General features: G+C 43.2%; 38 protein-coding genes (1 of these 38 cut by a window edge). 24 read left to right on the top strand and 14 right to left on the bottom strand.

The window, feature by feature from the left end; all coding sequences use genetic code 11:
- Positions 1-75: 75 nt before the first annotated feature.
- Together MHI51_RS18170 and MHI51_RS18165 are read left to right on the top strand one after the other, a co-directional pair.
- On the top strand, positions 76-363 hold the full coding sequence (locus MHI51_RS18170; RefSeq protein WP_036688213.1) for a hypothetical protein: 288 nt from the start codon (positions 76-78) through the stop codon (positions 361-363).
- A gap of 219 nt (positions 364-582) precedes the next feature.
- Positions 583-1,827: an anaerobic sulfatase maturase gene (locus MHI51_RS18165; RefSeq protein ID WP_405173157.1), complete on the top strand. Its 1,245-nt coding sequence runs from the start codon at positions 583-585 to the stop codon at positions 1,825-1,827.
- Between the two features lie 63 nt (positions 1,828-1,890).
- On the opposite strand, the gene MHI51_RS18160 is transcribed toward MHI51_RS18165, so the two are convergent.
- On the bottom strand, positions 1,891-3,090 hold the full coding sequence (locus tag MHI51_RS18160) for an ROK family protein (RefSeq protein WP_405173156.1): 1,200 nt from the start codon (positions 3,088-3,090) through the stop codon (positions 1,891-1,893).
- A gap of 184 nt (positions 3,091-3,274) precedes the next feature.
- Between MHI51_RS18160 and MHI51_RS18155 the strand changes: the two genes are divergently transcribed.
- The 5 genes from MHI51_RS18155 to MHI51_RS18135 all read left to right on the top strand — a co-directional run bounded on the left by MHI51_RS18155 (position 3,275) and on the right by MHI51_RS18135 (position 7,863).
- Positions 3,275-3,937: a chromate transporter gene (locus MHI51_RS18155; RefSeq protein WP_254857000.1), complete on the top strand. Its 663-nt coding sequence runs from the start codon at positions 3,275-3,277 to the stop codon at positions 3,935-3,937.
- Positions 3,938-3,948: 11 nt separating this feature from the next.
- Positions 3,949-4,482, top strand: coding sequence for a chromate transporter (locus tag MHI51_RS18150; RefSeq protein ID WP_076129733.1), 534 nt, complete (start codon positions 3,949-3,951; stop codon positions 4,480-4,482).
- 35 nt (positions 4,483-4,517) lie between these two features.
- Positions 4,518-5,495, top strand: a complete 978-nt coding sequence (locus tag MHI51_RS18145; protein ID WP_076277763.1) for a formylglycine-generating enzyme family protein — start codon at positions 4,518-4,520, stop codon at positions 5,493-5,495.
- 39 nt (positions 5,496-5,534) lie between these two features.
- Positions 5,535-6,368 carry a helix-turn-helix domain-containing protein gene (locus tag MHI51_RS18140; RefSeq protein ID WP_405173155.1) on the top strand — a complete coding sequence of 278 codons (834 nt, stop codon included), beginning with the start codon at positions 5,535-5,537 and terminating at the stop codon, positions 6,366-6,368.
- A gap of 106 nt (positions 6,369-6,474) precedes the next feature.
- On the top strand, positions 6,475-7,863 hold the full coding sequence (locus tag MHI51_RS18135; RefSeq protein ID WP_405173154.1) for a sulfatase: 1,389 nt from the start codon (positions 6,475-6,477) through the stop codon (positions 7,861-7,863).
- An 81-nt stretch (positions 7,864-7,944) separates the two neighbouring features.
- Here the strand turns inward: MHI51_RS18135 and MHI51_RS18130 are convergent, their stop codons facing one another.
- Together MHI51_RS18130 and MHI51_RS18125 are read right to left on the bottom strand one after the other, a co-directional pair.
- Entirely contained in the window at positions 7,945-9,723 is a 1,779-nt protein-coding gene (locus MHI51_RS18130) for a sensor histidine kinase (RefSeq protein WP_036688197.1), read from the bottom strand.
- Positions 9,710-11,149 (bottom strand): response regulator, encoded by a 1,440-nt coding sequence (locus tag MHI51_RS18125; protein ID WP_405173153.1) that lies wholly within the window; start codon positions 11,147-11,149, stop codon positions 9,710-9,712. The genes MHI51_RS18130 and MHI51_RS18125 overlap by 14 nt, the downstream gene beginning before the upstream one ends.
- A gap of 249 nt (positions 11,150-11,398) precedes the next feature.
- Between MHI51_RS18125 and MHI51_RS18120 the strand changes: the two genes are divergently transcribed.
- The 5 genes from MHI51_RS18120 to MHI51_RS18100 all read left to right on the top strand — a co-directional run bounded on the left by MHI51_RS18120 (position 11,399) and on the right by MHI51_RS18100 (position 18,512).
- A complete protein-coding gene (locus MHI51_RS18120; protein WP_076277759.1) occupies positions 11,399-12,367 on the top strand; it encodes a sugar ABC transporter permease in 969 nt (322 codons plus the stop codon).
- Between the two features lie 24 nt (positions 12,368-12,391).
- Positions 12,392-13,291: a carbohydrate ABC transporter permease gene (locus tag MHI51_RS18115; protein ID WP_076129726.1), complete on the top strand. Its 900-nt coding sequence runs from the start codon at positions 12,392-12,394 to the stop codon at positions 13,289-13,291.
- Positions 13,292-13,348: 57 nt separating this feature from the next.
- The gene (locus MHI51_RS18110; RefSeq protein ID WP_076218680.1) at positions 13,349-14,980 is read left to right on the top strand and encodes an extracellular solute-binding protein; all 1,632 of its coding nucleotides are present in this window, start codon (positions 13,349-13,351) and stop codon (positions 14,978-14,980) included.
- A 121-nt stretch (positions 14,981-15,101) separates the two neighbouring features.
- Positions 15,102-16,997 (top strand): family 20 glycosylhydrolase, encoded by a 1,896-nt coding sequence (locus MHI51_RS18105; protein ID WP_342409879.1) that lies wholly within the window; start codon positions 15,102-15,104, stop codon positions 16,995-16,997.
- Between the two features lie 15 nt (positions 16,998-17,012).
- On the top strand, positions 17,013-18,512 hold the full coding sequence (locus MHI51_RS18100; RefSeq protein ID WP_405173152.1) for an arylsulfatase: 1,500 nt from the start codon (positions 17,013-17,015) through the stop codon (positions 18,510-18,512).
- 81 nt (positions 18,513-18,593) lie between these two features.
- On the opposite strand, the gene MHI51_RS18095 is transcribed toward MHI51_RS18100, so the two are convergent.
- Complete coding sequence (locus MHI51_RS18095; protein ID WP_076129722.1) at positions 18,594-20,048, bottom strand: sulfatase; 1,455 nt, start codon at positions 20,046-20,048, stop codon at positions 18,594-18,596.
- A 154-nt stretch (positions 20,049-20,202) separates the two neighbouring features.
- On the opposite strand from MHI51_RS18095, the gene MHI51_RS18090 reads away from it, so the two are divergent.
- Both MHI51_RS18090 and MHI51_RS18085 read left to right on the top strand, forming a co-directional pair.
- Complete coding sequence (locus MHI51_RS18090; protein ID WP_076194919.1) at positions 20,203-21,948, top strand: beta-galactosidase family protein; 1,746 nt, start codon at positions 20,203-20,205, stop codon at positions 21,946-21,948.
- Between the two features lie 131 nt (positions 21,949-22,079).
- Positions 22,080-22,469 carry a hypothetical protein gene (locus tag MHI51_RS18085; RefSeq protein ID WP_076133856.1) on the top strand — a complete coding sequence of 130 codons (390 nt, stop codon included), beginning with the start codon at positions 22,080-22,082 and terminating at the stop codon, positions 22,467-22,469.
- An 84-nt stretch (positions 22,470-22,553) separates the two neighbouring features.
- On the opposite strand, the gene MHI51_RS18080 is transcribed toward MHI51_RS18085, so the two are convergent.
- Complete coding sequence (locus tag MHI51_RS18080; RefSeq protein WP_405173151.1) at positions 22,554-23,579, bottom strand: serine hydrolase domain-containing protein; 1,026 nt, start codon at positions 23,577-23,579, stop codon at positions 22,554-22,556.
- Between the two features lie 13 nt (positions 23,580-23,592).
- Complete coding sequence (locus MHI51_RS18075) at positions 23,593-24,423, bottom strand: MerR family transcriptional regulator (RefSeq protein ID WP_076218685.1); 831 nt, start codon at positions 24,421-24,423, stop codon at positions 23,593-23,595.
- A 173-nt stretch (positions 24,424-24,596) separates the two neighbouring features.
- Between MHI51_RS18075 and MHI51_RS18070 the strand changes: the two genes are divergently transcribed.
- Positions 24,597-25,121, top strand: a complete 525-nt coding sequence (locus tag MHI51_RS18070; protein ID WP_081398195.1) for an RNA polymerase sigma factor — start codon at positions 24,597-24,599, stop codon at positions 25,119-25,121.
- Positions 25,118-26,284, top strand: a complete 1,167-nt coding sequence (locus MHI51_RS18065; RefSeq protein WP_405173150.1) for a hypothetical protein — start codon at positions 25,118-25,120, stop codon at positions 26,282-26,284. The genes MHI51_RS18070 and MHI51_RS18065 overlap by 4 nt, the downstream gene beginning before the upstream one ends.
- A 247-nt stretch (positions 26,285-26,531) precedes the next feature.
- On the opposite strand, the gene MHI51_RS18060 is transcribed toward MHI51_RS18065, so the two are convergent.
- Positions 26,532-28,448, bottom strand: a complete 1,917-nt coding sequence (locus MHI51_RS18060) for a right-handed parallel beta-helix repeat-containing protein (RefSeq protein WP_405173149.1) — start codon at positions 28,446-28,448, stop codon at positions 26,532-26,534.
- 120 nt (positions 28,449-28,568) lie between these two features.
- On the opposite strand from MHI51_RS18060, the gene MHI51_RS18055 reads away from it, so the two are divergent.
- Positions 28,569-29,348: a helix-turn-helix domain-containing protein gene (locus MHI51_RS18055; protein ID WP_076218689.1), complete on the top strand. Its 780-nt coding sequence runs from the start codon at positions 28,569-28,571 to the stop codon at positions 29,346-29,348.
- A 74-nt stretch (positions 29,349-29,422) separates the two neighbouring features.
- On the opposite strand, the gene MHI51_RS18050 is transcribed toward MHI51_RS18055, so the two are convergent.
- The 5 genes from MHI51_RS18050 to MHI51_RS18030 all read right to left on the bottom strand — a co-directional run bounded on the left by MHI51_RS18050 (position 29,423) and on the right by MHI51_RS18030 (position 40,153).
- Positions 29,423-35,284, bottom strand: a complete 5,862-nt coding sequence (locus MHI51_RS18050) for a bacterial Ig-like domain-containing protein (RefSeq protein WP_405173148.1) — start codon at positions 35,282-35,284, stop codon at positions 29,423-29,425.
- A 1,292-nt stretch (positions 35,285-36,576) separates the two neighbouring features.
- Positions 36,577-37,584, bottom strand: coding sequence for an alpha/beta hydrolase family protein (locus MHI51_RS18045; RefSeq protein WP_405173147.1), 1,008 nt, complete (start codon positions 37,582-37,584; stop codon positions 36,577-36,579).
- A complete protein-coding gene (locus MHI51_RS18040) occupies positions 37,585-38,244 on the bottom strand; it encodes a GNAT family N-acetyltransferase (RefSeq protein ID WP_405173146.1) in 660 nt (219 codons plus the stop codon). It abuts the gene before it with no gap.
- Complete coding sequence (locus MHI51_RS18035; RefSeq protein ID WP_076219939.1) at positions 38,241-39,029, bottom strand: MerR family transcriptional regulator; 789 nt, start codon at positions 39,027-39,029, stop codon at positions 38,241-38,243. Before MHI51_RS18035 ends, MHI51_RS18040 begins: the two co-directional genes overlap by 4 nt.
- Before the next feature lie 476 nt (positions 39,030-39,505).
- Positions 39,506-40,153: a transcriptional regulator gene (locus tag MHI51_RS18030; RefSeq protein ID WP_076219940.1), complete on the bottom strand. Its 648-nt coding sequence runs from the start codon at positions 40,151-40,153 to the stop codon at positions 39,506-39,508.
- 1,091 nt (positions 40,154-41,244) lie between these two features.
- Here MHI51_RS18030 and MHI51_RS18025 point away from each other — a divergent pair.
- The 5 genes from MHI51_RS18025 (at position 41,245) to MHI51_RS18005 (ending at position 51,146) form a co-directional block, all read left to right on the top strand.
- Positions 41,245-44,355 (top strand): ATP-binding protein, encoded by a 3,111-nt coding sequence (locus tag MHI51_RS18025; protein ID WP_143761970.1) that lies wholly within the window; start codon positions 41,245-41,247, stop codon positions 44,353-44,355.
- A 3-nt stretch (positions 44,356-44,358) separates the two neighbouring features.
- Positions 44,359-45,450, top strand: coding sequence for a response regulator (locus tag MHI51_RS18020; RefSeq protein WP_076219943.1), 1,092 nt, complete (start codon positions 44,359-44,361; stop codon positions 45,448-45,450).
- Between the two features lie 133 nt (positions 45,451-45,583).
- Entirely contained in the window at positions 45,584-49,978 is a 4,395-nt protein-coding gene (locus MHI51_RS18015; protein WP_405173145.1) for an Ig-like domain-containing protein, read from the top strand.
- 399 nt (positions 49,979-50,377) lie between these two features.
- Positions 50,378-50,752 carry a DUF4180 domain-containing protein gene (locus tag MHI51_RS18010; protein ID WP_076128242.1) on the top strand — a complete coding sequence of 125 codons (375 nt, stop codon included), beginning with the start codon at positions 50,378-50,380 and terminating at the stop codon, positions 50,750-50,752.
- A gap of 19 nt (positions 50,753-50,771) precedes the next feature.
- On the top strand, positions 50,772-51,146 hold the full coding sequence (locus MHI51_RS18005) for an iron chaperone (RefSeq protein WP_076304056.1): 375 nt from the start codon (positions 50,772-50,774) through the stop codon (positions 51,144-51,146).
- Positions 51,147-51,273: 127 nt separating this feature from the next.
- On the opposite strand, the gene MHI51_RS18000 is transcribed toward MHI51_RS18005, so the two are convergent.
- Positions 51,274-52,206 (bottom strand): transcriptional regulator, encoded by a 933-nt coding sequence (locus MHI51_RS18000; protein WP_256719113.1) that lies wholly within the window; start codon positions 52,204-52,206, stop codon positions 51,274-51,276.
- A 143-nt stretch (positions 52,207-52,349) separates the two neighbouring features.
- On the opposite strand from MHI51_RS18000, the gene MHI51_RS17995 reads away from it, so the two are divergent.
- Positions 52,350-55,103, top strand: a complete 2,754-nt coding sequence (locus tag MHI51_RS17995; protein ID WP_076278185.1) for a glycoside hydrolase family 2 protein — start codon at positions 52,350-52,352, stop codon at positions 55,101-55,103.
- Between the two features lie 76 nt (positions 55,104-55,179).
- Here the strand turns inward: MHI51_RS17995 and MHI51_RS17990 are convergent, their stop codons facing one another.
- Positions 55,180-56,874 carry a M3 family oligoendopeptidase gene (locus MHI51_RS17990; protein ID WP_405173144.1) on the bottom strand — a complete coding sequence of 565 codons (1,695 nt, stop codon included), beginning with the start codon at positions 56,872-56,874 and terminating at the stop codon, positions 55,180-55,182.
- Between the two features lie 383 nt (positions 56,875-57,257).
- Here MHI51_RS17990 and MHI51_RS17985 point away from each other — a divergent pair, with 383 nt between their 5' ends.
- On the top strand, positions 57,258-57,671 hold the start of the coding sequence (locus MHI51_RS17985) for a substrate-binding domain-containing protein (RefSeq protein WP_076278187.1). It continues 771 nt past the right edge of the window; the window shows 414 of its 1,185 coding nt (coding positions 1-414); the start codon lies at positions 57,258-57,260; its stop codon lies beyond the right edge, outside the window.

Genomic DNA, 57,671 nt, shown 5'->3' with positions numbered 1-57,671 from the left:
TGATTTATGGATTAACATGATATTCTACAACTATAACAGAAAATTAGGAGTGGTAATTTGAGAAGACAAAAACCAATGACCATGGAAGAATTGATGAATGAGTTACAAGGACAGAAAACGTATCAAGAAGATCCCAATCACATCTCTTTCGAGAAATTGTTTAATGAAGCGTTTATGAGTAAGTATTCCAATTACAAAAGTTTCGATGAGTTTGTAACCAAAGGGAACTTTCAAGTAAAGACAGAAGAAGATGTTGCTGACATACCTGATGAACTGTTTGATCGTCATGTTGTTAGGGAGACGAAGTTTGCGGATTGGAAATCCATGTTGGAAACAGCGAATAGAGAATACGTCCGTAATTAATAAGACTAGTCTCTAACTACCGTTAGACTCATCCACAAAGAAACTGCACACCCTTATTACTTTGTCCCAACGGACAATGGGGAGTGCAGTTTTTTTGTGCCCAGTTATTTGACCAGCTATGATGTTTTACTCATCGTTGACTTGCAGATCTATGATTTAATTGAACAAATAGGAATTAGGTTTTACAAAGATAGTATTACATAGGAGGGGCAGAATCGTATGACTGCATGTATACAAACCTCTAAGCAGGAGACCCTTCATGTCATGTGGAAAACCGTCTCAGAGGATTGTAATCTAGCCTGTGATTATTGCTATTACAGTACTGCCGGGGGACATCCTCAGCAACCGATCCGGGTGATGGATACGGAGCTTCTGGAGCGGTTTATCGCTCAGTACATGAAAAGATCATCAGGGATAGCGACTTTCTCTTGGCAGGGTGGGGAGCCATTATTGGCCGGACTTCCGTATTTTGAACAAGTGATTTCATTTCAAGCTAAGTACGCTCCGCCTCATACGATGATCAGTAATGCACTGCAGACCAATGGAACGCTTATCCATGAGAAATGGGCGAAATTTTTTAAACGGTATAACTTTTTGGTCGGGATTAGTATGGATGGCCCAGAGCCTATTCATGATGCTCATCGTGTAACGGGTTCGGGAAAAGGCAGTTATGATCTAGTTATGCGTGGGATTCGTCATTTACAGAATGAGGGTGTGGAGTATAGTATTCTGACGGTGATTCATGAAGATAACGTGACGAAACCAGATGAGTTGATGGCATTTTATCTAGAACATACCTTTCCGAATATTCAGTTTATCCCCTGCATGGATTTTGTTTCTCAGAAAAGTGATGTAGCGGGACGCTTCCGAATTACACCTGAACAATACGGAGTCTTTTTATGCCATACATTTGACCTTTGGTACAACGGTGGGTACCCAGAGCTTCCTATTCGTATTTTTGAGAATATGCTTCTTGTATTCATGCATCGTGAGGCAGAGTTATGCGTTCACAACTCATGTTGCCCGAAGATGATGGTGCTTGAAACGAACGGGGATGCCTACCCTTGCGATTTCTTTATTGATGAAGAGCATAGGCTAGGAAATATCGGCCAAACTGACCTGGAAGCACTGCTAAGCAGCCCAGTATATGATGATTTTTTGTTAATGAAGCCCAATATGAATGAATCATGCTATAAGTGTGAGTACCTTAGCTTTTGCAATGGGGGATGTCCGCGCAACCGGAATTGGCTTGATGTTAATGATCGGACTGAGGTTGATTATTTCTGCCATAGCTACAAAATGTTCTACTCATACGCCTATGAACGCATGCTATTACTGGCGAACCGACTTAGATCGGAGCGGATGCTGGAGTACAGGAAAAGTGCAAAACCACTTCCGGGTCGAAATGATCCATGTTTCTGCGGAAGCGGGAAGAAATTCAAAAATTGCTGTCAGGCATTATAGATTAGACTAGACAAGGTTGTCCCAACAGTCATGCAAAGGATTGGGAGCAACCTTTTTGTTATGCTATAGAACCATATGATTTCTCACCATTATTGCCGCACCCGTCACCACAGCTTCTTCTTTTAATATACCTAGGGAGAAGTGAGGTTGGTATTCAGGATAACGGTAAGTGTTTCTCTGTGCCACCTCCACCGCTGTTTGGAAAAACAACTCGTGAGAGTGAATGAGTGCACCGCCTAGAATGATGGTCTCTGGATGAAACAGGTTGATAATGTTGGCGAGTCCGATCCCGAAGTGGCTGGCAGCTTGGGTAAATAATTCACGCGCGTGTGGATTACCGTCTCTAAAGGCTTGTACCAATACATCATAAGTCAGCTTCTCAGGCGCCACTTTATATCTTTGGAGGATCAGATCGTTGTCCATTTTCGCCTCTGAGCGCGCACTTTGTTCTAGTGCCTGCACAGATACGAATGCTTCCAGAGCCCCGTAGTTCCCGTCATGATTTAATCGGGGTCCATCTGTCTGGATGATCATTTGACCAATGGCATCTTCCATATCCATTGTGCCATGAACAATATTTCCATGCGACATCATCGCATAGCGGAGTCCTGCTCCAGCATGTACATAAAGCATATGCTGAATGTTTGCGTGACGGATAGACCATCGTTCCCCAAGCAGTGCAGAATTGGCACCGTTGTCCAACCATGCCTTGAACCCCGTCCGTTCCTCTACCAGTTTGCAAATCGGCAGATTGTTCCAGCCTGAAGAAGGGAAGTGCAGCGGTTTTAGGATCAAGCCTTGTTCCCGATCAAGTGGCCCCACAGCCCCTATTCCTATCCCGATGATTTGACTGTCCACTAACTGATGGTCCCTAAGGAAAGCGCGTATTTGAATACTGATATGATCTATAAATCTTTCAGGTGTGAATGCCTGATCCATTCGCCAGTGAACTATTGATTTTGGGTTCATTTGCATATCAAATAAACCAAGGGAAGAATACACCCTGGAAATCTCTAAACCGATTATATAACCGTAGGAAGGATTGATCTGGTATAAAATAGGTCTTCTGCCTCCGCTAGATTCTCCAAATCCGCTTTCTATCAGCAAGCCTTCTTCCGTCATCTCATCTAATATCCGGGTCATTGTGCTTTTGGTAAGCGAAAATGTCTGTAAAAGATCCAACTTGGAAACAGTGCCTTGTTCGGCGATTCGGTCGTATAGGAGTTTTTTTGGTGACGGAATATGTGTCGAGCGCTTTTCCACGATATACCTCCAAGCTATATAGGATGAACTTGTACGATCGTTTTTTATATAGTTTGTATTTATTAACATGAATATAGTATAACTCATAAACTCTTGGTTGTATTTTACCGTTCAAAAAACTTAATTCCATTTTGGGAAAAAGTGATATAATGAATTTACAACAGATTATAAAAGGGTGGATTCCATGAGAACAACTATGAAAACAAATATGATACCGAATACAGACCTGAGGATAAGTCTACTGTTTCAGTTGTTTTGGGTATTTGTTCGAATTGGTCCTGTAACCTTCGGGGGAGGTTATGCGATGATCCCTATGATCGAACGGGAAATTTCCGCTAAACGAAAATGGCTGGGTGAAGAGGAGATGGATGAAATTCTATCTTTAGCTGGTGCTGCACCTGGGGGTGTAGGTGTAAATGCAGCAGCATTCATTGGTTATCGTCTTGCTGGTGTGAAGGGTGCGATTGCTGCAATCGCAGGGATAACGATTCCGACCTTTATCATTGTTTGTTTGCTTAGCGCCGTATACTCCCAACTGGCAGACCAGCCAAAAGTCATTGCCGCTATGAAAGGGATAAATGGTGCTGTTATTGCCTTGATCCTAGTAGCTGCATATCGAATGGCCAAGAACGCTATAATTGACAAGACTACCGCTGTTACGGCGTTAGTTATACCGGTTGTTTTACTGGTTTTCGGAATTAATCCCATTTACGTGATTGCAATTGGTTTATGTATTGGGTTTGTATATCTGCAAATTAAACAGCTCTTAGGGCTCCAAGTTCGAACGGAGAAGGAGTCCTTGAAAGCTTCTGATGAAGAATCGAATTATCCGGAGTATTACATCTAGGGGGAAGCGATGTGATTTGGAGTTTGTTTTTCACTTTTATAAAAATTGGCCTTCTTTCTTTTGGAGGAGGGTACGCCATCATTCCGATGATTCAGCATGAAGCTATGGCTGGGGGGTGGTTATCCGAAGGGGAATTCCAAGAGGTAGTTTCCATCGCAGGGATGTCACCCGGGCCTGTTGCAACGAACAGTGCAACCTTGATCGGATATCGTATAGCCGGAATCGAAGGAGCGATTGTGTCAACATTAGGCATGGTTCTGCCCTCATTTTTAATCATCATCGTTATTTCCGTCTTCTTTTATCGGGTGAGGGACAGTCAATGGATTAAAACGTTATTTTATGGTTTGCGGCCAGTGATTACAGGCTTGATTGCCTATGCTGCGATTCGTTTTGGCTTAAATAGCGTGGAACATGCTTTTATTACTTGGCAGACCCTTGGCATGTTGATCATTGTATTCGCTGCACTTTATGGTTTAATGAAATATAAGCTGCATCCGCTCACCATTATCGTTGCTTCTGGCATTCTTGGGGTAGCTTTTTTTTAGACAGAGCCGGGACAATCCCAGATTGGAGGTAAATCATGTCAGAGAATATACGGGCTTGTTGTTCAGCTAGTCGAAATCAAGTCGCGAAACAAGAATCTATTGATGTTTGTAAGGAGAACACAACGGTTCAAGGAATAACAGGGGTGAAAGATTTCTCGGACATGATCCTTATCCCTGGAGGCACTTTTCTTATGGGGACGGATGATAAGGAAGGGTTCCCCGCAGATGGAGAAGGTCCGACTAGGAAGGTTACCTTATCTTCCTTTTTGATGGATGCAACGGCGGTTACGAACAAGCAGTTTGCTGCTTTTATCAAGGAAACAAACTATGCTACAGATGCGGAACGTTTTGGATGGTCTTACGTGTTTCATTCTTTTGTTTCCATGGAGACTGGGAAAAAGGTGACCCAAGTAGCCACACAAACCCCTTGGTGGTGGGTGGTGGAGGGAGCGGATTGGTGTCATCCTGAAGGTCCGGATTCCAAAGTAGATGAACGACTTGATCACCCGGCTATTCACCTATCATGGCATGATGCGGATGCATATTGTCGTTGGGCTGGTAAACGTCTGCCTACGGAAGCGGAGTGGGAGTATGCCGCACGAGGAGGACTGGTTCAGAAACGGTATCCTTGGGGGGACGAATTAAAACCAGACGGAGAACATCGCTGTAATATATGGCAGGGAAAGTTTCCCGATAAAAATCATGCCAGCGATGGTTTTGCAGGTACCGCACCTGTAAGGTCCTATCTGCCTAACGGCTATGGTCTTTATAATATGTCAGGAAACGTGTGGGAATGGTGCGCGGATTGGTTTACTAAGGACTATCATTTATCTTCCGAAGCCGTGAATCCGAAAGGTCCAGTAAGTGGTGTCGCAAGATCGATGCGTGGAGGATCATATTTGTGCCATAAATCTTACTGCAACCGTTATCGGGTGGCGGCTAGAAGCAAAAATACTCCAGACAGCTCTGCCGGAAATATTGGCTTTCGATGTGCGGCTGATTATACAAGTTAGAGCACTTTTACGACTACTACATAAGAAGGAGGAACTTCCTTGTCCTCTATCATCCATAGTCAGTTTGACATCAGCGTGCTGGACGTCCTAAAGATTCAATATCAGAAGCGTATCCTGTTCGATTACGTCCAGTCTTGTTATACCGTCTCTTATATCCAAAAAGGTGAGGTATTGACGACATCCTCCGAAGGAGAATATGTTGCTTCTGCCGGAGACGTGATGATCCACTGTCCTAACGAGCCTTTCAATGTGATCTCCAAAACGGATGGCGTACATTATCTGTTTAATATTAACGCTAAAGTTAAAGACGGAGATGACTTCTTTAAGTTATTCCCTTTAGGCAAGGTGATTCGGGTCCGGGATCGAAGCGAATATGAGCGAAGGTTTGACGAGTTGCGAAGCCTGTGGTTGCAGGAGGAAGATGATTTCAGGAATGTTCAGGTCGGTTCATTGGCATTTTTTCTTCTTTATGAAATTATGGAGAGTACCAAGCTTGGCGGGCGCCGCTCTTCACGAGATCCCTTTATCACGGACCGCTTTAACGAAGCGTTGCAATATATGGAGGAGAGGCTTGATCAGGAGATTAGTAGAGAGGAGCTTTCCAAGCTCTATCATATGAATCCTGTTTATTTTAGCCGGGCATTTCAGAAAATATATAAACTGACACCCATGCAAATGCTGCGAAAATTGCGGCTGCAGCAAGCTAAACAAATGCTGGAATATACGGATTATACAATCGAGCATATCTCCCAGAGATGTGGTTATTATGATGCTTCACACTTCAGCAAGGTATTTCGTGGCGAATACGGCAAGGGGCCGGCAGAGTACCGGAAAAGTATCGAATTTACAAAAACAAACATCGCTGCTCCATAGCGGAGTTTTCCATATTCATTTACTCTTATAAGCATGAGCAGATCATTCTAAGCTCCCCGAATCGAGCGTAACCATTTCGATGAAAAGGAAAGGCAGGGAATAACTCATGAGAATCTTGTATTTGGATTTGGATTCGCTTCGCCCGGACCATCTGGGATGTTATGGCTATCATCGGAATACCTCCCCGAATATCGATTCAATCGCTAAAGAAGGTGTCACCTTTACCAACTACTATTGTTCAGATGCTCCTTGCCTGCCGTCTCGTTCCGCTTTAATGTCGGGGCGATTTGGCATTCATAATGGGATTGTAGGGCATGGCGGAACCGCTGCTGATATGCGTAGAGAAGGAGCCAAACGTGAATTCAATGACCGTCTGGGGATGGAGAGCCTTCCGGCTATATTAAGGCAAGCGGCGATGAAAACCGCATCGATCAGCACCTTCTCCGAACGACACTCGGCGTGGACCTTTAACGCCGGGTTCCAAGAAGTGTTTAATGTTGGTGGCAGAGGGCATGAGACGGCAGAGCAGGTGCTTCCAGTGGCACTTAAATGGCTTGAGGATAATGGGGAGTCCGAAAATTGGTTTCTGCACCTGAATTTCTGGGATCCGCATACGCCTTATCGTACACCTGAGAGCTACGGTAATCCATTCAAGAAGGAGCCTTTACCCGATTGGATCACGGAAGACGTGTTTGAGCTTCACCGAATTAAGAAGGGGCAGCATAGTATTGAAGATATGAATACGCTCGCGAAATCGCATTATCAGCAGCATTTCAGGCATCAGCAGGAGATAGAGAACCTTGATGACCTGCGTGTTATCTTTGACAACTATGATGCTGGAGTTAAGTATCTGGACGAGCATCTCGGGAAAGTTTTTTCTAAGCTGAGAGAACTTGGCGTGATGAAAGATACGGCTATCTTGATCTCTGCGGATCATGGAGAGAGTCTGGGTGAACTAGGAATTTACTCCGAACATGGCACAGCAGACGAGGCGACTTGCCGTATTCCGATGATTGTTCGCTGGCCAGGGGGCAAGAAGGGAATCGTGGAGGAGGGGCTACATTATCACCTTGATCTAGGACCTACATTAGCGAGCCTTTTGAATTTGAAAGCGGCTGCTTCTTGGGATGGTGAAAGTTATGCAGGTGCTATTCTGGAGGGGAATTTGGAAGGGCGTGAGTATCTCGTAATCTCACAATGCGCGCATGTGTGTCAACGCAGCGTCCGGTTTGCGGATTGGTTATATATACGTACCTATCATGACGGACACCATGGATTCCCGCAAGAAATGCTGTTTGATTTGAAGCATGATCCTTATGAACAACATAATCTTGCCGAAGTGCGTAAAGACGTTTGTATGGAGGCTGTCTATCTGTTGAATGAATGGCATGATCATATGATGGGCTCCATGGATTGTGATATCGATCCATTATGGACGGTACTTATGGAAGGTGGACCCTACCATGCCAAAGAGTATCTGAGCGCATCCTTATAGGATGCTTAATAATATCCTAGTAAATGCGGTGAATGAAAGACATATGAAAGGGAGGTTGCCCTGAATGGGCAACCTCCCTATTTATGTTCTCGCTTTTTGTGGATCTATTAAAGATCCGGGAAGCCTCAAAACGGTCTTCGTCCCGCTACCCTCCTTACTGTACAGCAGAACGCCGCAAGGATCGCCATACTTAAGATTTAGACGATTATTGACATTTAGGAGACCGATATGATCTCCTGATTCTATATTCTTACCAGCCAGCAACTCCGTAAGTTGTTCCAGTCTTGTTGTATCGATACCTACACCATTATCTTCAACCACGATTTCAAGCAGCCCCGCTTCGTTTTTCTCTACGGAGATCAGCAAAATTCCTTGTCCTTGTGCCTCAAGCCCATGACCAAGCGCATTTTCAACAATAGGTTGAAGGATCATTTTAGGCACGGGAATGTGTAGCCATTCCTGTGGACACAACAGCTTGTAAGTAAATTTGTCCGGGAAACGGCCTTGGTAAATCCTCACACAAGATTCCGCGATTTTCAGCTCTTCCCCAAGAGTTACCTCCTCTTTGCCTTTGATGCTGTACTTGAGCATTGTGCTTAAGGCGGTAGTCATCTCGAAGATATCCCGATTTCCTTTTACGATCGCAACGCCCTTGATTGTATCTAAAGTATTACTTAAGAAATGCGGATTAATTTGACTTTGTAAATACGAATATTCCGCCCGCTGCTTTTCCAGATCGGTCAGATAAAGTTGAGTTGAAGCATCGATTAATTGGTCCGTCAAATCGTGGATCCGTGTGGTCATATCGTTGAACTGTCGAGAGATGATTTCAATTTCAGCATAGCCCTTTAAATCGACCTTGTTATTCAATATCCCCAGACTTCCGCCTTTTAATTGATTCATATAGCGCATAAGCCTAGACAACGGTCTTAAGAGATTCATCATAAGCACAGAATAGGGAATAGAGACGACCAGCAAGATTAAGGCTAGAAGAGCATAGCTGACCTTCTTCAATTTCTCCAGTTCTTTCATTAAATTATGGACAGGAACAGCGGTTATGATTTTTCCAGAGATCTCCGGTAAGCTAAAGGACTGAATTGCATATTTCTTTCCATGAACCGTCTCAACGATGGACTCTCCATCCCTTCCAGTTGCCCGAGTTTGAAACTGCTGGAGCATATCCTCCGGCTCATTGCTATTAGAGTAGATCATGCCTTTATCATCCATCATAAAAAAGCTGGTTCCGACCAATCGGGGATACTCAGAAATTTCAGTTTGAATGGCTTTCATATCTACAATAACTGCGAGATAGCCAATTTTTTCACCATATAGGGACGTGTCACCTGAAGCGAAGATGTTCATCCCGAAAAGCAGTTTTCTCTTGTCGATGACTTTGTCTGGAGGACTGTATCCGCGATAATGAACGATTCCATCCTCCTCAGCTGTTTTCATAAGATCGATAGCATATTTTGTTCTTCCTGCTAAGGAAATACGTGTGTTTGAGCTACCGATAACAATAATATCTAAGATATCCGTGTTCATATTTCGGGCGATGCTCAACAATCCTTCAACTTTTTGGGATAGATCGTAGACTCGAAGCTTATCATTCTCGACTAGGAACTTTTGGACGGTCGAATCGTAACCCACATTCATCATCATGGAAGAGACGTTGGCATAGTTGTCAGAAATCCGTTGTTTGAGGAGGGAGACCAGCTCCGTATTGTATTGCGTATTTTGATTAATGATAGTCTCGCTTGATAGTTGGTAGACTCGTGAAACGATGATTGGGATAATGGCAACAATAAATAACCCGAATAGCAAAACCTGAGTACGGATGGATAGTCTCTTAAATGTCTTCATTGTTTAGTTCCCTATATTGTGTAGGTGTCATTTTGAGATGCCGCTTAAAAATTCGTGTGAAATAGAAATAATCCTGAAAACCGCATTTCTCACCGATTTGGTAAATGGAAAGGTTGGTTTCGATCAGCATTTTACAAGCGTATTCAATTCGTAAACGACTGATATGTTCGATGATGGTCTCGCCGACCTCTTTTTTGAATAATTGGCATAAGTAATTTGGGCTTAAAAAAAACTGATTGGCTAATTGCTGGATCGAAATTTCTTGATTGAAATGGTTGCGGATGTATAACATGATTTCTTTGACTTTATGGTTTGAGATTCGTGAAATATCAGTTTCGTTTCTGTTCATAAAAATATCAAGTGTCATAAGAATCAGATCATCAATCATAGCTTCAGCCGTGCCGTACCGATAATAGAGCTGTTCATATCCTTCAAAAAAACGGCCGCTAACCCGAGTTCCTTCCCGAGGAAATAAGTAGAGGATCGATGTATAGAGCAAATAGGCTTCTTTAATGGTGAACGTTCCCTCTTTGAATAATTTCTTTATCGATTCCATGGCTGCTATGAAACCGAGCCGGTCTTTATTATGAAGAATCCGGGAAATCTCTTTGAGCTTCTCGTCGATCGGTATGTCCTGCTGTGGATTCACCCGGTAACATCCGGGCATCCCCGTTGTGAACATACTGAAAGCAGCATGAGAGGCGGACTCTAAAGACGCATCCAATTGGTGTATATCCGAAATAGGAGGACCGATCCCGACTCCGCACTCTTGTACAACTTCTGTTTGTTCAAGACCCTGGAGGAAGACTTCGTATTGGCACTCTTCCAATAAGTAACCATACCGACGGCGGCTCATTGGGAAGACCAGGGAAGAGAACTGCCTGACATCTACAGGTGAACTTAACCCTTGGATAACAATGGGGATATGAGGGGTATCTTTCGACAAGGGTATTTTCTTCTCATCCAACCATAAGTTAATTCGTTCAAGATCTCCGGAACAAACCGCTTCATAAAGTTCGAAGTCGTGGATAGGTTGTTCTTTAACTTTCTTGGAATCGTGTTGCTGGGCTATTCGGTTGAGCATTCCTTCAATTTCTTCGATTTCAAAGGGTTTGAGACAATATCCGAAAGTACCATAATTCATTGCTTTTTGTGCATAAGCGAACTCGGCATGTCCGCTGAGTACGATAAAGATCGTATCCGGCGCGATGGCCTTGCCACGTTGAATGAGCTCTAGTCCATTCATAACAGGCATCTTGATATCTGTTAGAACAAGGGTGGGGCGAAGCGATTGAATTAATTGAAGGGCTTCTTGCCCGTTTTCGGCATCGTCGATCACTTCAAAGCCGTATTTCTTCCAATTCACTCCTGCTTTAATTCCTTCTACAATCCACTTCTCATCATCTGCAATAATTACTGAACGCATAAGTGAATCCCCCTCTCTTTATAGAACTCTTAGATTTATCCTAGCGATTGTGGACCAAGGGGGGTATGGACGATCTTACGCTCACTATGTCCGATATTACGTGCCACAGGAAGGTCTCCCGCAAAGGTGTGAAAAATCCACATGATCGGAGTTGTATTCTCTATACAAGAGAATTTACACTCCCGATATAATTTACCATATAAATCGCTTACAAGCATAACAAACTCATACAGAAAGGTGGGGAGAAGATTGGCTGATTCTGTAACCGCTCGTACGCCTAAACGAAGCTTAAAAACTCGTGCTCCAAAGCAAAGTTTAGGAAAAACGATTTTACAGTACAAGTATTTTTACCTCATGGTTCTACCGGTGTTAATCTGGTATGCCCTCTTCAGCTATGCTCCCATGTACGGTGTAACGCTAGCGTTCAAAACATTTAATTACAGTGAGGGGATTCTGGGAAGTCCTTGGGTTGGGTTGGAGAATTTTCAAACGCTGCTGACCGACCCCGATTTTCGCAAGGCGTTTTGGAATACGGTCATTATCAGCTTGATGAAGCTGGTCACTCATTTCCCGATGCCCATTATCCTGGCGATTGTTTTATATGAGTTTTCCAGGACAAAAATGAAGCGGTTTTTTCAGACGATCCTGACGTTCCCGCATTTTATATCGTGGGTTGTACTGTCGGGGATTATTATCAATATTTTAAGCAAGGACGGGATTTATAACCAGATCATCATGCTGTTTGGTGGAGATCCGAATTCTCCTCTTGTCGATGAAAATGCATTCAGACCCGTTCTGTATATCACGCATGTGTGGCGAGAGATCGGTTGGGATTCAATCATTTACCTGGCGGCTCTGGCAGGGATCAATCCTGAGCTGTTTGAAGCGGCTGAAGTGGACGGAGCGAACCGGTTTCGCCGTTTGCTAAACATCGCATGGCCGGGTTTGAAGAGTACAGTCGCAGTTCTGTTAATCCTTCAAGTTGGACAACTACTAACCCAAGGTTCGAGCTTCGAGCAAATTTTCAACCTGTATAGTTCGCCGGTATATTCGGTTGCCGACACGATCGATACTTACATTTATCGGACTTCCTTCACGATTGGAGGAGACTTTGGATATATGACCGCCGTGGGTGTCGTCAAGTCCATTATCAGCCTAATCCTTTTATGGGCGGCCAATACGTTCGCTAAGAAGATGGGCGAGGAAGGGCTGTATTAATCTGCAGGAAAAGGGGAGAAGCAAGTGACCGACACAACGGTTAAAAAGAGAAAAAAGTGGAGTGTCTTCGATATCGTCGCATTCGTGGTTCTGGGGCTCCTAGCAATAGTAACATTTTTTCCTTTCTATAATGTTCTTATTATCTCTGTGGCAAAGTTCGAAGCGATTAGTAAAAGTGACTTTTATATTTTTCCGCTTTCGTTTGACCTGTCCGCTTACAAGCTTTTGCTTCAGGATATGAAGTTTTGGACTTCCATCTTTAATTCTGTCATCGTAACTGTGGTTGGCGTGTTGTTCAGTATGACAATCTCTGTGGCGGGAGCTTACGCATTATCCAAGCGGGGTATGCCCGGCAGAAACATAATGCTCAGCTTGATCTTGTTCACTATGTTTTTCAATGGCGGTTTAATTCCTTTTTACTTAGTCGTTAAAGATCTAGGATTCGTAAACAATATACTCGTCATGATCATCCCCGCGGGTCTCAATACGTTTTATCTAATCATTATGAAAAACTATTTCAACACCATTCCAGAAAGCTTGGAAGAATCGGCTAAGCTGGACGGGGCGAATGATCTGTACATTCTTTTCAAAATCATTATTCCGATTTCTGCTCCATTCATGGCGACTTTTGCTTTGTTCTATGCTGTGGAAAGATGGAATGAATGGTGGTATGCGCTGATTTTTATCAGTGACGCTGCAAAAGCACCACTTCAGATTTATCTGCGGGAGACACTCATTACTTCGAATTCCTTGCTAAGCCAAATGGCACAAACGATGGCCGAGCAGGAGCAGACGGGGAAGGTCTACACACCTGCACTTCAAATGGCAGCGATTGTAGTTTCGAGTATTCCGATTATTGTTGTTTATCCGTTCCTGCAGAAGCATTTTAATAAAGGGATTATGGTGGGTTCAATAAAAGGATAAGAAAGATTTTAAATAGATTGATTCTATCCTAAAATAGTATAAAGGGAGGTTTCAAGCATGCATAGAAAGAAAATAATGACATTGGCATTATGTATAACTTTGTTGGCTTCAGTACTCACGGCTTGCGGTGGAGGCAATAACGGCAAAGGGCAGGCTGGTTCAAACGGTGAAACATCTCCGAATTCTTCTAACTCCACGGATAATCCTTACAAGGATCCAATGACCATTTCTCTTGGGTTTTGGGATGCGGATGCCGAGATTGCTAACATCGAAAAGGACCCGATCGCTAAACAAGTATTGGAGAAATTCAACATCACACTAAAACCTGTCAATTTGTCTTGGGATGACTATACCCAGAAGATTCAAATGTGGGCCGCTTCCGGCCAATTGCCAGACATTTTCGCGATCGACGCCGTCGGCACGCAATATCAGCGCAAATGGGTGAATCAAGGCGTTGTCAAAGCGCTCCCGGATCTTTCAAAGTATCCAAACCTTGCAAAATACTTCGAATCGCCAGATATTAAAGGATTAGGAGTAGATGGAAAGTATTATACTGTGCCTCGCCGGATGTTCCCGAGTGTTGATTGGAGCGCACTGGATCGTATGGTCTTCTATCGTTGGGATCTTGCTCAAAAGGCTGGGATCACCAAAGAGCCAGAGACATGGGAAGAGTTTGAAGCCATGCTTGATGCAATCGTAAAGTCGGATCCGGAAGGCAAGCATATTACTGGTCTTACGACGACAACTACCAAGATGCTGGGCGGATTCTTCTGGTTGTATGGCAACCCGGTTGCTACTAGTGATGGAAGCGGCAGTGATTTTAAATGGATCAAAGAGGATGGAAAGTTTATCCCTGCTGTATTCTCTAAAAATGCGCTGCCAGCGCTGCAAAACATGAAGAATATGTACGAAAAAGGGTTGATCGATCCAGACATCGCGCTCGTCAAACCAGCAGAGTCCTATGACAATTTCGTAGCAGGCAAAGCAGCTGCTCTTCTAAGCGGTGGAGGTTTCATAAATTTAAATAGCGATATGTATGAAAAACGCTGGAAAACAGCTTATCCGGATAAGGATATGACGGAGAGCGTGAAGGCGCTCAAGCCGCTTATCGGTCCTGATGGTGAACGCTCTCATGCCATCTTTAAAACATACTGGTCAGAAAGCTATTTCAGCAATAAGATTGACGATAAAAAGATGGATCGCATCATGGCACTCTATGATTATGTGTTGTCTCCTGAAGGCAAGGATCTGTTGACTTATGGCATCGAAGGTGTAGATTATAAGCTCGAAAATGGGCAGAAGGTTGTCATTGAAAAGGGTTCATTAAATGAGAAGTATCCAGCTAGCAGATTTCTGAAGAATTTGGTGGCTTATGAAACTTCAGATAGCTATAACATGGATAACCCGACGATTGCTAATGAAGGAATCCGCAAAGAAGCTGTCGATTACATCGACTGGATTCAGAACAATACAAAGGTGCCAGAATACGACATTCGGTTAACTTATATGTCCACCCCAACAAAGGATAAATTTACTGTGCTTGACCATGATGATTTGCTTAAGATCATGCTTTCCAAAGAACCCGTTGAGAGTTACTGGAATAGCATTGTGAACGATTATAAGGCTAAAGGTCTTGATAAAATGATAGAGGAAGTAAATGAGAAGGCCAAGGAACAAGGTATTGAATAATGGATGAATAGAGAAGATCCGGGCGGAAGTAGCCCGGATCTTCCGTTTAATTATTTGAAGTATGGCTTAGACTGTGCGGCGCTACTGACCGCATACTTATAAGATTGGGAGGGTAAAGTCTATGAACCTTAGCATTCATTTGACAGGGTTAACCGAGAAACAGTTAGCAGCTGTTTCAGAAGTAGCGGGAATATTGAGTATTCGAATGGAACACTCAGGGATACCAGTGATTTGTAAGAAGCAAGGGAAGGGCATTCAAATATCTTACGATGAGGCTCAGGTCACCATTGCGTATGAACAGGAACATCAATTGTTCCGGGCACTCAGCCGATTTCTTGAGAACGTACGCCGTGGAGAACGAGTTGAAATTAATGAACAGCCGGTTTATGAACAGTTAGGCTTCATGGTAGACTGTTCGCGAAATGCGGTTCTTAACTATGAAGGATATAAGGAATTGATCCGGCGTTTAGCGCTTATGGGATATTCAACGGTTCAGTTGTATACAGAAGACACCTACGAACTGGAGGGATACCCTTATTTCGGCTATTTGCGAGGCCGATATACAGGAGATCAAATTCGGGAGCTGGATCAGTATGCCGCGTTATTTGGCATAGAACTGGTTCCTTGTATTCAGACCCTGGCCCATCTCGGCCAAGCGTTGAAATGGCAGGCACATGCACCGCTTGTGGATTTCCAGGATATTCTCCTTATTGATGATCCCAGAACTTATGAGTTAATTGATCGAATGTTTGCTTTTATGTCGGCTCATGTAAGCAGTCGCCGCATAAATATCGGGATGGACGAAGCTCATATGATGGGACTTGGTAAATACCTGGATAAGCATGGGTATCAGGATCGAACCTCATTAATGTTAAAACACTTTAGCACTGTTATAGAGATCGCCAGAAAATATGGTTTCCAGACGATGATGTGGAGCGACATGTTTTTCCGTCTGGCCAGTTCCGGAGAATATTACGATGCTGAAAGTCCAATTAGCCCTGATATTGTAAAGCTGATTCCTGAAGATGTTACCTTGATCTACTGGGATTATTATTCGGAAACGCAGGAGAAATACGACGGGATGTTAAGCAAACATAAGCAGTTGAATGATCATATTGGATTTGCAGGTGGTGCTTGGAAATGGATGGGCTTCGCTCCAAACAATGAATTCAGTCGTCATGTCAGTCTGCTGGCTCATGATAGCTGTGTTAAGTATGGAATTCAAGAAGTGTTGATTACCGCATGGGGAGATAATGGCGCTGAAGCTTCCGTTTTCTCGGTTCTTCCTACCCTTCAACTTTGGGCGGAGCTCTGCTACACGAGATGTTTCGTGGAGAACCATGTCAAAGAAAGATTCAGTAGCTGCGTGCAAGGCAATTATGATGACTTTATGGCACTCGATGCGGCCAACTTGGTTCCGGGTAATTCGGCACCGGGGGGATGTTCTATCAATCCGGCTAAATACTTGCTTTATCAAGATATTTTATGTGGTTTGTTCGATCGACATGTTATTCCTAGCGCGTATTCGAAGCATTATCAGCAAAGTGCAGAAAAGCTCGAACAGGCGATCACTCGCAATTCGCCTTGGCAATCTTTATTCTCTGTACAAGCCAGCTTGTGTCGCTTGCTCGAAATAAAGAGCGAAATCGGGATTTCTATACGCGAAGCTTATCATCGTGGAGATTTAGAGGAATTGGCTCACTTTGCCAAGGTAACTTTGCCACAATTATCTGATTTGGCCAGACAATTCATGGCCGACTATCGAGTGCAATGGGAGCAGGAAAATAAGGTGTTTGGTCTTGATGTCTTTGATCTTCGTATGGGAGGATTGCTTCAGAGAATCAGAACGGCGATTCATCGAATTAATCGTTATGTCGAAGGAAACGTGGAACAGATTGCTGAATTAGAAGAGGAGCTTCTGACGTTCGACGGCCTTGTTGACGAGGGCAACCCCAGGGCGATAAGTGCGAATTTATGGCACACGATTGCAACACCATCCGTGATCGCTGGGGTTTAAGAAGGGGGTGAGGTTATGATTGATACTAATCTGGACAATCAAAAGGGCACAAAGCAGCCTAACCTTCTGCTTATCACCGTAGATCAGATGCGTTTTGATTGTCTGAGCATTATGGGACATCCCGTCGTTGAGACACCCAACCTGGACGCTCTGGCATCAAGGGGGATCTTATTTGAGCACGCGTATTCGGCTACCCCCAGTTGTATTCCCGCCAGGGCTGCTATCATGACAGGAATGGGGCAAAGATCACATGGCCGGGTTGGTTATCAGGATAAGGTTGAATGGAATTACGCCCATACGATTGCCGGAGAGCTTGCTCAAGCTGGTTATCATACGCAGTGTGTTGGCAAGATGCATGTGTATCCTGCACGTAATCTATGTGGATTCCATAATGTGGTGCTTCATGATGGATATCTTCACTACAATCGGGATAAGAACCAAACGTTCCATGATGAACACTATGATCAAGTGGACGATTATTTGCAGTGGCTGCGAAGACAAACTGATGCCAATTCGGATATCACTGACTTAGGCCTCGATTGCAACGCCTCAACGGTTGCCCGCCCCTGGCACTTGCCGGAAGCGATGCATCCAACGAATTGGTGCGTAACCGAGTCGCTAGACTTTTTGCGAAGAAGAGATCCTGGGAAACCATTTTTCCTATGGTCTTCCTTCGTTCGCCCGCATTCCCCCTTGGATCCGCCACAATGTTATCTAGATATGTACAAGGACTTGGAATTTCCTGATCCTCCAATCGGAGACTGGGTGGACGAGAGTGCGGCCTTAAACGCAGCTAAGGATCCAACTTCTTCGTTCACTAATTTGCCAAAGCGCAGATTGGATCGTGCCCGTGCCGCGTATTACGCGCTAATTACGCATCTTGACGACCAAATTGGGAGGTTGATCAATGGGCTGCAGGAGTATGGTGTTTTAAATGAAACTTTGATTCTATTTACTTCTGATCATGGTGAAATGATGGGGGATCACCATTACTTCCGGAAATCTCTTCCTTATGAAGGAAGTGCTAAGATTCCTTTCATAGTGTTTGATCCGGGAGAAACGCTTGCACTTCTTGCCGGCTCCCGGCTTGATTCCATTGTAGAGCTTCGCGATATTATGCCCACATTTCTTGAAGCTGCTGGCGTCCAAATACCATTTACAGTAGAAGGGCAAAGTGTGTTGCCGCTGTGCAGGGGAGATCAGACATTGTGGCGATCTTATATTCATGGGGAACAAGCCTATGGAGAAAAGTCCCACCACTTCTTAACGGATGGAAGAGAGAAATTTATTTGGTATTCTCAGACAGGGGAAGAGCAGTATTTTGATTTAGCGGCAGACCCCTCAGAGAAGATTAATGCGATAGGCTGTATTGATAAATTCGAGCGCATAAAAGAATGGAGAGAGCGTCTTATTCACGAGCTGGAGGGACGAGAGGAAGGGTTTGTAAACAACGGCGAATGGATTGCCGGACGCCCAATTTCTCATATTCTAAAGGCATCCCAATTGGGGGAATAATCATAACTTAGGGCAACCTGAACTTTCAGGTTGCCCTACGTCTGTTACGGAAAGATTAAGGAGTTTAGCGTGTATTTTGATTTACCAGCTACTCCGGCGTTCAGGCAAAGGGTCCTGATCTTGAATCATTCGATGGACGAGCAATTCAATCATCGAATGGCGAATATCACTATAATCGGGATCTTCAAAACGATTGGAGTTCTCATGAGGATCCTCTTTCAAATCATACAATTCACCGTAGGTCTCACCTGCGAAGATCACCAGCTTATAGCGTGTTGTACGCAAACACTTAGCGTTAATGCCGCGATCATGAGCAATATAAGCGGTTAGGGCAGAATTACGCACATGGGACTCTCTTCCAGCCAGCACCTCCATCTGTGACACACCTTGAATTCCGTAGGGAGTTTTGAGACCTGCGGCTGCAAGCAGTGTGGGGACAATATCAACATGTTCCATCAAAGCAGGGACCCGTTGCCCGGAAGCAATCCCAGGACCGCGTACGATCATCGGGATTCGTGTTAACCCTTCATAAAACCACGGCCCTTTGTAAATCAGCCCATGGTCACCGAGCAGTTCTCCGTGGTCGCTGGTGAAGAGGATGACTACATCATCGTACATATCTTTTTGACGCCAAGCTTTTATAATACGTCCGATCTGCTCGTCAATGAAGGTAATCATCGCATAATAATTTCGGGTGAGCCGTTTCATATGCGCTTCATCAAGAGAATGCTCCTCACCGCCACCAGGCCAATATCCTCCCTGACTCTGACGCAGCAGATGTGGAGGACGAAGATGCACGTCGTCTGCTTCGCTGGCTGGAGATGGAATGTCAGTGTCAGCGTACATATCCGCATAAGCTTTTGGAGGGTCAAAGGGGTGATGTGGATCGACGAAACTGGTCCATAAAAATAGCGGTTGTTCGGTTTTGTGAGAGAGGATCACATCGATGCTCCGTTCAGCAATCCAGTATGACTGGTGTAGCTCTGGAGGGATTTCGCTCTCCCACACATCGTTTTGAGCATTAGAAGCTCTGTAACGGTCCTTGCTGAAACGTTCTGCCGCTTCAGGGTTGCGCTCTCTAAGCCACTCCATATATTCCCCGATACAATTGTCTTCCGTAATATGATGTTCATCAAATCCGTAGTACGTTCCATCGGAAGCTCTTCCGCGGTCACGATAAGCAGGCTCTTCATATTCTTGTGAAAAGTCCCCCTTCATCTGAGGGCGGAAATGCATCTTTCCTATACCGATGGTTTTATAATCCGCTTTCTTTAAATGATCGCATAAGGTAAGTTCGTCTTCTCTGAGAGTGGTACCGATGTTCCAGGCACCGTGAACATGCGGATACCTGCCTGTAAAAATGGAAGAACGTGAAGGCGTGCAAACAGGACTAGCGCAGTAAGCACCAGTGAAGAGTGTGCCTTCCGAAGCAAGCTTGTCAAGCTCAGGTGTCAGTACGGAAGCGTTTTCGATACCTAGTGCGTCCGCACGCATTTGATCTGTGGTAATTAACCAAATATGAGTTCTTTTTGACATCCGTAACAACCCCCTATGAATATAGTGTATAGCATCACAAAAGCCTCTAGCAACCAATGAATTCTCCATATATTTCATTAGAATCGTCCATATGGGTTGATATTTTTATTACCTATAATTAAATAGTCTATCTCAATGTTGGAGGAGAAATTATATGCGGAAGTTATCCATATCAGGGGATCATTTTACATTAGACGAACAACCCATCCGGTTGCTTTCTGGTGCGCTTCATTATTTCCGGATCGTTCCGGAATATTGGCAGGATCGTTTGCTGAAGCTGAAGGCTTGTGGATTGAATACTGTTGAAACCTATATTCCTTGGAATTTACACGAACCAGAAGAGGGGAGCTTCAATTTTGCTGGATTTGCTGACATCGAGGCTTTCGTTAGACTTGCTGGAGAGCTTGGTTTGCACGTGATTTTGCGGCCAAGTCCTTATATTTGTGCGGAATGGGAATTCGGTGGATTGCCAGCTTGGTTACTTGCGGACAATAACATACAGCTGCGTTGTAATGATAACGTCTATTTATCTAAGTTGGATGCCTATTTCGATGAGTTGCTTCCACGTCTGCGGCCTTTGTTAAGCACTAACGGTGGGCCTGTGCTTGCTCTTCAGGTAGAGAACGAATATGGAAGCTTTGGTAGTGATAAGACTTACCTGAATGATCTAAAAGCAGGAATGATCGCCCGCGGCATGGACGTTCTGCTGTTTACTTCAGATGGAGCTGAAGATCATATGCTCCAAGGGGGTATGATTGACGGAGTGTTCGCCACCGTGAATTTCGGTTCACGGGCAAAGGAAGCCTTTGCTAAACTACGTGAATATCAGCCTACGGGACCGTTGATGTGTATGGAATTCTGGAATGGATGGTTTGACCACTGGATGAAACCGCATAATACACGCCCCGAATCTGAAGTAGCGGAGACTTTGGATGAAATGCTGGCTTTAGGAGCCTCTGTTAACTTCTATATGTTCCATGGGGGGACGAATTTTGGATTTATGAATGGGGCAAATCTTTTTGACAAATATGAGCCCATCGTAACCAGCTACGATTATGATACGCTGCTGGACGAATCCGGCAAGCCAACTGCAAAATTCTATGCAGCTCGGACAATAATTGAGAAATACGTAACGTTGCCGCCCCTGGAATTACCGCCGTTAATAAAGTCACAAGCTTATGGTAAAGTGTTGATGACAGAAGCAGCACCACTGTTCACTCAGTTAGACGTTTTGTCTCACCCAGTACATAGAGCATGTCCCGAGCCAATGGAGAAACTGAATCAGAATTATGGGTTCATTTTGTATTCGACGAAGATCAGTGGACCCCGCAGCAGTACGGAGCTCGTCCTTCAAGAAGTACGTGATCGTGCGCTTGTATTCGCGAATGGGGCCTTTGTCGGTACAGTTGAACGCTGGGATCCGCGAGGAATTCCATTAGAGGTTCCAACGGAGGGACTGCAGATCGACATCCTTGTGGAGAATATGGGGCGTGTAAATTATGGCCCGCTGCTTCGTGATCCAAAAGGCATAACCTGTGGCGTTAGACTCGGCTATCAATTCCTGCATGATTGGACGATTCGTTCTTTGCCTTTAACCCATCTTAAGGGATTATCATTCACACCGATAGATTGCGAGCAACGTCAGCAGCCCACTTTTTACCGGGGGAGCTTTCAAGTCAGTAAGCCTGAGGATACTTTTTTGCAGCTGGATGGATGGAGTAAAGGTCAGGTTTTTATAAACGGCTTTAATTTAGGGCGCTACTGGGAGAAGGGTCCAACTAAAACACTGTACTTACCAGCGCCGCTTCTGCGTCAAGGTGATAACGAGCTAATCTTATTCGAACTACATGGCGTAATGGAGCCAGTGGTTACTTTTGTGGATACACCGGAGCTCACATGATATTTAACGGGTGAGGAAGTATCATGATTCTATAGTATGGGTCTGATGATTTTTAATATATAATCAAAACAGCCCAACAATTTATAGGAACTGAAAATGCACGATTAGGGTGGGTTAGAGGAGGATTTTAAATGAGCTATGATTTGATGGCATTCGAGACGTCTAAAGCGCCGCAAGAGAGAGCAGCATTTATGGAGTGGTATGAGCAGCAAGTGCAGTGGTCGGAAGACCATGCCTATAATGATCCATCAGTTTTATCGGAGGCGTTGCAACGCTTTTATAGTGAGTTGTCTGAGCAATTTCCTAATATGAATGTAGAGGACGAGATTTTTGAGGCGATGGAGGAAGCCGGAACGGATAACCGGTTGACTGACTACTCACTTGGCTCATCCGTCATCTATGCGGCTTTCGCTTATTCTGTAGCTGAGGAAGCTTATACGGCGATGCGGGAGTTGGCTATAAAACACAAAGTAGGATTTTTTGATGTAAGCAGCAACGAAGGCGATATTATTTTTCCTTGAAGCAAAATGATTTAGAGTGTAGACAGCTGGTTGCTCTCCTAGTTGTTAATGAAGTAGTGGCAACCAGCATGTTTTCTATCTTCTTTACTCTACAACAGACGGAATAATACAATCCTTAATCAGAGGCCACCGGTCACGAGGCCGAAGTGTGAATTCTGAGGCGATGGCTACGACAAGTTTTTTTTCTGGAATGCAGCAAATGACATTACCACCATCACCTAACGCTGAGTAGGTGTAAACCCCGTCTTCTTCGCGTAGCCACCACAAGTAACCGTAATGATTAGGATTCATCGCTGTTGATTCCTCAATCCATGTCTCCGAAATGATCTGATTATTCTCCCATTGTCCATGGTTCAAATATAATAAACCAAAACGCGCCATATCGCGTGTAGACAACGTAAGTCCCCATCCTCCTGTGGTGATACGATTTGGGTCTTCCACCCACCCCTTCACATTAACCCCAAACAAATCATCGAACCCAAATGAGCTCATCTCATAATCCGGGATTTCATTCATTCCGATAGGTTTAAATAAACGTTCGTTGGCGAACTCACGGGCACTTTGTCCAGTGCTGCGCGTGATGATGGCAGAAAGCAGATGTGCTCCAGCGGTTGAATATTTGAAACCCCCAATTGTTCCTTGTTGGCCTAGCATATCCAGCGTATATTTTACCCAGTCAGGCTGCATACACATTTGCTCCAGCGGTTCGTGCCAATCTGCAAAAGCATAAGGTGCGGTCATCGTAAGGAGATGGCGTAAGGTGATTTCTTGTTTTTGCTGATCTTGAGCAGCGTTTGGAACATAGTCCGGGAAAAACTCCAGTACCTTTTGATCTGCATTGTTAATAAAGCCAGCCTCTATGGCAATGCCTATGAGCGCGGATATGATACTTTTTGTTACAGAGGCCACATGATGTGTATCATTCGGGCTAGCGCCATTATAATATTTTTCATAAGCAATAGTTCCATTTCTTACCACAACAATCCCGTTGATATTGCTATACTCGGATTTGATCCTTGATTCTAGCTCTGAAAGCATATTAGCATCCATTCCTAAGTTTGCGGGGGCTGAGATTTGCCAATCTGAAGTTGGATAATTGTTTTTGAGCATGAAAGGTACTCCTTTATGAATTTTTTTTCTTTACTGGAAAATAGACCTCGGTAACCAGATCCTCAGGCACAGCAACCTGTGTCGGGTCCGTTAAGTAGATTTCATAAGGTGAGTTCACCCATTCATAACCTTCATTTTCTATCCATTCTCTCAGCTGAGCATAGACCGAGGTCAATTCTGAATAGGCGCCTTTAAGAACAGATCTCGCACAAAGAGCATCAGGCAAATCTCTTGTACCTTTTACACTCTCTTTTATAGGGAGGGCAAACTCTGTATCATTTCCGGCTGGATTATATTCAAGGCTGTGATATATCGTTATTGGCGTACCGAGCAAAGTGAGTTTTTCAGTGGCGATTTTTTCATATAGCCTGCTAAAATAATGTCCATAACCTAACGCATAGTCATCACTGCTCAACATCTGACGCGTAAAAAGAATATTCATAGGCTGAGTTTCAACAAGCTCTACTTTTATCTCATTCAGGTAAGACATCATGGGAATACCTTTCTCCAGATTTAAAACATCACTATTGATTTGTTGTAAGGTGTATTCATAAGCGCTTATTTTCTCCTGTATTTCTTTTTTCTTGAGATTAAGGGCTGAGTAGAGCTTCTCTTCTGAATGATTCTGTTCCCATTGTAAAATGTCTTTGATTTCTTCCAGCGAGAAACAATAACCTTTCAGACGATTGATAAAAAGCATTTTTTTAAGTTGTTTAATGGAGTAATACCTATAACCGTTCTCAGGGTTAATCTCATCGGGATGAATTAATCCGATCTCATCATAATATCGAAGCGTCTTCGTAGAAACTTCGCATATCTTCGAGAATTCTCCAATCGACAGCAAAAAGTCATCTCCTTTTTTCGTTTTAATTAAGCTTCCAAGCCAAAACATCGATGTTTGGTTCTAGCTCTACTTAACACCTTACCCTAAGGTCAAAGTCAACAGCAAAATAGTGAACCGATTCTAAGGTTACGACAATATATAGGTGAATGGCCATTCAGAAAGGAGTAGCCTACTTGGAAATTGAAGAGTTGAGTGACCTAATAAAATTACATGGCAAAGCAATTTACGCATTTTGTTTTACGCTTGCGGGGAATAGGGTGGATACGGACGATCTCTATCAGGAGACTTTTTTAAAAGCTATGGAAATGCGGCATAAAATGGACCTGAACCAAAATCCGAAAGCGTTCCTTATCTCGATTGCTATCTCATTACGCAAAAACAAACGCAGAAAATGGGCATGGCGGCAAAGAATTGCACCTACAGCAGATTATAATGAAGCGGTCGATCTGGCGTGTACTTCCGATGGAGAGGTTATGCCAGAGGATGCATTGCTGTCCCAGGAGCTTCGGCACATGATTCATGCTGCCGCAGACCGGCTGAATGAGAAACTGAAAATACCGCTCTATCTGTACTATACCGCAGAAATGACCGTTGATGAGATTGCTTCAGCGCTAAGGATTTCACCGGGCACAGTTAAAAGCAGACTTTTCCAAGCCCGCAAGGCGATGAAAAAGATTTTGGAGGTTGAATCCCAATGAATAACTCCGAAAAGTTGGATCAACTGCTAAAGCAAGCGCTAGCTTCTACAGCAGAGCCGACAGAGGAATTAAACGAAAGAATCATCCAACAGTTTAAGGAGACTAAACCAATGAAACCAGCCTATAAAAAAAGAGTTTCGATTGGACTAATGGTTGCTATATTCACGCTTGTAATGTCTTTAACGGCTTATGCAGCTACACAGCTATTTAGCCCCAAGCAGGTTGCTGAGCATCTGGGCCAGCTACTGCTGGCAAAAGCATTCGAAAGCAGGGATGCTGTTGAAATCAACCAATCGGTTATATCTGGTGATTATAACGTGACGTTGAATGGAATAGTCTCGGGGGAAGGTCTTTCAGAACTGAGTAAGTCTGATCAGAATATTAACCCAAACAGATCCTATGCCGTTGTATCCATCGCCAGAATAGACGGTGGCCCCATGCCTGCTACAAGTGAACCGGAGTATGGCCAGGATCCATTCTTTGTGTCACCGCTTATAAAGGGACTAAAACCATGGCAGGTTAATATCACAACAATGAATGGTGGCTATAGCGAGGCTGTTATAGATGGAATTATGTACCGGCTGATTGAATGTGATGGAGTGGAGATGTTCGCTGACCGAGGGGTATATCTAGCTGTCAGTAATGGTAGTTCTTTTTTCAGCAAAGATGCGTTTGCTTATAATGAAAGTACAGGGGAAATTAGCGCTAATAACGATTACAAGGGAACCGCTATTCTATTTGAACTTCCGCTGGACCCAACCAAAGCTGACCCTGTCAAAGCTGAGAGCTATTTACAGGAGCTGTTGAAAGAACCCTCTGCCGCCAGCAAAATTGATTCAGCGGTTTCAATAGATGCAGCTGCCTCTATTGATGATGATGAGAAGGAACTAATTAAAAAAATAGAGGATATGAAGAAAAAAATCTCCACCGGCACGATTATTCCTGAATCTGTAAAGGAAGTGCGTGTTGATGAACAAGGGGCTTTCAATTATGAATACGATAACTGGAGTGTTAAGCTTTTTGTCCAAAATATGTTTGAGGAAGGGCAAATCGGTTACTCGGATTCCGTAAGCTTCAGTGCGGACGATAAAGAAACTAGGGCACTTCAATTTTCCAGAGATGAAAAGGGTGTAATCACGGGCAGGATTATTATTTTGAATTAGAGTATCATTCAGATAACTTTTCACAAGACTTATCTATATTCGTTTTATTTATCGTCCATGACCTTCAGATCAATTCTTTGATCGGTCAGTAAAGAATTTAACGAAGAATTTAAAGCAGGAGAGATTGTTGAATATCAAATCATAATAGAACAAAACGAAGTATCTATTCAAAAGATTAAGGCCAATAAGTAGCAGACTCAATGATTGCAATGAAAAAAGCAGGTGGACTAGCCACCTGCTTTACCGATCACCACACTTTAATATAATTTTTGCCCTTATTCAAAAGTGTAAGAGGTCCCAAAGTGCTTTTATTCTCTTTCTTTTTATCCAGAAAATCTGTATCCAGAATTATATTGCTGCCATCCGGATTCTCAAACTCGGCATCCACGATGCGCACCCGCGGCAAAGTTTCAGTTGAATGTACTTCACCTAAGAAGTTAACGAAGCTATCAGGCAGATCAATGGAAAGGAATCCCTCATCTCCTTGATCTACAATAAAGAAGTCTGGATCAAAGCTTTCTTCAACCAGCTTTACATTCTCTTTTTCGAAAGGCTCTGCACTGTTTAAGTAAGCGTTGTTATTAATGAACATAGGCTGTTCAACGAGTTCAAACTCCTCAAGATCACCGTGTAAATTATGGACATTCTCGATATACTCCGCCAAAGAGGTGGTGTAGTTATTGAAATGTGATGTTCCCACGCCTGTCCATCCGTCTTTTCCAACAATGATATTGTTATAGAACCGATCGTCCCCACCATAAATAAGTGAGAAACCGGCAATTTTTGTACTATGCGGAAGATGATATTGCGTGGACCGGTTTAGTACCTTTCGATGAACCATCCTGCCGCCGATCAGATTGTTGATATAGGCTCCACCTTGGGCTACATTCTCTAAAGCATGTTTAGCTGTCAAGATATTATGGTCAACAATGTAAGGGCCATGGCTTACTTCTATAAACAAATCCCGATGATTTTGATAGAACAGATTTTTGCTGATTCTTGTCCCTTGGGTCTGCCAATCCAGCCATAAACCTAAAGTACAATCGTGAATCCGGTTATGGTGGATGTGAGTATCGATCGGTGCGTGAAGCTTGATCCCGGCAATTTCGTGGCCCCAGAATTCCCGTTTTGTCGCAATGTTGTAAATATGGTTATGATGAATTTCGCTGAAAATACAACCTAAGTGGCCGACGATGGCATTTTGGCCGCAATCATAAATGGTATTATGGCGGATAAGATGTGAACCGATCGATTCTTTGCTCCAGCCCTGACGCTCAGCAGTAAAGACGGATTCAAGCTGATATTGATATCCGGGTTTGTCTTTTCGAAGGGTGCGGTAATTATGGCCTGTGGAAGCTTCTTTGCCGATACTGATAGCGCTGCATTTGGCATCGTGAATGATATTATTTTCAATAATCCAGCCTTTGCTCCAGTTAGTGCCCAGCAGTCCGGGCTGGTCTGCCGTTGGAGGTGCCCAAGGTGTTGCCGCATGCGCCATTTCAAAACCTGTTACAGTAATATAATCAATTCCGGTTTCTTCAGGGTAGAAACAAGATCTGCGTACATTGATTTCTACCAGTTCTTTGTTCGGGTTGGCACCTTGGAAATTAGCGTAAATCGTGGTGTGGTCAGGGCTTACTTCGGCAAACCAAACGTAGGTCGTCTGTTTTGGATTTTGGACCGGAACCATCTCTTGTGTCCAGAGATCCTTGAACTCCAGCTTTTCGACAGGAGCTGCCAGTTGATCATACTGACTGACCTCATAAAAAGACATGCCATTTAGATATACATCGCCTAAGTGTCTTGTCTCCTCTATAGTGACGAGCCAATCGCCAGACACTTCCTCAACATACGGATTAAAGCTGCCAAAAAACGTGTTCGGCAAGATCACTTTCCATATTTGGTTCTCAACCTGCTGCCAATCTTGTATATGCTCAGAGCCTTTTATGACAACCTGCTCGTCTTCAGCGGCTTGATAAATAATTCTTCTTTGATCGCTTAATCCTTTGTATCTTGGTTTTACCCACTCACGATATATCCCTTCATGAACGATAACCTTATCCCCAGCCACAGCTACTGAAGCTGCTTTATTGATGGTTAAAAAGGGATTATGTTGAGTGCCTTGACCTTGATCTGAACCAGTTTTTGATACGTGATATTCCATTGTCCTATAACCTCCGCTTGGTTGACTTTATCCAATATTATAGGAAATAACGTTGTTAGTTCTATACTTTATATAGTACACTTTAAGACAAAATTAGTGTTTTCGTGAAGGAGAATCTACTTGTGGCCCTTTTTTGAAAAACATGGTGTCAGCGAAAAAGATTACTTTAAACTCATTCCATTGAAAAACTATCATTTTCCACTTCATTTTCATCGGGCATTTGAGATTATTTATGTCAACGACGGGCAGTTATCTATCTCCATTGATGGGAAAAGCTATCAGGTACAGAAAAATGATCTGGTTTTTATTTTTCCTAATCAGATGCATGAATTTGAGACGATTGATTTTTCGGAGATTATGGTAATCCTCTTCTCCACAGAATTGATAGGTGATTTTCACATGAATTATAAAAGCTTTATACCAAATGATAATGTTCTCCATGCTGTGAATGAACCTGATTGTACAAAGCTGGATTCGATTTATAGCCAGAAAAGTTTCCTGTATGGTGTATGTGCGCAGTTGATCTGTCAGACATCATTTGCTCCGGTCAAACAGTCCCCGCAAACAAAGGTGCTCTATAAAATCCTGCTTTTTGTAGAACAAAATTATTCTGCCGATTGCACATTAAAAGCTGTAGCAAAACATCTGCAATATGATTACCCGTATTTATCAAAGCTATTTGTCCAGCTGATGAAAATGCCCTTCACAGATTACTTGAATCACTATCGGATCTCACAAGCATGTTATATATTAAAAAACTCGAATCTGACTATTGGTGAAGTTGCCAACCTTTGCGGCTATAGTAACTTACGGTCATTTCATCGGAATTTCCAGAAAATTACCCATCAATCGCCGAAAGGGTATCGGGTTTCCAATCCGCCTGATAAGGAAATGAACTAGAAGACTTAAGGGGGGAAGGAAGAGGATAAAAAGAACTCCAAAACCACGAGTATAGTGGTCTTGGAGTTCTTTTTTTATTTTTGCATCATAATTCTGTAAATCAGCATGGCGGCTTCGGCACGTGTGGAATGGGCAGTTGGTGTAAGCTGCTGCTGAGAGTCTCCTTTAATGAGACCTGCTGATACCAGCGTTGCAATATCATTTGCCGCATAATTAGAAATTTGATTATGGTCAGTGTAGCTGTCTAATGCAGAGGGGGAGGAAGCGGTCGTATTCGATTCCCATACCTCAGCAGCCTTCAATGCCCTAGCTGCCATAACAAACATTTCTTGTCTGGAGATGGAGTCATGAGGGTGGTAAAGGCCGTCGGTTTGGCCCGTAACTACCCCTAATTTCTGAGCTGTCATAAGTCCCTCATAAAAATAATCGTTAGGTGACACATCAGCAAAGCTATTTCCTTCTGCTGCAGATAGACCTAAAGCTCTAACTAATAAAAGGGCGAAATCTGCACGTGTAACAGTCTGGTCGGGCCTAAACTCTGTTTCTGTTACACCATTAATGACACCTTTTGATGTTAGTACTTCTACAATAAACTTCGACCAATGAGAATCAGTTATGTCCCTGAACGTTTTGTGATTGTAAACGGCGGCGTATTGTCCAGAAGAATTTGTTGTTGAGAAAATAGCTTGCTTCTTATCTGAATCATAATTCCCGCCTACTACCGGTTGGATGACTCCGTGCTCATTGACGTTCCACACTACAATAAAGGCGTTGTTCAATGGAACTACAGCAGCTGGATAAGGAAGCCCAATTTGTATGGCCGAATTTAAACTCTCTAATTGAACTGTTGTACCATCTAAAAGTAACTCGTAATCAATAAGCAAACCTTCACCCAATTGCTTCTTTAAACTTCCTGTTGTATCGACAGGCTTGAGGAGCAAGGTAACCGTCTTCACATTGTCCAGTGTCTTCGCCGGGAATAGATTATCCGGAAGTACAAAGGTAGCTAGTGATGTATTGATCTCCAGCTGCAATGTGGATGCTCCAACAAGAAATGCTGCGGCAGGGAGAGTGACTTCAAATGAGCCAACATTTGACGATTGTTCCTCTGCGAGCTGAATTCTTAGGATTTTGTGGCCTGCGGAATTAGGTTTGGCTAAAGCCATAATCTTTTGTAAGGAAGATTCAGTCAATATTGCGCTAGCTTTTTCTCCATTCATAGTAGTAGGTATCTCAATCCTTACGCTACCGTCCAAATGGAGTATAGTAGTGGCCGAATCTCCAACCGATGTTCCGGAACTGCCTGCACTCACGGCAGCCGTCGGACTTGGAGAAGCGGTCGGACTCGGAGAAACAGTCGGACTCGGTGAGGCCGTCGGACTTGGAGAAGCCGTTGGGCTCGGAGAAACAGTCGGACTCGGAGAAGCCGTCGGACTTGGAGAAGCCGTCGGACTCGGAGAAGCCGTCGGACTTGGAGAAGCCGTTGGACTCGGAGAAGCCGTCGGACTTGGTTCCGGCCCATCCAAAGGAATGAACTTCAAGAAATCGCCCCAGATTATATTCCCGTCAGTATCCCGAGAGTAATTGACTACAGGATTTAAGCTGACAAAGTTAGAATCACTCAGTTCTAAACCTGATTTATTCGCCGATCGCGTACCGTCAAACATGAAATTATTGTCCGCAGCTAAAGAAGCTGGATATTGGTCTTTTGCAATGTTGGCAGTTCGGTAAGATAAGAAACCGTCAATCGTAAAGTCTGCAGTAATGTGATCATAAGTGGTGAAGCTTATATTACCACGCGTATTGTTAAATCCGATGTTGTTGATGGCGATCACACCTGGATTACTATTGCTTGTAAAACCATAAGCGCCATTACCAAAGGCGATGGAATCGCGGATGGTATGTGTGACATGAATGCCTTCGCCACCAAGCTTGAAGCCATTTTTATCACCGGCACCTACGGTTCCGTCTGTTAAGAACCCATTGTTGAAGGCGGCGCTGTGCTCAATCAGCACTGAACCTATTGCACCTGAGCCTGCTTTCGTATATAAGTCCCAGCCATCGTCGATATTGTTATGCGCCAGACAACCTCTAAAAATATTACCAACACCCGCAGTCAATTTTGCCGCAAAGCCATCGGCATTATTGTCAGATGGATCACGGTTGTCGAAGGAGGTACTGTTGAGAATTAAGTTGTAGGAAGGCCATTCATTGATTTCTATCGCGGTACCATCAGTTCGGCTGATTTGTAGACCAGTGTCACCATTCGCATAGAAACGGCTATTTTCAACGATGTTATAATTGCCTCCCACCGTAAAGCCCTTGGTATTCCCAGCTGAGCGAGTGAAATCAAGTCCTTTCACATGCCAATAGTTTCCGCTCAAGAGAACGCCTTCTGTTTTTTTGTCAAAATCAAAGATAGGTCTTGCTCCTGGTGCTGCTTCTATATACTTTTTGGCGGAGGCTTTGCCATCATTGTACTTTTTAATCTCAAGTGGTGATTTCCGCACATAACGACCCTCAAGCACAATAATATGCTGACCTGGTTTAACGAAATCAATCGCAGTATCGATATCAAGTGGGAGATTGATTGTTCCATCTCCGGAGCTTGATCCGGTGGGGGATACGTAGATCTCATCATCTTCGTTATAACTTTTTAGGGTGACGGTAAAGTTGCTGATGATCTTCTCATAAGAGGTCAAATACTGAGTATCATCTGGTAAAAAAGTAATGCTGAAGTTCGTATCTCCTTGATCAAGAAGTCTCGTGGGAATAGAAAGACGTTTACCAGCTATTGCCTCGATATCCTGAGCGATGATCGTAGAACCTTGCTTCAACGTCACCGTTCCGTTGACATTAGAGCGCACAATCATTTGGTAAGCTGGATCTGAGGTTTTACTTAGTGAAAGTATATTTAAGCTAGGTGTGACGGGAGTCGCAGGTGGTTCTATTTTAGGAGAATCTGTAGCTGCTGAAGTGACTGTTAATTGAATATTGCTTACATTAATTGTGGCTAAACGAGCAGCATAGAATCCGACATACATTTTTGAATCCTGTACGCTTAGAATGTCTGGTGTGAAATGAATAGCTTGCTGGCCATTATTGAGCTGTCCTGTAAAACCACTATTCGTCTTTGCTAAGGTTAAATGGTAAGGTGCTGCTGGAACAGTATTGGCAGGTGCAGGACGTTCTTTTTGAAGCATGATGGTTTGAATCCCTTTACTGCCAGTCCCATCCGTTTTTTCAACTCCCGTACGGACAAAAAGCTGTGTGCCCAGATCGCTTTTCGTCCCGCCGCTATAACCACCGATGGCAGCTATATTGGATGCAAAGACGCTAGAATTTCCTTGTGTGCCGATGACGTCACGTGCCATAATGCCAAAAGATTCTTGCCCGTCATATGGATTTTTTGCAAAAGCCAACACTTGGATATCCGCAGACAGCACGAAATTATCTTCCGCAGCATCTAGCTCGGTGTAATAGAAGGTAATGCCGTCATGATCTTCGGTGACTTTACCGCCGCCTTCCAAAGCGATCAGTTGGGCGGATCCATCCTCGTTGACAATCGTCTGATTGTTAGTAGCTGAAGTGGACTGACCGAATTGAATGCTTTTCCAAACGGGATCCATCTTTTCTTTTACTGTAACGGAATACGTAATGGGCATAATAGAAGAATCGGTAGGGAGTATGCCAATTTCATACACTCCAGCTGCCTGATTGTTGAACTTGGAAGTGTCGAGCGTATAGCTGTTTAGCTTCTCTCTATCTGAATTATCATACACTTTGGATACGAAGAGATCTTTGCTGTCAAAGTTTTCGTTAATAAAAAAGGTAGTTTTAGGATAGCTGGTGACTTCGATGCCAAGTAGTTTTTTAACGTTGACCTTAACTTGAAAAGAGGTTGTTAAGCCTTTATGCGTAATTGTGATTTTTTTATCCCCAGATGTCGTGGTGTCGAGAGGAGAGACCTTGTATTCATTGTTCAACAGCCGAATCTGTGTACCATCACTGTAATGAGCATAAACCACAAGTCCTTCTAGTTTGAGGGAGTCACCGATATAGTAGAGTGTTTGTTTAGGTTCATTTCGAATTTCTAAAGCGGATAACGTCGCTGCTTTTACTTCCACATTAAAGGTCGTTGTGATTGCCGGCGCCTCTGTTGTAGTAACGGATACCGCTGTGGAGCCTGATTGCGTAAATAGATACGGTAACAAATCACTGACCGGTTGTCCGTTAATGGAGAGGGAATAAAGATCACTGGTCAGCTCTTTGGTCAGGAAGCCGTCGTTATAATTGGCAACAAGAACAAGACCTTCTGGATCGAAGGTATCCCCTGGGTAATATACGGTTTTAGCTGGATAATACTTCACTGATAATGAGGTCATAGTTAATGGAACGATTTGCAAAGGAATGCTCACGAAAGCACCGTTGTAGTTAATGGTTATGATATTTTCTCCAACCTTGCTGCTATCAAAGCCTGTAACAATATAATCCGTAGAAGACAAAACTGCTTCACTCTCATCAGAAAAAATAGCCTTAACGACTAATCCAGTCAAATCAAGGGGTTCACCAACCAGATAAGTGGTTTTCGTCATTGCGCTCGTATCAGCGGTTAAGCTGGTTACGATTTTTGATTCGAGCTGGATGTCTATGTCACTGAAAGTAACAGTTGCATCTCTAGCTACATAGATTCCGGCAAAAAGAGTATCAGTGAACGTATCGTCCAGAGTTATGATTTCGGTCTGATCACCCACACTTAATCGATAAGTATCTCCTGATTTTTTAATACTTAGCGAATATACAGCTCCTGCGGACGGGGCCTGGATATCGCTAAAAGGATTTAACTTCACTTGGGTGTCTTTTTTATAAAAACCTTTCATTACCTGATCCAAAGCACCCACCGCCGCGTAGTTAGAAGTGGTTGTGCTTGCATCTCCGTTTGTTCCAACACTGTCGCGGAGCATAAGACCGAAGGATTTCTGGTTAGGTGTGCTGACAGTGCTATTGCTATTAAAAGCAATCACTGAAGCGGTCGCTTTCAGTTCAAAGTTCGCATCCACAGGAATCTCTTTCGAATAAAAAGATAATCCCTCATCGCTGCTGGAGATTTTGCCGCCGTAAGTCGTTATCGTTACAGAGGTTGGACTTTCAATTATAGGTTCGGGGTTCTTAGCTGGACTAGTATTGCCTCCGAAGGCGCTGAAGCCCCAAGGTCCTAGCTCGATTTGGCCTTCTTGACTGAATTGAATGTTTCGGAACGTAACCGTAGTATTTCTAGCGGTATAAAGGCCCGCATATTGAATGGAGCCGTCAAAGCTTTCGATCGTTTTGGTTTCATTGCCGATGCGGACAATATACAGATTTCCGGTCTTTTTGATGCTTAATTCGTAATTCTCTCCTTGGGCAGGGCGATTAGCGTTATCAAACACGTACCCAAGTTTCTGTAGGCTTGTATTTTGCAATTTGTGAAACGCTTTCATTTCTTGATCCAAAGCACCCACGGCGACATAATCTCCAGAGTAGGCTCCGAATTGGTTATCCCACACATTGCCGCGCAGCATTATTCCGAAGGAAACTTGGTTATTGGCTGTCCAAGCATCCACGTGAGCCGTTGCCTTCAATTCAAAATTAACACTTGGATCAACTTCTTTAAAGTAATAAGCGATACCTTCTGTGCTGCCCGATACTTTACCTCTATCGTTCGAGCTTCGCAGTGTTGCTGATCCATCCGTGTTCTCCGTAATGCCAAAGTTGGCCGCAGTAATCTTGTCTTGCCCCCCAACATCACCAAATACGCTGCCTTGCCATTCACTTTGAATGTTAATCATTCCTTCATAAGGATCAGGTGCTTCCTCTGCAAACATCGATAACGGAAAAGAGGAACACAAAAGCAGGAAGGTTACGAGCATGGCTAACAAACGTTGTTGTTTTCTCAATGATTAAAACCTCTCCTTATATGATCGATTTTGACCAAAGCTAAGCTTGATCATCCGAAATTATACGTTATCACTAAAGCGTACAGCTATAATCAATACGCCATATAACGCTGTTTATGCAGCAGGAGAGGGATAATCTGAGTTAATGACACCCGGTTTATGCCTTTGCTTCTGCTACTTACGTTGAGTTTTCGGAGCCTGTTGCTGGTGGTTAGTACGCTGGCGTGGTGGTTACGGGCGCCGAAATTGCCGGTAAGTATGCTCGCAGTGGAAGTCCGCGATCGTTTGAGTCAAAATTACATACTCGGTTGTCGTTAGTGAACCTAAGCTGCCGATAAGTACGTTCGCAGTGGAAGTCCGCGACCGTTTGAGCAAAAATTACATACTCGGTTGTCGTTAGTGAACCTAAGCTGCCGATAAGTACGTTCGCAGTGGAAGTCCGCGACCGTTTGAGCAAAAATTATGCCCGCGATTGGAGTTACGGACCGTAACGCAGCTATTTCAGCTAATTCGCTCATTTTCCCTGAGTTTCGGACTGCATAGCTCTTAATGAGCAGAAAAAGTGGATCAGAGCAGTGTTTTTGAGTAAATAGCTACAACTGAGTCCGATAGCGTGGCGAAAACGAGGAAATTCAGCAAATAAGGACTATACAGTCCGAACGTAGGGAGTGCATTGGTGATAGTCGTAGATGTTCTGTAAAATGCGTAGATTCTGGGGAGATTAAAGCCAACATATGGGTTTGAGCTGTTGTTAAGTACTTTCCGCATGGTGGTTACGGACCATAGTGCAGCTATTTCGCCTAATTCGCTCATTTCCCCTGAGTTTCGGACTGCATAGCTCTTAATGAGCTGAAAAAGTGGATCAGAGGGGTGCTTTTGAGTAAATAGCTGCGTCTGAGTCCGATAGCGTGGCGAAAACGAAGAAATTCAGCAAATAAGGGCTGTACGGTCCGAACGTATGGAGTGCATTGGTGATAGTCGTAGGTATTCTATAAGATACGTAGATTCTGGGGAAATCAAAGCCAATACACGGGCTTGGGCAGTCATTACTTCCGCGGTTGTCGTTACGGACCGTAACGCAGCTATTTCAGCTAATTCGCTCATTTTTCCTGAGTTTCGGACTGCATAGCTCTTAATGAGCTGAAAAAGTGGATCTGAGGAGTGTTTTTGAGTAAATAACTGCAGCTGAGTCCGATAACGTGGCGAAAACGAAGATAATTGGCAAATAAGAGCTATACAGTCCGAACGTAGGGAGTTCAGCTGGCGAGAGTGCATAATGAATGGCAAACAGATTAAAACTGGCTTACAAAGTGAACCAAATCATCTAAATATGGCTCAACAACAATATGTCGTGGAAAAAAGACAGCGGTCAAATATGTTCTTAATGGTGATGAGGCATTCTTTTTTGAGAGCATAGAGTGATCAGCATCAGGAATAAAGAAGACTGAAAGCAGATTTTCAGGAATTTTTTCACGGTAAACACGTTCGGTTTCCTCAACATCTACATTTATATCTTGCCCGCCAAGAACTAAATGGACAGGTGTAGTGAAGTTTTTTAAATCCCCGCTCGCATCTGACTGATAATTTTTAGCGAAAAAACCCCATTTTTCTTTGGAAATTAAATCGTCCGATTGTGCAATTCGCAAGTAACTTTCATACGACGCCTGTTCTTTAAGTAGCAGTAGGATTTGCGCGTTATAATCTTCTCTCTTTTTTATCTCCTGTTCTGAAAAACCTTCTAAAATCATCTCTTGTCTGGTATTGTATTGTCCTTGAGAAATCCATTGAATGGCGGGGGATACAAGAATACTGAAGGCGAGATCAGGCACTTTTTTAACAATCTTAGGAATCACCCAGCCCGCCTGACTTGCTCCCCACAAACCAATAGCTTGATCATCAATCATAGGTAAGGCTTTAGCCCAGTTAATCGCATATATAGTTTCTTGCGCTCTATCCTCCATGCTTTGCTCTAGCCAGTTCCCTGAAGAACCCCCAATACCCGGTTTGTTAAGAGATAAGGAAGCATATCCGGCAGAGGCGAGCTTTTCCCACAAAGGTTTATATCCATCATCGTAAGTATCATTAACTGGGCCATCCCCATGAACAAAAACTACCAGTCCGACGGTTCCAGAGTAACTTTCAGGCAGAACTAAGGTTCCTGTTAGTTGACCTTGAGGCGTATCTATTTCAATTTTTTGCTCAGTCATTGAAAAAGAATGTTGCTGTAGTACGAACAGGACCGCTGCAATCAACAACGAAATGGTAATCATCCAGACAGTTAGCTTAATTTTCTTTTTCATTCATTGATCCCCCAGATTGTAGCGATGTTTTTTTATCATGTAATGCCAAACAGGCTCTTTAAAAAGTAAATGTCTTACCGCGCTATAGTCAGATTTATGGATCTCAAAGTTCAACTGCTGGTACATATTAATGGCTCGTTTATTCTTGTTGGCAACATGTAGCGTTAGCTTTTCAACCTCAGAATGACTGTTTACAAAATCCGCCGCCCAACCCAGCAACTCTTTGCCAATTCCCTTATTGCGGTGACTGGACCGAACAGCCAAATGAGCCACATAACACTCTTTTGCTCTAGGTTGATAATCCAAAAAATATAACCCAAGGATTAACTTACAGACATTTAAGCATCCGAATTTCTTGAATAGCTGCAAAAAGGGAGCCCGATTCAGTGGTTTAATTGATCCGTTTTTAAGGGATAGCGTATCCTGCCATTTTAAGTAGATAGTGCCAACCACTTCTCCGTTTTCATAAGCGATTATTTGTTTAGATGATAAGGAAGAAGAATCTTGTTCCCAAAGTCTTATAAGCAGATCAGCAATTTCATTGTCCTCGAGAGAGAGGAGAGAGTGAAATTTCCCGTGAAATGCATCTACCAAAAGCCTGCTTACAGCCTCACGATCTTTTTCCTGGTAATGGGCGATGATAACCTCGTTTGTACTCATTTAGTGGTATCATCTAAGGCATGCTCGATTTGAATTTGAAGCTCATAATGAAGCTTGTCGTTGTTAAACATGGATAGGTACGATTTCTCCAAAATGATGATTGGTCCCAATACCATGTAGTGATGCCCATTTAAAAAGTGTTCCAGCTTGGCAATCTCATGATCTACATCCTGATCGTCTGTTACAAAAAATGCTTTATAGAGATAACACCCTTTTTCTAAAACAATGTTAGGGGGGGGAGTGTTTTCAATGGTTTCAAAGCATAAGGTTACTTGTTCAGAATCGTATACATAATGCAAATCTGTTTCAAATAAATGATGGTACTGCGGTCTTTTTTCATATAAACTTCGTGCAGTTAGTGTTTCGTTATCCTCTAGCACCAACCACTTTTTCAGATAACGATTGTCCACATGTTTAATTTGATAATCCCCCTTCATGTTGCCATAATCTGCATGCTCTTTTAGTACCTTTTGTATAAATTGTTGCAGCATTATTAATTGGTTTATTTCTGAGTTGATTTTGTTTAACGATTTCTCTAACAGCAGTTGGTAGTCATTCGTTGCGGATTTACTCATACTTTGGTTAATGGTGCTGACAGGGATGTTTAATTTGCGGAGCAACAGGATATGTGCCAATTGATAGATCTCATCGATGCCGTACATCCGGTACTGATTATTGTCTATATAGGATGGAAACAGGATTTCTTTTTCTTCAAAATATCGAATCTGGTGGATAGATACATTCATAAGTTTTGATAGTTCGCCAATTGTAAGGTACGGATTCAAGGGCGGTGCTCCTAACTGTAAGTTATTTGATAAAATAACTATAAACCTTAGGTCAGACCTAAGGTCAAGTGTTGATTAAAATACGGACTAAGCAGAGCACTTTTTTTCTAAATAATGATTAGTAATAGTAATGGGTGGTAATGAAAAAGACTTAGATTTTGGAAGGACAATGCGGGGGTGCAACGGATTAGATTCAGGATCATTTTTTTGTATGAGCCTTGCTGGTATGACCCTAGAGTTGCCATTACGGACCGTAATGCAGCTATTTTAGCTAATTCGCTCATTTTCCGTGAGTTTCGGACTGCATAGCTCTTAATGAGCTGAAGAATTGGGTCAGAGCAGTGTTTTTGAGTAAATAGCTGCAACTGAGTCCGATAGCGTGGCGAAAACGAAGATAATTGGGAAATAAGAGCTATACGGTCCGAACGTAACTTTGATAATCAAACCAAACTAATCAAACCAAACTAGTCAAGTCATCACATTCTAAGCTGATAGGTTCGATTGCGTTCTTTTCCACCGACGATCTCTAGTAGCTGCTGTTCAACTAACTCATGTAAAACACGTCGGGCATGGCGATTAGTGACTCTAAGATGGTGGGTGAGCTCTACAGGTGTGAACGGACGCAGAAGACGTCTTGCGAAACGAAGTGTTTCAGCTTCTAACCAAGTTAATGAAGAGGGCGCGTCTGAAGCCATGAATTTGCCGATGAATGCGAGTACTAGTTGTTGACATAGCTGAGGCTCGTCCGTGATTGAGGGATAGGCGATGGATAGGAAGGTCCAACCGTCTAGCGATAATAAGGAATGGCGTCTACATAAATCTTTGAATCGTCGTACATCAAGATCTCTAGCATGCGGACCGTAGCCTTGAATCTCAATTCCGCCCTTTGCTCCACCTGGCATATAGGCCAGATCAAGATAACGATAACCATTGTTGAAATCGCGCACTTCCCATTCGGGGAACAAGTAGTTGAAGTTTCCTACAGCAGGAAACCATACGGCACGCAGAAATTCGACTGTTCCATAGCCCAACCCTTTTGCAAGAAGCTCCTGTCTGCGGGGATTGTTCTCCTTATCCAAGTTGATCTGTAACCATTCCTCTAGTTGCTGTTCGAATCTGGACATTTTGTATATCCTCCTTAAGTAATTTTTTGAAAAAAGAAAAAGCCGCTCCCATACAATTCCTCCTGAGCTAAACCCAGGATAGAGATTGTATAAAAGCGGCGTGTTCTTCACGACCTATAGTTGCTATTATAATGAGTGCTGGGGATTTCTTCAATGAGTTACTGTGTATAAAGTTGACGAATTCTAATAGATTTTAGATGAAGGAAGCTAGCATGGTGAACGAGCTAAATTTGCTGAAGTTAATAGTTACTCTAAAAGCGGATTCTTCCCCCGCGCGGCCGCATGGCTTTTCTAGGACGAGCATTATGTGGTTACTGATCCGCAAAAATGGATTACGTGCTCTGCGCAATATCATTATTCATTTTCGAACGTTGCGGACCGTATTGCAGCTATTCGTACATTTTCGCTCGTATTCCAAATGTTACGGACTGCATAGCTCTTATTAGCTGCATATCGACTCAAAAAAGGGTGGTTATGAGCATATAGTTGCAACTGAGTCCGATAGCGTGGCAAAACCCTCGTTTTTCAACAAATAAGGTCTTTTGATTCCGCAAACGCGCGGTGTAAGTATTCAGAGTCACCAACGACGTCGGATTTATCTATCTAGTCCAAGATATCAGATATCATTGTGTTCATGTCTTCCATGTCACCAAAGTCATGTAACTCCGGGATGAACGGACCGTATTGCAGCTATTCGTACATTTTCGCTCGTATTCCAAAAGTTACGGACTGCATAGCTCTTATTAGCCGCAAATCGACTCAAAATGGGGCAGTTATGTGCGAATAGTTGCAACTGAGTCCGATAGCGTGTCAAAACCCTCGTTTTTCAACAAATAAGGTCTCCTGAGTCCGCATGCGTGCGGCGTAAGCATTCAGAGCCGCAAGAATTATCAGACCCTCTTTTCATACAAGTCCCGCTTTTTCCGAAAAAAATCCTAATAAAGGTCCGTTACTTTGTCGAATTGTGAAGGAAATTAGAAAATTTTATAGAATTATCTATGTTCATCTAAACTTTTTACTCTACATCACGTGTTGCAGGATGGCCCTGGTGATTGCTGCAGCTTTACTCTTCCATAAAAGGGGCCGATACGATGCTCAAAAGGACATTACTTATCTATCTGATTGGTTTAATTTTATTATCTGCGATTCCTCTATCCATTCTTATGGGTCACGATAAACAAGGAAGTCACCTGCAAGTGCAGCATGGAGTCATGGATCTCGCGGCTTGGGATTATGAACAGGATAAGATTATCAAGTTAGACGGTGAATGGGAGTTTTATTGGAGCCAGCTATTAACTTCTGAGCATTTTAGGGCGGGTAGCGCAGATATACCTGATTCTACAGCTTGGATGGAGGTGCCCTCCCGGTGGAACGGCAACATCGTTAATGGAAGCCCTTTACCCGCCTTCGGTTCCGCCACCTATCGGATGGTTCTAAAAAACCTGCCTGTAAGCGGGGTATTCGCCTTGAAAAAAACAAATATCCGCTTTTCAAGCAGGATTTTTGTTAATGGACAGTCAGTTATTGAGGATGGTAATCCTGCTGCTAATGAAGCTGATTATCGGTCAGGGAATATCCCGCTGATTGGGCTTTTTTCGTCTGATAAGGGAGATGTAGAAATCATAATTCAAGTCTCCAACTTCGATTATGTGAATGGGGGCATTCCGGTTTCTTTATCCTTTGGTGAGGAAGCAGCAATGATGGAGGTTCAGCAGAAGAGTACGGCCCGTGAATTTAGCACCGTTGCTATTTTAGGCACACTTGCCCTTATCTTTTTTATCTGCTTTGGGGCAGCGTCCTTATACCGTAAGCAGGATTACTCTTTACTTGTGTTTGCAACTATTTGTTTGCTGTTTGCGATATATCATGGATTGATCGGCGAGCGTTCACTCTTACTCTTTTTCCCTAAACTTTCGTTCATAGTGCTCTACAAAGTAAAGGATATAAGCTCCATCTCCTGCTTTATTGTGCTCGCAATATTTTTTTACCAAATGCACAAAAGCATAATATCTTTAAAATTTACTCAAGCCATAACGATTGTTTTAGGCAGCTTTATAATTCTGGTCGCCATCCTGCCGATTCGTTCTTACACGGTCATTTATCCGTATGTGATTATTTTATATGAGCTGATGTTAATTTGGATGTTATGTAGAGTGGCCACCCTGTATATCAGAAGCGCAGAAGTAAATAGAATCAAATTGCTGCTGATGTTTATGGCGATTCTAGCTATTAATCTATATTCCATAGACATTATTTTGTTTGCTCTTTCTATAAAAGAGAACCTTTGGCTCGGGCAGTTTTACATTGTGGCTTTTAATATCATCATGATCGTGCTGATTGTTCTACGTTTTTTTGAAGCCTATCATACCATAGACGAGATGAAAAACCAGCTGATCGGGCTGGATAAAATTAAAGATGAATTCCTTTCCAACACCTCACATGAACTAAAAACACCTCTAAATGCCATAGTGAACATTACAGCTACGCTGCTGGATGGGGTTGAGGGTCCAGTTAATGAAAAACAAGCGCAGAATCTAGCGATCGTCATAGGGAGCGGCAGAAGATTAACACATATGGTAAATGAACTACTTGATTATTCCAAAATGAAGTATGGAGACATCACATTATACAAAAGCAACCTGGATTTGAAAGCCGTTGTTGATTCCGTCATTGGTATTCATTCTTTTTTGCTCGGAGAAAAGTCGATCCTGCTCGTTAACAGAGTCGCTTCGAATTTCCCTATGGTGAATGCAGATGGAAATCGTCTGATTCAAATTTTCCACAACTTGGTTGATAATGCGATTAAATTTACGGAACAGGGTGAAATAGAGATTAGTGCCAGAGTTATTCAGGAGTGGGTGGAAGTACGTGTGGCAGACACAGGTTTGGGTATCTCACCGGATATGCAGGAGCGTATTTTCAAAGCTTTTGAGCAGGTGGATGAGGCGGAGATCCATAGTCATGGTGGAACAGGGCTCGGATTAAGTATTACTAAGAAGCTAGTAGAACTGCATGGTGGGAACATAGCTGTGGAATCTACAGTGGAAAAAGGTTCGGTGTTTATTTTTACACTTCCACGGTGGGATAAAGCGGTTAAGCCAATCTCGAGGCCAACCCTTAAGGCGGCACATTCTTATAAAGAATTAAGTTTCTCCCATGGTAGTTATCCCCTTTATATCAAAGGCGAGATCAATGAGCCCATTTTAGTAGTGGACGATGATTTTGCCAATCTGCAATCTATGATCAATCTGTTTAAGCTAGAGAAATATTCTATTGTGGTTGTCAATCGCGGGCAGATGGCACTTGAGGAGCTAGCGAAAAACACAGACTTTTTTCTGGTGGTACTGGATATTACCATGCCGGACATTTCGGGTTACGAGGTTCTGCAAAAGATTAGAGAGAGATTTACTCCTTTTGAACTGCCTGTGTTAATGCTGACGGCCAAGAACAGGGTGAGCGATATGAAGATGTCCATGGATAACGGTGCAAATGACTATGTGGGAAAACCTTTTGAAGCTGAAGAGCTAATGGCACGTGTTAAAAGTCTGACCCGATTGAGAGCTTCCGTGAAGACTGCCAAAGACGCCGAAATTGCTTTTTTACGATCCCAGATCAAACCTCATTTCTTATACAATGCTCTGAATTCAATTGCTGAACTATGTGTGGAGGAACCTGAGAAGGCCGAAGAGTTGACACTGCAGCTGTCACAGTATTTGCGAAGCAGCTTTGATTTCAAACAACTGGATTCACTAACGAGTCTGGAGAATGAGCTTGAGCTGGTAGAGGCTTATATCAATATTGAAAAAGCACGCTTCGGTGCCAGATTAAATGTGGAATATGATGTGAGAGTGAATACGGATTACCGGATTCCTCCGCTGATTCTACAGCCTTTGGTCGAAAATGCAATAAGGCATGGCCTAATGTCCAATTTGCGGGGTGGCACGGTAATTATATCTGTAAAAGAATTAGAGAATTCTGTGATTAGCTTTATTGTGGAGGATAATGGATCTGGAATGAGTGAGCATAAATTGAAAAAAGTAATGCAGTCAGATGTAGATAAAAGAGGGGTGGGGCTGTGGAATATCAGTCAGCGCATCAAGCTATTATATGGAAAAAATATTCATATTCAAAGTGCTGAAGGATTAGGCACAACGGTATCTTTTGAAATTCCAATACAGCAGCTTAAGCGGATGGGAGGTTGAGGCATGCTGCGAGCGATTATTGTAGATGATGAGGAGTTATCGGTAAAACGCCTGAAGCGGATCTTATCGCAGAGCGGAGAGATTGATGTCTATGAGACGTTTTTGAATCCTGCGGAAGCCTATGCTTTTGCGAAGGCCAATCCGATAGATGTAGCTTTTTTAGATATTTCTATGCCTGAGACGAATGGGATGAAGTTTTCTAGCCTTTTGCATGAATTGGATGAATCGATAGATGTGGTTTTTGTAACCGGATTTGATGAGTATGCGCTGCAGGCTTTTGACCTGAGTGCAGTGGATTATCTTTTGAAGCCTGTAACTGCGGAGCGGTTGTCTAAGACGTTAGAGAAACTCAAAAAAATAAATCGAAATACAACGGCTGAGCCTACGTTAGAAGTTTTTTTATTTAATGGTTTAAAAGTGTACCGCAGAACGCAGAACAGAGAGCTAATCAAGCTGAGAAGTCCAAAAACAGAAGAATTATTTGCTTTTCTGGTTAGTAAAGGGACGGTTAGCCGGGAGGAAATTATCGACACGTTGTGGAGCGGATTGGAGCCTGAAAAAGCATGGAAGAATCTGAACTCGACGCTGTATTATATTCGAAAAGCAATCGGCGCCAATTATATAAAAGCTAGCAGGAATGAAATTCATGTAGTAGAAAGCAGCATTTATTGTGATCTGTATGAATTTGAGCGATTGTTAAAGCAAATCAGGCAAACCTCTGAAAGACATGTTGAATGGATGATTCAAGCAGAAGTTTTATACACAGGAGCATTACTCAAAGGAAAAGCCTATGAATGGGCCAGTGGCAGGACGCGCAGACTCGAGCATGAATATATAGGATTGCTGGAGCTGGCTGCAAGATTTCATTTGGAGCAGAATCAGCAGCAGCAAGCACTGCATTATTTTGGAGAAATATTAAAATTAGATTCCTTGCGAGAGGACATCTATCATGAAATCATCAACTTATTAATTGAATTAGGGCGAATGAATGAAGCACAGCGGAAATTTGGTCAATTGGAAGAGATGCTGCAGCAAGAGCTTGGAACAACACCCGATCCTAAACTTAAAGCGTTAATGAAACAGAAGTTATTGTAATGGAAGGAACCTTCGAAAGGATGGCTATCGAGGGTTCTTTTTTTGTTTATTTTTTGTTTATCTTAATTTTGTATAATACTCTCGATTATTGTCGAATTAAGGACATGATTTATGCTAGAGGGGGAAATAGAGTTTGAAGCCATCATTTATGAAAATAGGCATTAGTATTTCGTTATGTACTGGACTTGTGGTGCAGGGGGTAGGTCCTATGCAATCTCCAATCATAAGTGCAAAAGCTAGTTTCGGTTGGATCGAGAATAGCCCAGCTATAATAACGTCGATCAATGAAGATGACTATTCCAACGCAGGAGTTGAGGTAGCCAGCTTTTTGACAGGAAAAGTATCGGATCCAGCGTCAACAGGGATTGCTGTAGTAGCTTTAGATAATACCAAAGGGGCCTGGCAGTATTACAACACGGTGGGACGAATTTGGTATAATATCGAGCCGGTGTCGAACAGTAATGCTTTTCTGCTGCTGAAATCGGAGAAAATCCGTTTTGTCCCGGCGAAAGACTGGAACGGAACGGCATCCATTAGCTTTAAGCTATGGGATACAACAGCATCCGGTTATCAAAATTATCAAAAAAATGCGAATACCACAGTATCTGCCGCGTTCAGCTCAGATCCGGGTATAGCCGTAATTACTGTAAATCCAGTGAACGATGCACCTTATCTGACAGAACTAAATGGTGGGGACTATCTTAGTTTTGACGGTAACGGGGATTATGTGACCTTCCCGGATCAACGGATTTATGGGAATTCTTTTACAGTTGAAGGATTTTTGAAGGTAGATGCTTTTCAGACATGGATGAGATTTTTTGAATCATCGATCGCAGAGCAGAACCACAATATTTTTGTGGGTTTTAACGGCAAACGGATGAATTTCACTGCCTACACTAATAAGGGAGATATTAATGTCACTGAGGATTTCCCGATTTCTAAATGGGTTCATGTCGCGATTGTTTATGATCACAGTCAGAAAAAGGGACGGATTTATTGGGATGGTGTACTTAAGGCAGAAGGGGCCATGGATTTAAGTACAGTAGGAAACGTTGCACGTCCGAATAACTGGCTTGGAAAAAGCACGTGGAGACAGGACGGAGATTATAACGGTGGAATGAGAGACGTGAGGTTCTGGAGTAAAGCCAAGACCCAAAGTGATATTGTTCGAGAAATGAATGTCGACTTGACAGGCTCGGAACCTAATCTGGCTTTAAACTATAAATTAGCGAATAGCAATGATGGGAATGTCGCTATTAATACCTCTGGTCTTCCCCTTAAGAACGGCACAATTACTGGGGCAACCTGGAAGCAGGACACAGGTTTTATGGGGAATACTACAACCGATAAAAACAAGTCGGTCTCACGATCCTTTAAGGTCCTCGATGTGGATGGAGATGACCTACAAGTATCAGCTACTTCCTCGAATACGCTCTTAATTCCGAATAATGGACTGAAAATAAGTGGAAGTGGTGAGCAACGAACTTTAGAAATAACACCCGCAGCGAATGCTTTTGGCACCAGTGTGATTTCTGTTAAGGTAAGTGATGGAGCATTAAGCAACACCTACACTTTTAATGTGACCGTAAACAATACGGGGGATGTAATCGTAACCGGAGTGACCCTGGATAAACCATCACTCAGTTTAACGGAAGGAGAAGTAGGAGACACGCTTAGTGCCGTAATAGCACCTGCTAATGCCACGAACAAAACAGTAAATTGGAGCTCTAGTGATGAGACTGTTGCAACCGTTGTGAACGGAGTAGTAACTCCGGTTGGAGAGGGGACAGCAGTTATTACGGTAACGACTACTGATGGAAGTTTTACTGCTTCGTCTGTAGTAAATGTGAGTGCCCCAATCCCGCCCGTTGTGGATGTAACTGGAGTGAAGCTAGATCAGGAGACACTGAATTTAACAGCTGGTGAAGCTGATGGACTCCTAAAAGCAACAATAGAGCCTGCCAATGCAACGGATAAAGACGTGATCTGGAGCTCGAGCGATGAAACAGTCGCGACCGTTGTGAACGGAGTAGTAACTCCGGTTGGAGAGGGGACAGCAGTTATTACGGTAACGACTACTGATGGAAGTTTTACTGCTTCGTCTGTAGTAAATGTGAGTGCCCCAATCCCGCCCGTTGTGGATGTAACTGGAGTGAAGCTAGATCAGGAGACACTAGATTTAACAGCTGGTGAAGCTGATGGACTCCTCAAAGCAACAATAGAGCCTGCCAATGCAACGGATAAAGACGTGATCTGGAGCTCTAGTGATGAGACAGTTGCAACCGTTGTGAACGGTGTGGTAACTCCGGTTGGAGAGGGGACAGCAGTTATTACGGTAACGACTACTGATGGAAGTTTTACAGCTTCGTCTGTAGTAAATGTGAGTGCCCCAATCCCGCCCGTTGTGGATGTAACTGGAGTGAAGCTAGATCAGGAGACACTGAATTTAACAGCTGGTGAAGCTGATGGAATTCTAAAAGCAACAATAGAGCCTGCGAATGCAACGGATAAAGACGTGATCTGGAGCTCGAGCGATGAAACAGTCGCGACCGTTGTGAACGGAGTAGTAACTCCGGTTGGAGAGGGGACAGCAGTTATTACGGTAACGACGAAAGATGGAAGTTTTACAGCTACAACCACAGTTAATGTAGCCGCTCCTAAGCCACCTGACGTTATCGTAACTGGGGTGACTTTAGACCAGACAGAACTTAACTTAACGGTGGGTGAAGGCGAGGGAACTCTACAAGCGACAGTAGCACCTGCTAATGCAACAAATAAAGGTATGATCTGGAGCTCGAGCGATGAGACAGTAGCTAAGGTTGTTTATGGAGTAGTAACGCCGATTGGTGAAGGAACAGCCATCATAACGGTAACGACGAAAGATGGTAGTTATACGGCTTCTACAACCGTTACTGTGAAGGCACCTGTTAAACCAGTTACAGCACCTGGAATTCCAACATCCGTAACTGCAACAGCAGAAAATGGTCAAGCAATCATCACCTTTATCCCGCCGGTGAACGATGGAGGCAGCGAAATCACAGGATATATTGTAACTGCTAATCCGGGAGGTTTGACGGTTACAGGAACTGGAAGTCCTCTGACAATCAGTGGTTTGACGAATGGAACAAGCTATACCTTCACGGTACAGGCAATCAATAAAGCTGGCATCAGCGAATCCTCTGCTGAGTCCAATGCAGTTGTTCCTAGCACTCCATCTGGTGGTGATGTTGTTGTTCCGTCGCAACCAACCCCATCACCAACTCCGGCACCTGTGGTAAATGCTGCTTCCATTCTAATCAATGGTAAAGCGGAAATAGTGGGAACCGCAACGAATGGTAAACGGAATGAGCAAACGTTAACCACCATTGTGTTAGATCAGAAGAAGCTAGAGGACAAGCTCGCCACTGAAGGTAAAGGTACGGTAGTTTCTATCGGTGCAAATAGTAAATCTGATGTTATAGTTGGCGAACTAAACGGACAAATGGTTAAAAATATGCAGGGTAATCAAGCGATTCTTGAGATTAAAGCGGGAAATGCGACATTTACACTGCCTGCTCAACAAATTAATATTGACGCTTTGAACGAGCAAATCGGCAAGTCGGTAGCTTTGCAAGATATTAAGATACAGATTGAAATTAGTGCTCCTACAGCCGATAAAGTTAAAGCTTTAGAATCAGCTGCGCAAAAAGGATCCTTCTCATTAGTTTCCGCGCCAGTTAATTTTACGGCTAGAGGTATCTACGGAGATAAGAGTATTGAACTTTCCCAATTCAATACGTATGTTAAACGTACCATAGCCATTCCTGAAGGGATGGACCCGAACAAGATTACAACTGGAGTGTACGTTGATTCCGAAGGTTCGGTACACCATGTTCCTACTAAAGTGGTTGTAATTGATGGCAAATATTTTGCTACTATCAACAGCCTAAGCGGAGGTACTTACTCCGTAATCTGGCATCCGCTTGAATTTAGTGATGTAGCTAATCACTGGGCAAAAGAGGCAGTGAACGATATGGGCTCCCGATTAGTCATTGAGGGAACAGGTAGTGGTCAATTTACTCCGGATCAAGCCATTACCCGTGCAGAGTTTGCGGCGATTGTTGTACGCGGTCTGGGACTTGAGATGGAACAAGCTGCAACACCATTCTCAGATGTAAAGACCACGGATTGGTATAACAGTGCGATCAACACGGCATTTACTTATCAATTAATCAATGGTTTTGAAGATGGCATGTTCCGCCCTGATGAACATATTACCCGTGAACAAGCGATGTTGATTATTGCTAAAGCGATGAAAATTACAGCGCTACAGACTAAGCTTTCTGTTCAATCGGCTGACGTTTTGTTAGCTCCATTTACAGATAGTAGTGAGGTTTCTAACTGGGCAATCAGTGGAGTTACTGACACTTTGCAGGCAGGCATTATCATGGGAAGAAGCAGTAAAGGGCTTGCTCCGAAAGATGATATGACCAGAGCTGAGGTTGCAGAGATCGTGAAGCGGCTACTTGAAAAGTCGGATTTAATCTAATCTACTGAGCTCCAGAATTGTGATCATTAGAGGATTCGTTCAAAGAACATTGAACGAATCCTCTTTTCTTTTTATGGCTTAGCTCGTTTATACGATAATTAATCATTAATGATGTATTTCAGACAGCACAATCAGGCCATGCAGAACGGCTGAAAGAAATCCTGAAAGCTCATCCGCACCTTGCGAATATAGAGAATAATATATTCGATAGTGATGGTTATACTTCCTTACATTCTGCTGCTTTTCATACGGATAATGTAGAAATAATAGAGTTGTAAATCGAACATGGCGCCGACATTTCTGCTAAAATAAAAAGTGGTGAATCTGCATGGTCGGTTGCGATTAAGCAGAGTAATCATAATGTTGCAGCAATTCTTCGCGGAAAAGGAGTAGTCTTGAATGAAAATCACAGTGGATGATAAGAATGATTCAACGGTAGCTATAATCTCTGGTGAGGAGATCATAATCAATAATGTAAGGGATGCCTTAGACTTAATGATGAATGTGAAATACCAAGGATGCGATAAAATGCTTCTGAGGAAGGAACAGATTACGGATGATTTTTTCGAGCTAAAGTCTGGAGTTGCTGGTGAGATTGCACAAAAATATACAAACTATCAGATGAGAGTTGCTATCGTAGGAGAATTTACAAGCTATAACAGCAAAAGTCTGAATGATTTTATTTACGAATGCAATCAAGGCGATAAAATGTTGTTCAAAAGTACTGAAGCTGAGGCTTTAGCGGCCCTACATTTATGCAAATCGTGGAGATGATCCAGAGAGGAGTTATATCATGGATGAAAGTAAAATCACATATGAATCGATCGATGCCTATATTTCCGGGTTTTCGCTTGAGGTTCAGGAAATCCTTAATACGTTAAGAAAGGTGATAAAAGAGGCGGCACCGGAAGCAGAGGAAAAAATAAGCTATCAGATGCCTACTTTTGCATTACACGGAAATTTGGTGCATTTCGCTGCTTATCCCAAGCATATTGGATTCTATCCAACTCCAAGTGGAATTAATGCTTTTAAAGATGAATTATCAGGCTATAAAGGTGCTAAAGGTTCCGTTCAATTCCCTATTGATAAGCCTATGCCTTATGAATTAATTAGCAAGATTGTAACCTTCCGAGTCGCTGAGAATCTAAAAAAAGTTGAAGCAAAATAAGGTCTCTACTGGTATGAAATAGAGAGGTCCATCTGGTCAGGGCTGGAAGTGTGCATCCATTGTTGATGTTCTTCTTGATGCTGGTGAACATTGGATCCACTTCCGAGGCACTCCTGCCTCTTTTTCCTCATTTCGGACGTCGTACAAACGCCAGTATGATATCCTGGGCATAGTCCCCGAACCCACTTCCGAACAGATTTAGTCCTCGTTTATTGAGTGCATCCTCCCGGATTTCAAAACGTACACGAATAGGTTCATTAAACGCCAGCTTTAAAGAGCTGATTGTAGTCGGAGATGAGAGAGAACCATTACAGCTGCTGCCCGATTCCGAGACACTCCATGTAGTAAGAGCTCCATATTCAGTTCCACTTCTCCAACGTTCAGGGGTCAGTTTCCCTTTGCGGTTCCCGAAATCGGAGGGACAGGTCCAAGTCCCGACTAACTGGTCATTGATGGATAAGCTGATATCACTGGCCCAATCCTCTCGAAATGAAGGGGCTTCTGAGCATACTTCTGCCGAAATGCGGATTTCGTCCAACTCGACGCCTGGAGGCAGGGGGTTGGCAAAATAGTATTCGACATAACCGGCTTCTGCGAACCATAAGAGAGAGGCATCGACTCGTTCAGGCATGTAGAATGCTCTTGGATCATCCTGGGAGCCAATGACGCCACCATCTTTTCCGGCCATCCCGCAGGACGGTTGTATGGAGCAGTGGGAGAACATTCCGATGGGCATATGTATTTCCTCAGTTTGATGCAGCCCATCCCCTAGCTTTGAAGGGAGATCGAGTTGAATAGAGCGACAGGTGACCGCACAGATTTTTTCGCGATTTGCTCCTTGTGTAGACGAGATAAGATTAACCTGTTCTAACGTCTGCACATTGATAGATATCGTTGGCTGAGCTACACCTAACGTCTCAGCTAATTGACTGACACTCATAGGCTTCTCTCCAAGGGCTTCAAGAATGCGGACGCGGACGTCACCAGACAGTGCTTTAGCTACATCTAAAATGCGTGACGCGGGATAACGTATCGTTTCTTGTGAAATATCATTCATCATATTTGTTCCTTTTCGTATAGGATGGGTTGAGGTTATTGTACAATGAAGATCGAGTATTGTAAAATCATAATAAACATTGCGAAAAACATATACTGGTGCTAAAATGGGCTCAACTTCTTATTTTGAAAGGCTGTGCTCGCCATATGACAACTTCTATATTAGCTTCTGAGACACTTGCGATTCCTCGTTCTGAACACCCTCATCCACATTGGCAACGTCATGAATGGATGAATTTGAATGGGCAATGGTCATTTAAGTTTGATCCGAACAATGAAGGTATGAAGGCGTTATGGTACTCCAATCCTGAAATCGCTTACGACTCAATGATCACTGTACCTTTTTCTTGGGTAAGTCCCTTATCCGGAATTGGCTGCGATCAACAAGGAATAGGCTGGTATCGCCGCACCGTGAATGGGCAGGCTGTTGACCAACAAACACGATTGTTTTTACGTTTTGGGGCAGTAGATTATTCATGTGATGTGTGGATAAATGGAGAACATGTAGGTTCACATCAAGGTGGATATGGTTCATTTGAATTTGATATTACACCTTACTGGGCAGCTAATTGTGAGAATAATATTGTCGTAAGAGCTGAGGATTTCGATCATGCTTATCAAGCGCGGGGCAAACAAGGATATGGAGAAATCCGTGGAATATGGCAGCCTGTATGGCTTGAAGCACGTCCCGAAACTTATATGAAAGATGCAAAGTTTGTGACCCGTATAGATGGACAGGTGAAGGTAACTACAAGAATAATTGCGCATGAAACGGGTTCGGCAGAGTTTACGCTGCAATTCGCTGATCATTCTGTTGTTCATACAGAGAAGCTGCAGCTTATAGCAGGGGTGAACGAATGTAAGCTGTCTATCGATGTTCCCAATCCGCATTTGTGGAGTCCAGAAAATCCTTATTTATATGAAGGTGAATTGCAGCTTAGTGGATCGTTTGGTACAGATACAGTCAGCACTTATTTCGGAATTCGCGAAATTCAGACTGCCCGCTTTGAAGATCGTGATTATCGGTGGATCACCTTAAATGGTAAGCCGATATATTTGAACGGTACTCTTGATCAGTCCTATCACAAGACAGGGTTTTTCACCTATCCAACGGATGAAGATATGCGGGATGAAATTTATCTAATGAAACGTTTAGGGCTAAACATGGTGCGAATTCATATCAAGCCCGAAGAACCCCGTAAGCTGTATTGGGCGGATAAGCTTGGCATTCTTGTTATGGAAGATATGCCTTGTTTCTGGGGTAATCCGGATGACAAGGCCAGAGCCTCCTATGAGAGTGAAGCCCTTGAGGTGATTGAACGAGATTATAATCATCCATCTATTTTTTCGTGGGTTATGTTCAACGAGACCTGGGGTTTGAAGACAGATGCTCAGGAGGCTAGCCTCACAAGTGATGTACAGCAGCAGAGTAGTTATCTTAAAGAGACACAGGAATGGGTGCGGGAGAAATATCGCTGGGCGAAGCAGCTTGATCCGACTAGAATTGTTGAGGATAACTCGCCGTGTAATTATGATCATGTGGAATCGGATATTAATACATGGCACTTTTACATTAATGGTTACGAGCAGCTGCAAGCCCACTTAAATGAGGTTGTAGATAAAACATTTCCGGGATCGGAGTTTAACTGTATTGGCGGCAACGTACAGTCTGATGCCCCTCTAATGAACAGCGAATGCGGTAATGTGTGGGGGATAGAAGGTGGTGCAGGGGACAGTGATTTGGCATGGCATTACCGCTATATGATGAATGAATTCCGGCGGCATGATAAGCTATGTGGATTCGTATTTACTGAATTCCGTGATGTTACGAATGAGTTCAATGGTTATTACCGGCTAGACGGGAGCGATAAGGATTTTGGATATGGGGATTTTGTTCCCGGGATGACGATTGCGGATCTGCATTCCCCAGATTTTATCGTGATAGATGCTCCTCCATGCCAGACAGTAGAAGCAGGGCAGAGTGTTAAAGTACCTTTGCTAGGTTCCAGCTTCGCGGACAGCTATCACGGTCATAATTTGAAGCTGAAATGGGAACTGTGGTACGACAATTTGGGGACTCGGGTCACTGCGCAAAGTGGACATATGTCTGTGAAATGGGATAACTTTGGAAACACTATACTTCCTTCTTTGAACATTACAATGCCTGGTCAGGAGGCGGCTGCAATACTTGCTGTTTCTCTGATTAATGAGAAGGGTGAAGCGATCACGCGGAATTTCATTACTTTTGATGTAAGAGGCGGTAATAACACTGTATTGTTTAAAGGTGAAGGAGAATTTATTCAAATTCCAGTGGGAGCTTATACCGATCATAACTTTAAGCATCAATGGGATGCTATCCAAGGATCTAAGATCAATGGTGCTGGGCAAGGTCAGTATGTATACGAGGTTACACTGCCAGATGCAGCAGATAAATCAATGATTGGTGAGATCGAAATCATGTTCGAAGCAAGTGCTAAACGATTGCTGGCGCGGCATGTTGAAGGTACGAAGCTTAATGATATGGGCCTTGATCTTATGCATGGGGCAGATGCGAGGGTGGAATATAATCCGAATACGTATTATATGACGGATGAAGAGCGTCATCCTTCCCGAGTGAACGTTCTGGTGGATGGGCACCGGATTGGTTCTTTCTATTTACCGGATGATCCGGCTGATAGCAGAGGGATTTTGTCTTGGCATTATCAGCCAATAGCGAATAAGCTGGATGAGGCTGGATCTTACGGCTACCTATGCAAGGCAAGTGTACCGGGACAGTTAGCAGCGAAGCTGGATCGCAATCGTGTTTTCCGTTTGGAGCTGCAAGCAGAGGACGGCGGGTTAGCTTTGTATGGCCGTAATGCAGGTCGTTATCCACTGGACTTGTTGATTCGTTATCGCTAAATAACCTTAATATGAAAATAAAGCAATCCCAGCTAAGAAGCAGGGATTGCTTTTTTATCGGTACTGCAAGGTATTATTAAAGTTCTTTATCATTAATGCTGTTTAACCAGCTTTCAATCTCTCCAATGACCGAACTAATGCAGCCATCTTCAAAAGGTGAAGTCAGGCCCGCAAGTTCAACCAGCTTGATAAAGGATTTGCTTCCTCCAGCTTGACATAATTCTAAATAATCACTCCAAGCGGATTTAAAATCTTCATTTGAACGTTTCCAGAACTGGAAGGCACATAGCTGTGCTAGTGTATAGTCAATGTAATAGAACGGGGAGGCGAAGATATGGCCTTGCTTATGCCAAAATCCACCCTGTTCCAGATAAGCATTACCTTCATAATTACGGTGCGGCAAATATTTTTTCTCGATTTCTCGCCATGCTTGCTTACGTTCAGCAGGGGTTGCTTCAGGATTGCTGTAAACAAAATGCTGGAATTCATCTACAGTAACTCCGTAAGGAATAAACTGAAGGCTATCTGCCAAATGATTGAAACGGTATTTGTCTGCATCCTCTTCAAAGAACAATTCCATCCATGGCCAAGCAAAAAACTCCATGCTCATGGAATGGATCTCACAGGCTTCATAAGTAGGAAAAGCATATTCAGGTACATTAATATTTCGGCTTTCATACACCTGGAAGGCATGCCCCACTTCATGGGTCAAGACATCAATATCCCCTGAGGTTCCATTGAAATTTGAGAAGATAAAAGGTGCTTGGTATTGGCTGAAGTAAGTACAATAGCCACCGCCTTGCTTACCTTTTTTACTTACTAAATCCACTAGATTGTTATCCAACATAAAAGTAAAAAATTCATCAGTTTCCGGAGAGAGCTCTTTGTACATCTTGGATCCGTTAGCTACAATCCAGTCAGGATCTCCTTTAGGAGTGGCATTGCCAGTCTTGAAGCTGAAGTTCTCGTCATAAAACTTCAAGGCATCCAGACCTAGGCGTTCAGTCTGCCGTTTCTTAAGCTGTTGGGAGACGGGTACGATATGCTCCAGAACTTGTTTCCGGAAGTTGGCTACCATGTCGGCGTTATAATCGGTACGCATCATCCGGTCATAACCTAGCTCAACAAAGTTGCTGTAACCAAGCTTTTTAGCAATGCGGTCACGGACTTTAACTAGCTCGTCATAGATTCGATCAAAGTCACTCTCATGTTCAGACATAAAATCATATCTGGCTTGTGAAGCACGTTTGCGCATATCGCGATCCGTGGACAATTCAAAAGGAGTAAGCTGAGTCAGTGTCCGTTCTTCGCCTTCGAATGGAATCTTGGCGGACGCGATAAGCTGAGCGTATTCTGTAGAGAGTTTGTTCTCCAATTGTAAATCTTCGATGACTTCTGGACTAAAAGTACGCAGAGCTACTTCTGCAAGCTGAAGCAGCTGCGTGCCCCATTCTTGTTCGAATTCGGCTCTGTATTTGGAATTGACGAGTGCTTTGTAGTAGTCCGTTATGTATTCCTGAACGATAGGGCCAATCTCGTCCATGAATTCCTGTTCAGTCTTGTAGAATTCATCTGTTGTATTGATCGAATGGCGAACGCTAACCAATGTCTGCAGGGTATCAAACTCATTGCGAAGCTTGTTAATAGCGGTAACGGAAGCCTTTTGCACTTCTAATGGCTCGGTGTCATTGAGATCTTTAAGCAGGTTGTTAAAATCCTGTTTGAACTTCTCTACATCCGGGCGCTCATAGCGATAATCATTAAATTTCATTAACTATTCAACTTCCTTTCTATACCAGATAGTCTCTATTATATATTCTGAACAGCAATTTACGATAGACCTGTGTTAGCTGTTTTTAAATAAAAAAAGAACAAATGGACAAAAGTGTAAAAACTTGTTGGATGAAATACGGTTTGATATTATCTAAGAATATAGTAGAAATGATATTTATAGCGATTACTTAGCCTTTAGATAACCCGCATTCACTGCATACGGGTTATCTAAGTTTATATACGAAGTTTTGTATTTTTTCACTTTACATCCTTCCTCCCTCTTTTTTTGCTGTAGCCGCACAACTGTCGACAAACTTAATATATCATGATATACTATTATGTATAAGATGAAAAAAATAGAGTCAGGAGATAACGAAAGTCATGAGTGAGACAACATCATCCAAACCGATGTATGAAAAAATATTTGATGAAGTGAAGCAACTTATCGTTAATAAATCCTATGGACAAGGGGAACGGGTTCCCTCAGAGAAAGAACTGGCTGAAGCCTATAATGTTAGTCGGATTACGAGTAAAAAAGCTCTGGAAATGCTCGCCGCGGAACAATTAATTGTGAGAAAACCGGGGAGAGGTTCATTTGTGGCAGATCCAGCAGTCGATTACATGGAATCAGCGATATCTCCGGGGACGGTCTCCGACGGAACTGTTTTCAATTCCTTTAACCATGAGGAAAAGACGATCGGTCTGGTTATTACCGACTTTGGCAACAGCTATGGCACAGGCTTAATTTATGGCATGGAGCAGGCTTCACGTGATAATGATTGTTTTCTGGTTTTA

The sequence above is a fragment of the Paenibacillus sp. FSL H8-0260 genome (assembly GCF_045040625.1).
Classification (GTDB): domain Bacteria; phylum Bacillota; class Bacilli; order Paenibacillales; family Paenibacillaceae; genus Paenibacillus_AQ; species Paenibacillus_AQ odorifer.
The sequence above is the reverse complement of the archived record's forward strand: the minus strand, read 5'-3'. Positions and strand labels throughout refer to the sequence as shown.

Coding starts and splice junctions, on each gene's coding strand:
- MHI51_RS18040 (WP_405173146.1), bottom strand. CDS start 38,244: ATGAGTACAAACGAGGTTATCATCGCCCATTACCAGGAAAAAGATCGT.
- MHI51_RS18080 (WP_405173151.1), bottom strand. CDS start 23,579: ATGCTCAAAAACAATTATCCAACTTCAGATTGGCAAATCTCAGCCCCC.
- MHI51_RS18025 (WP_143761970.1), top strand. CDS start 41,245: ATGCTCAAAAGGACATTACTTATCTATCTGATTGGTTTAATTTTATTA.
- MHI51_RS18010 (WP_076128242.1), top strand. CDS start 50,378: ATGAAAATCACAGTGGATGATAAGAATGATTCAACGGTAGCTATAATC.
- MHI51_RS18065 (WP_405173150.1), top strand. CDS start 25,118: ATGAATAACTCCGAAAAGTTGGATCAACTGCTAAAGCAAGCGCTAGCT.
- MHI51_RS18110 (WP_076218680.1), top strand. CDS start 13,349: ATGCATAGAAAGAAAATAATGACATTGGCATTATGTATAACTTTGTTG.
- MHI51_RS17990 (WP_405173144.1), bottom strand. CDS start 56,874: ATGAAATTTAATGATTATCGCTATGAGCGCCCGGATGTAGAGAAGTTC.
- MHI51_RS18155 (WP_254857000.1), top strand. CDS start 3,275: ATGAGAACAACTATGAAAACAAATATGATACCGAATACAGACCTGAGG.
- MHI51_RS18170 (WP_036688213.1), top strand. CDS start 76: ATGACCATGGAAGAATTGATGAATGAGTTACAAGGACAGAAAACGTAT.
- MHI51_RS18090 (WP_076194919.1), top strand. CDS start 20,203: ATGCGGAAGTTATCCATATCAGGGGATCATTTTACATTAGACGAACAA.
- MHI51_RS18085 (WP_076133856.1), top strand. CDS start 22,080: ATGAGCTATGATTTGATGGCATTCGAGACGTCTAAAGCGCCGCAAGAG.
- MHI51_RS18020 (WP_076219943.1), top strand. CDS start 44,359: ATGCTGCGAGCGATTATTGTAGATGATGAGGAGTTATCGGTAAAACGC.
- MHI51_RS18000 (WP_256719113.1), bottom strand. CDS start 52,206: ATGATGAATGATATTTCACAAGAAACGATACGTTATCCCGCGTCACGC.
- MHI51_RS18165 (WP_405173157.1), top strand. CDS start 583: ATGACTGCATGTATACAAACCTCTAAGCAGGAGACCCTTCATGTCATG.
- MHI51_RS18060 (WP_405173149.1), bottom strand. CDS start 28,448: ATGGAATATCACGTATCAAAAACTGGTTCAGATCAAGGTCAAGGCACT.
- MHI51_RS18145 (WP_076277763.1), top strand. CDS start 4,518: ATGTCAGAGAATATACGGGCTTGTTGTTCAGCTAGTCGAAATCAAGTC.
- MHI51_RS18135 (WP_405173154.1), top strand. CDS start 6,475: ATGAGAATCTTGTATTTGGATTTGGATTCGCTTCGCCCGGACCATCTG.
- MHI51_RS18005 (WP_076304056.1), top strand. CDS start 50,772: ATGGATGAAAGTAAAATCACATATGAATCGATCGATGCCTATATTTCC.
- MHI51_RS18105 (WP_342409879.1), top strand. CDS start 15,102: ATGAACCTTAGCATTCATTTGACAGGGTTAACCGAGAAACAGTTAGCA.
- MHI51_RS18030 (WP_076219940.1), bottom strand. CDS start 40,153: ATGTCCAGATTCGAACAGCAACTAGAGGAATGGTTACAGATCAACTTG.
- MHI51_RS17995 (WP_076278185.1), top strand. CDS start 52,350: ATGACAACTTCTATATTAGCTTCTGAGACACTTGCGATTCCTCGTTCT.
- MHI51_RS18130 (WP_036688197.1), bottom strand. CDS start 9,723: ATGAAGACATTTAAGAGACTATCCATCCGTACTCAGGTTTTGCTATTC.
- MHI51_RS18100 (WP_405173152.1), top strand. CDS start 17,013: ATGATTGATACTAATCTGGACAATCAAAAGGGCACAAAGCAGCCTAAC.
- MHI51_RS18095 (WP_076129722.1), bottom strand. CDS start 20,048: ATGTCAAAAAGAACTCATATTTGGTTAATTACCACAGATCAAATGCGT.
- MHI51_RS18045 (WP_405173147.1), bottom strand. CDS start 37,584: ATGAAAAAGAAAATTAAGCTAACTGTCTGGATGATTACCATTTCGTTG.
- MHI51_RS18125 (WP_405173153.1), bottom strand. CDS start 11,149: ATGCGTTCAGTAATTATTGCAGATGATGAGAAGTGGATTGTAGAAGGA.